57 protein-coding genes, 3 pseudogenes and 1 riboswitch (1 of these 61 only partly in view) are annotated in these 55,509 nt (G+C 71.0%); of the genes and pseudogenes, 35 read left to right on the top strand and 25 right to left on the bottom strand.

Translation table 11 applies throughout. The features are described from left to right. From lepA to ACFY2A_RS24805, 4 genes are all read left to right on the top strand, one after another. Positions 1-1,305, top strand: the 3' portion of a protein-coding gene (gene lepA / locus ACFY2A_RS24820; protein WP_363925104.1) for a translation elongation factor 4. It extends 570 nt beyond the left edge of the window; 1,305 of the gene's 1,875 nt are visible here — the last part of the coding sequence; the start codon falls outside the window, past its left edge; the stop codon is at positions 1,303-1,305. A 129-nt stretch (positions 1,306-1,434) separates the two neighbouring features. Further along, positions 1,435-1,725, top strand: coding sequence for a GlsB/YeaQ/YmgE family stress response membrane protein (locus tag ACFY2A_RS24815; RefSeq protein ID WP_363925103.1), 291 nt, complete (start codon positions 1,435-1,437; stop codon positions 1,723-1,725). A 283-nt stretch (positions 1,726-2,008) separates the two neighbouring features. After that, positions 2,009-2,296 carry a GlsB/YeaQ/YmgE family stress response membrane protein gene (locus ACFY2A_RS24810; RefSeq protein ID WP_093407532.1) on the top strand — a complete coding sequence of 96 codons (288 nt, stop codon included), beginning with the start codon at positions 2,009-2,011 and terminating at the stop codon, positions 2,294-2,296. A 173-nt stretch (positions 2,297-2,469) separates the two neighbouring features. Then, positions 2,470-3,114 carry an MOSC domain-containing protein gene (locus ACFY2A_RS24805; RefSeq protein ID WP_387174971.1) on the top strand — a complete coding sequence of 215 codons (645 nt, stop codon included), beginning with the start codon at positions 2,470-2,472 and terminating at the stop codon, positions 3,112-3,114. An 87-nt stretch (positions 3,115-3,201) separates the two neighbouring features. On the opposite strand, the gene ACFY2A_RS24800 is transcribed toward ACFY2A_RS24805, so the two are convergent. The 3 genes from ACFY2A_RS24800 to ACFY2A_RS24790 all read right to left on the bottom strand — a co-directional run bounded on the left by ACFY2A_RS24800 (position 3,202) and on the right by ACFY2A_RS24790 (position 6,193). Then, positions 3,202-4,107 (bottom strand): phytanoyl-CoA dioxygenase family protein, encoded by a 906-nt coding sequence (locus tag ACFY2A_RS24800; protein ID WP_387174969.1) that lies wholly within the window; start codon positions 4,105-4,107, stop codon positions 3,202-3,204. A gap of 219 nt (positions 4,108-4,326) precedes the next feature. Then, positions 4,327-5,286 (bottom strand): hypothetical protein, encoded by a 960-nt coding sequence (locus ACFY2A_RS24795; protein WP_363925101.1) that lies wholly within the window; start codon positions 5,284-5,286, stop codon positions 4,327-4,329. Positions 5,287-5,404: 118 nt separating this feature from the next. Continuing rightward, complete coding sequence (locus ACFY2A_RS24790) at positions 5,405-6,193, bottom strand: enoyl-CoA hydratase-related protein (RefSeq protein ID WP_363925100.1); 789 nt, start codon at positions 6,191-6,193, stop codon at positions 5,405-5,407. Positions 6,194-6,213: 20 nt separating this feature from the next. Here ACFY2A_RS24790 and hemW point away from each other — a divergent pair, with 20 nt between their 5' ends. Next, the gene (gene hemW, locus ACFY2A_RS24785) at positions 6,214-7,437 is read left to right on the top strand and encodes a radical SAM family heme chaperone HemW (protein WP_387174967.1); all 1,224 of its coding nucleotides are present in this window, start codon (positions 6,214-6,216) and stop codon (positions 7,435-7,437) included. 26 nt (positions 7,438-7,463) lie between these two features. Here the strand turns inward: hemW and ACFY2A_RS24780 are convergent, their stop codons facing one another. Continuing rightward, positions 7,464-8,060: a DUF4870 domain-containing protein gene (locus ACFY2A_RS24780; RefSeq protein ID WP_387174965.1), complete on the bottom strand. Its 597-nt coding sequence runs from the start codon at positions 8,058-8,060 to the stop codon at positions 7,464-7,466. A gap of 210 nt (positions 8,061-8,270) precedes the next feature. On the opposite strand from ACFY2A_RS24780, the gene hrcA reads away from it, so the two are divergent. The 13 genes and pseudogenes from hrcA (at position 8,271) to ACFY2A_RS24715 (ending at position 19,867) form a co-directional block, all read left to right on the top strand. Next, positions 8,271-9,293, top strand: coding sequence for a heat-inducible transcriptional repressor HrcA (gene hrcA, locus ACFY2A_RS24775; RefSeq protein WP_387174963.1), 1,023 nt, complete (start codon positions 8,271-8,273; stop codon positions 9,291-9,293). A gap of 73 nt (positions 9,294-9,366) precedes the next feature. Beyond that, positions 9,367-10,512 (top strand): molecular chaperone DnaJ, encoded by a 1,146-nt coding sequence (gene dnaJ / locus ACFY2A_RS24770; protein ID WP_387174961.1) that lies wholly within the window; start codon positions 9,367-9,369, stop codon positions 10,510-10,512. Position 10,513: 1 nt separating this feature from the next. Beyond that, a complete protein-coding gene (locus ACFY2A_RS24765; RefSeq protein ID WP_363925096.1) occupies positions 10,514-11,248 on the top strand; it encodes a 16S rRNA (uracil(1498)-N(3))-methyltransferase in 735 nt (244 codons plus the stop codon). A gap of 45 nt (positions 11,249-11,293) precedes the next feature. After that, complete coding sequence (locus ACFY2A_RS24760) at positions 11,294-11,653, top strand: histidine triad nucleotide-binding protein (protein WP_363925095.1); 360 nt, start codon at positions 11,294-11,296, stop codon at positions 11,651-11,653. Continuing rightward, positions 11,650-13,038, top strand: coding sequence for a serine hydrolase domain-containing protein (locus tag ACFY2A_RS24755; RefSeq protein ID WP_387174958.1), 1,389 nt, complete (start codon positions 11,650-11,652; stop codon positions 13,036-13,038). The genes ACFY2A_RS24760 and ACFY2A_RS24755 overlap by 4 nt, the downstream gene beginning before the upstream one ends. 183 nt (positions 13,039-13,221) lie before the next feature. After that, positions 13,222-14,060, top strand: a pseudogene (locus ACFY2A_RS24750) (PhoH family protein); the annotation flags it as partial. 115 nt (positions 14,061-14,175) lie between these two features. Then, positions 14,176-14,724 (top strand): annotated as a pseudogene (locus ACFY2A_RS24745) (LAGLIDADG family homing endonuclease); the annotation flags it as partial. A 264-nt stretch (positions 14,725-14,988) separates the two neighbouring features. Continuing rightward, positions 14,989-15,345: pseudogene (locus ACFY2A_RS24740) on the top strand (PhoH family protein); the annotation flags it as partial. A 15-nt stretch (positions 15,346-15,360) separates the two neighbouring features. Beyond that, complete coding sequence (ybeY, locus tag ACFY2A_RS24735) at positions 15,361-15,831, top strand: rRNA maturation RNase YbeY (RefSeq protein ID WP_363925093.1); 471 nt, start codon at positions 15,361-15,363, stop codon at positions 15,829-15,831. Next, on the top strand, positions 15,831-17,213 hold the full coding sequence (locus ACFY2A_RS24730; RefSeq protein ID WP_387174955.1) for a hemolysin family protein: 1,383 nt from the start codon (positions 15,831-15,833) through the stop codon (positions 17,211-17,213). Before ybeY ends, ACFY2A_RS24730 begins: the two co-directional genes overlap by 1 nt. Then, on the top strand, positions 17,206-17,583 hold the full coding sequence (locus ACFY2A_RS24725) for a cytidine deaminase (RefSeq protein WP_387174953.1): 378 nt from the start codon (positions 17,206-17,208) through the stop codon (positions 17,581-17,583). Before ACFY2A_RS24730 ends, ACFY2A_RS24725 begins: the two co-directional genes overlap by 8 nt. Positions 17,584-17,659: 76 nt before the next feature. Next, positions 17,660-18,556, top strand: a complete 897-nt coding sequence (gene era / locus ACFY2A_RS24720) for a GTPase Era (RefSeq protein WP_363925091.1) — start codon at positions 17,660-17,662, stop codon at positions 18,554-18,556. Positions 18,557-18,727: 171 nt separating this feature from the next. Next, positions 18,728-19,867 carry an acyltransferase gene (locus ACFY2A_RS24715; RefSeq protein ID WP_387174951.1) on the top strand — a complete coding sequence of 380 codons (1,140 nt, stop codon included), beginning with the start codon at positions 18,728-18,730 and terminating at the stop codon, positions 19,865-19,867. Here the strand turns inward: ACFY2A_RS24715 and ACFY2A_RS24710 are convergent. Further along, entirely contained in the window at positions 19,854-20,717 is an 864-nt protein-coding gene (locus ACFY2A_RS24710; protein WP_387174948.1) for a DUF4097 domain-containing protein, read from the bottom strand. The genes ACFY2A_RS24715 and ACFY2A_RS24710 overlap by 14 nt on opposite strands. 126 nt (positions 20,718-20,843) lie before the next feature. Here ACFY2A_RS24710 and recO point away from each other — a divergent pair, with 126 nt between their 5' ends. The 3 genes from recO (at position 20,844) to ACFY2A_RS24695 (ending at position 22,836) form a co-directional block, all read left to right on the top strand. Then, positions 20,844-21,728 (top strand): DNA repair protein RecO, encoded by an 885-nt coding sequence (gene recO, locus ACFY2A_RS24705; RefSeq protein WP_363925088.1) that lies wholly within the window; start codon positions 20,844-20,846, stop codon positions 21,726-21,728. A gap of 32 nt (positions 21,729-21,760) precedes the next feature. Then, positions 21,761-22,561: an isoprenyl transferase gene (locus tag ACFY2A_RS24700; RefSeq protein ID WP_363925147.1), complete on the top strand. Its 801-nt coding sequence runs from the start codon at positions 21,761-21,763 to the stop codon at positions 22,559-22,561. 89 nt (positions 22,562-22,650) lie between these two features. Then, complete coding sequence (locus ACFY2A_RS24695) at positions 22,651-22,836, top strand: hypothetical protein (RefSeq protein WP_210936411.1); 186 nt, start codon at positions 22,651-22,653, stop codon at positions 22,834-22,836. Positions 22,837-22,932: 96 nt separating this feature from the next. On the opposite strand, the gene gndA is transcribed toward ACFY2A_RS24695, so the two are convergent. Next, on the bottom strand, positions 22,933-24,378 hold the full coding sequence (gndA, locus tag ACFY2A_RS24690; protein ID WP_387174945.1) for an NADP-dependent phosphogluconate dehydrogenase: 1,446 nt from the start codon (positions 24,376-24,378) through the stop codon (positions 22,933-22,935). 401 nt (positions 24,379-24,779) lie between these two features. Here gndA and ACFY2A_RS24685 point away from each other — a divergent pair, with 401 nt between their 5' ends. After that, a complete protein-coding gene (locus tag ACFY2A_RS24685) occupies positions 24,780-25,007 on the top strand; it encodes a hypothetical protein (protein WP_363925086.1) in 228 nt (75 codons plus the stop codon). 103 nt (positions 25,008-25,110) lie between these two features. Here ACFY2A_RS24685 and ACFY2A_RS24680 read toward each other — a convergent pair whose 3' ends face one another. The 5 genes from ACFY2A_RS24680 to ACFY2A_RS24660 form a co-directional block, all read right to left on the bottom strand. Further along, on the bottom strand, positions 25,111-25,653 hold the full coding sequence (locus ACFY2A_RS24680) for a hypothetical protein (RefSeq protein WP_387174943.1): 543 nt from the start codon (positions 25,651-25,653) through the stop codon (positions 25,111-25,113). Next, positions 25,614-27,329 carry a PHP domain-containing protein gene (locus ACFY2A_RS24675; RefSeq protein ID WP_387174941.1) on the bottom strand — a complete coding sequence of 572 codons (1,716 nt, stop codon included), beginning with the start codon at positions 27,327-27,329 and terminating at the stop codon, positions 25,614-25,616. Before ACFY2A_RS24675 ends, ACFY2A_RS24680 begins: the two co-directional genes overlap by 40 nt. 178 nt (positions 27,330-27,507) lie before the next feature. After that, positions 27,508-28,308, bottom strand: a complete 801-nt coding sequence (locus ACFY2A_RS24670; protein ID WP_387174938.1) for an energy-coupling factor transporter transmembrane component T family protein — start codon at positions 28,306-28,308, stop codon at positions 27,508-27,510. Continuing rightward, the gene (locus ACFY2A_RS24665; RefSeq protein WP_387174936.1) at positions 28,305-29,744 is read right to left on the bottom strand and encodes an ABC transporter ATP-binding protein; all 1,440 of its coding nucleotides are present in this window, start codon (positions 29,742-29,744) and stop codon (positions 28,305-28,307) included. Before ACFY2A_RS24665 ends, ACFY2A_RS24670 begins: the two co-directional genes overlap by 4 nt. 119 nt (positions 29,745-29,863) lie before the next feature. After that, positions 29,864-30,454: an ECF transporter S component gene (locus tag ACFY2A_RS24660; protein WP_387174934.1), complete on the bottom strand. Its 591-nt coding sequence runs from the start codon at positions 30,452-30,454 to the stop codon at positions 29,864-29,866. 71 nt (positions 30,455-30,525) lie between these two features. After that, positions 30,526-30,631, bottom strand: a riboswitch (TPP riboswitch). A gap of 309 nt (positions 30,632-30,940) precedes the next feature. On the opposite strand from ACFY2A_RS24660, the gene ACFY2A_RS24655 reads away from it, so the two are divergent. From ACFY2A_RS24655 to ACFY2A_RS24620, 8 genes are all read left to right on the top strand, one after another. Further along, positions 30,941-31,951, top strand: coding sequence for a permease (locus ACFY2A_RS24655; protein ID WP_387174932.1), 1,011 nt, complete (start codon positions 30,941-30,943; stop codon positions 31,949-31,951). Then, positions 31,948-32,841: a TIGR03943 family putative permease subunit gene (locus tag ACFY2A_RS24650; protein WP_387174930.1), complete on the top strand. Its 894-nt coding sequence runs from the start codon at positions 31,948-31,950 to the stop codon at positions 32,839-32,841. Before ACFY2A_RS24655 ends, ACFY2A_RS24650 begins: the two co-directional genes overlap by 4 nt. 73 nt (positions 32,842-32,914) lie before the next feature. Next, positions 32,915-33,712 (top strand): ABC transporter ATP-binding protein, encoded by a 798-nt coding sequence (locus ACFY2A_RS24645; protein WP_387174928.1) that lies wholly within the window; start codon positions 32,915-32,917, stop codon positions 33,710-33,712. Next, positions 33,709-34,470: an ABC transporter permease gene (locus tag ACFY2A_RS24640; protein WP_387174926.1), complete on the top strand. Its 762-nt coding sequence runs from the start codon at positions 33,709-33,711 to the stop codon at positions 34,468-34,470. The genes ACFY2A_RS24645 and ACFY2A_RS24640 overlap by 4 nt, the downstream gene beginning before the upstream one ends. A gap of 44 nt (positions 34,471-34,514) precedes the next feature. Next, positions 34,515-35,294 carry a MerR family transcriptional regulator gene (locus tag ACFY2A_RS24635; RefSeq protein WP_387174923.1) on the top strand — a complete coding sequence of 260 codons (780 nt, stop codon included), beginning with the start codon at positions 34,515-34,517 and terminating at the stop codon, positions 35,292-35,294. A 57-nt stretch (positions 35,295-35,351) separates the two neighbouring features. Next, the gene (locus ACFY2A_RS24630; protein WP_363925077.1) at positions 35,352-36,182 is read left to right on the top strand and encodes an alpha/beta hydrolase; all 831 of its coding nucleotides are present in this window, start codon (positions 35,352-35,354) and stop codon (positions 36,180-36,182) included. Positions 36,183-36,291: 109 nt separating this feature from the next. Next, positions 36,292-36,792 (top strand): DUF6328 family protein, encoded by a 501-nt coding sequence (locus ACFY2A_RS24625; RefSeq protein WP_363925076.1) that lies wholly within the window; start codon positions 36,292-36,294, stop codon positions 36,790-36,792. Positions 36,793-37,008: 216 nt separating this feature from the next. Continuing rightward, a complete protein-coding gene (locus ACFY2A_RS24620; protein WP_387175034.1) occupies positions 37,009-38,919 on the top strand; it encodes an acyl-CoA dehydrogenase family protein in 1,911 nt (636 codons plus the stop codon). 120 nt (positions 38,920-39,039) lie between these two features. Here the strand turns inward: ACFY2A_RS24620 and ACFY2A_RS24615 are convergent, their stop codons facing one another. The 7 genes from ACFY2A_RS24615 to ACFY2A_RS24585 form a co-directional block, all read right to left on the bottom strand. Continuing rightward, entirely contained in the window at positions 39,040-39,651 is a 612-nt protein-coding gene (locus ACFY2A_RS24615; RefSeq protein ID WP_387174921.1) for a hypothetical protein, read from the bottom strand. A gap of 165 nt (positions 39,652-39,816) precedes the next feature. Continuing rightward, positions 39,817-40,215: a transcriptional repressor gene (locus ACFY2A_RS24610; protein ID WP_363925698.1), complete on the bottom strand. Its 399-nt coding sequence runs from the start codon at positions 40,213-40,215 to the stop codon at positions 39,817-39,819. A gap of 67 nt (positions 40,216-40,282) precedes the next feature. Next, entirely contained in the window at positions 40,283-40,582 is a 300-nt protein-coding gene (locus ACFY2A_RS24605; protein WP_093407467.1) for a helix-turn-helix transcriptional regulator, read from the bottom strand. A 37-nt stretch (positions 40,583-40,619) separates the two neighbouring features. Continuing rightward, positions 40,620-41,489 carry a metal ABC transporter permease gene (locus ACFY2A_RS24600; protein ID WP_363925699.1) on the bottom strand — a complete coding sequence of 290 codons (870 nt, stop codon included), beginning with the start codon at positions 41,487-41,489 and terminating at the stop codon, positions 40,620-40,622. Then, positions 41,486-42,250, bottom strand: a complete 765-nt coding sequence (locus tag ACFY2A_RS24595; protein WP_387174918.1) for a metal ABC transporter ATP-binding protein — start codon at positions 42,248-42,250, stop codon at positions 41,486-41,488. The genes ACFY2A_RS24600 and ACFY2A_RS24595 overlap by 4 nt, the downstream gene beginning before the upstream one ends. Then, positions 42,247-43,224, bottom strand: coding sequence for a metal ABC transporter substrate-binding protein (locus ACFY2A_RS24590; protein WP_387174916.1), 978 nt, complete (start codon positions 43,222-43,224; stop codon positions 42,247-42,249). Before ACFY2A_RS24590 ends, ACFY2A_RS24595 begins: the two co-directional genes overlap by 4 nt. Positions 43,225-43,278: 54 nt before the next feature. Beyond that, the gene (locus tag ACFY2A_RS24585) at positions 43,279-43,536 is read right to left on the bottom strand and encodes a hypothetical protein (RefSeq protein ID WP_387174913.1); all 258 of its coding nucleotides are present in this window, start codon (positions 43,534-43,536) and stop codon (positions 43,279-43,281) included. A gap of 29 nt (positions 43,537-43,565) precedes the next feature. Between ACFY2A_RS24585 and ACFY2A_RS24580 the strand changes: the two genes are divergently transcribed. From ACFY2A_RS24580 to dusB, 5 genes are all read left to right on the top strand, one after another. Next, complete coding sequence (locus tag ACFY2A_RS24580) at positions 43,566-43,907, top strand: antibiotic biosynthesis monooxygenase (protein WP_363925704.1); 342 nt, start codon at positions 43,566-43,568, stop codon at positions 43,905-43,907. A 388-nt stretch (positions 43,908-44,295) separates the two neighbouring features. Next, positions 44,296-44,808 carry a hypothetical protein gene (locus ACFY2A_RS24575; RefSeq protein ID WP_387175032.1) on the top strand — a complete coding sequence of 171 codons (513 nt, stop codon included), beginning with the start codon at positions 44,296-44,298 and terminating at the stop codon, positions 44,806-44,808. 111 nt (positions 44,809-44,919) lie between these two features. Then, complete coding sequence (locus ACFY2A_RS24570; protein WP_387174911.1) at positions 44,920-46,299, top strand: glycine--tRNA ligase; 1,380 nt, start codon at positions 44,920-44,922, stop codon at positions 46,297-46,299. Positions 46,300-46,435: 136 nt separating this feature from the next. Beyond that, positions 46,436-47,287 carry a hypothetical protein gene (locus ACFY2A_RS24565; protein WP_387174909.1) on the top strand — a complete coding sequence of 284 codons (852 nt, stop codon included), beginning with the start codon at positions 46,436-46,438 and terminating at the stop codon, positions 47,285-47,287. Positions 47,288-47,311: 24 nt separating this feature from the next. Beyond that, entirely contained in the window at positions 47,312-48,490 is a 1,179-nt protein-coding gene (gene dusB / locus ACFY2A_RS24560; RefSeq protein WP_387174907.1) for a tRNA dihydrouridine synthase DusB, read from the top strand. Between the two features lie 17 nt (positions 48,491-48,507). On the opposite strand, the gene ACFY2A_RS24555 is transcribed toward dusB, so the two are convergent. The 7 genes from ACFY2A_RS24555 to ACFY2A_RS24525 form a co-directional block, all read right to left on the bottom strand. Then, positions 48,508-49,275, bottom strand: a complete 768-nt coding sequence (locus tag ACFY2A_RS24555) for a GntR family transcriptional regulator (RefSeq protein WP_363925708.1) — start codon at positions 49,273-49,275, stop codon at positions 48,508-48,510. Positions 49,276-49,352: 77 nt separating this feature from the next. Continuing rightward, positions 49,353-50,057, bottom strand: a complete 705-nt coding sequence (deoC, locus tag ACFY2A_RS24550; protein ID WP_363925709.1) for a deoxyribose-phosphate aldolase — start codon at positions 50,055-50,057, stop codon at positions 49,353-49,355. Positions 50,058-50,097: 40 nt separating this feature from the next. After that, the gene (gene rbsD / locus ACFY2A_RS24545; protein ID WP_387174904.1) at positions 50,098-50,553 is read right to left on the bottom strand and encodes a D-ribose pyranase; all 456 of its coding nucleotides are present in this window, start codon (positions 50,551-50,553) and stop codon (positions 50,098-50,100) included. Then, complete coding sequence (locus ACFY2A_RS24540) at positions 50,550-52,094, bottom strand: sugar ABC transporter ATP-binding protein (protein ID WP_387174902.1); 1,545 nt, start codon at positions 52,092-52,094, stop codon at positions 50,550-50,552. The genes rbsD and ACFY2A_RS24540 overlap by 4 nt, the downstream gene beginning before the upstream one ends. A 3-nt stretch (positions 52,095-52,097) precedes the next feature. Next, on the bottom strand, positions 52,098-53,117 hold the full coding sequence (locus tag ACFY2A_RS24535; protein ID WP_387174900.1) for a substrate-binding domain-containing protein: 1,020 nt from the start codon (positions 53,115-53,117) through the stop codon (positions 52,098-52,100). A gap of 67 nt (positions 53,118-53,184) precedes the next feature. Next, positions 53,185-54,210 carry an ABC transporter permease gene (locus ACFY2A_RS24530; protein WP_387174897.1) on the bottom strand — a complete coding sequence of 342 codons (1,026 nt, stop codon included), beginning with the start codon at positions 54,208-54,210 and terminating at the stop codon, positions 53,185-53,187. 5 nt (positions 54,211-54,215) lie between these two features. Then, positions 54,216-55,127 (bottom strand): ribokinase, encoded by a 912-nt coding sequence (locus ACFY2A_RS24525; RefSeq protein WP_363925714.1) that lies wholly within the window; start codon positions 55,125-55,127, stop codon positions 54,216-54,218. Positions 55,128-55,509: the final 382 nt, after the last annotated feature.

Here is a 55,509-nt window from a genome sequence, read left to right as displayed (position 1 = left end):
TACCTGCTCGACGAGATCGTCCGGCAGTTCACCCCGCCGGTAGGTGACGCCGATGCTCCGGCCCGCGCCATGATCTTCGACTCGGTGTACGACGTCTACCGGGGTGTGGTCACCTACGTGCGGGTGATCGACGGTCAGATCAGCGCCCGGGACCGGATCAAGATGATGTCCACCGGCGCGGTGCACGAGCTGCTGGAGATCGGGGTCATCTCGCCGGAGATGGTGAAGGCGGAGGCGCTCGGCGTCGGTGAGGTCGGCTACCTGATCACCGGGGTGAAGGACGTCCGGCAGTCCCGGGTCGGTGACACTGTCACCATCAACAACCGGCCGGCCGCCGAGCCGCTCGGTGGGTACAAGGACCCGAAGCCGATGGTCTACTCGGGTCTCTACCCGATCGACGGTTCGGACTACCCGGCACTGCGCGACGCGCTGGACAAGCTCAAGCTCAACGACGCCGCGCTCACCTACGAGCCGGAGACCTCGGGTGCGCTCGGCTTCGGGTTCCGCTGCGGCTTCCTCGGCCTGCTGCACCTGGAGATCATCGGGGAGCGGCTGGAGCGGGAGTTCAACCTGGACCTGATCTCGACCGCGCCGAACGTGGTCTACCGGGCGATCCAGGAGGATGGCCAGGAGGTGGTGGTCACCAACCCCAGCGAGTACCCGACCGGCAAGATCGCCGAGGTGTACGAGCCGACGGTGCGGGCCAGCGTGCTGACGCCGAACGACTACGTCGGTGCGGTGATGGAGCTCTGCCAGGGCCGGCGGGGCAACCTGCTCGGCATGGAGTACCTCTCCGCCGACCGGGTGGAGTTGCGCTACACGCTGCCCCTGGCCGAGATCATCTTCGACTTCTTCGACCAGCTCAAGAGCCGCACCAAGGGCTACGCCTCGCTGGACTACGAGCCCACCGACGAGCAGGCGTCCGACCTGGTGAAGGTCGACATCCTGCTGCACGGCGAGCCGGTGGACGCGTTCAGCGCCATCGTGCACAAGGACAAGGCGTACGCGTACGGCACCACCATCGCGGCGAAGCTGCGCAACCTCATCCCGCGCCAGCAGTTCGAGGTGCCGATCCAGGCGGCCATCGGCAGCCGGGTGATCGCTCGGGAGACCATCCGCGCCATCCGTAAGGACGTGCTCGCCAAGTGCTACGGCGGTGACATCAGCCGTAAGCGCAAGCTGCTGGAGAAGCAGAAGGAGGGCAAGAAGCGGATGAAGATGGTGGGCCGGGTGGAGGTCCCGCAGGAGGCGTTCATCGCCGCGCTCTCCTCCGACTCCGACGGCAAGGCGAGCGGAAAGAAGTGACCGACCCGGGGTGGCGCCTGCTTGCCTAGGGGCGTCCGGCGCGGGCGGTTTGGGGATTCGTCGTCGAGGGAATCTGACCGAGAGGACAGGAACCCCCCAAATGACATATTCCGGGTAAGGAGATCCGCCATGGAGCTCACCGTCTGGGGCATCATCACCGCGCTGTTCGTGGGTCTGATCATCGGCGCGCTGGGCCGTCTCGTGGTACCGGGCCGGCAGGACATGCCCATCTGGCTGCACATGATCATCGGCGTCGGTGCGGCGCTGCTCGGCACCGTGCTCGCCCGTGCGATGGGCATCGCCACGGTGACCGCCGGTATCGACTGGGCCGAGTTGGCCGTCCAGGTCGCCCTGGCCGCGATCGCGGTCGCGCTGGTGGTCGGCGTGGGCAGTCGCCGTCGCGGCGTCACCCATCGGTAACCGACTCCGCCTCGACGGGCGCCCGGCCACCCGGCCGGGCGCCCGTCGGCGTTCGGGCCCGCTCGCTCGCGGCCTGACCAGACCGGCCGATCGGCGTGTCGACCCCCGTCGGCGTTGGCCGTAGCTCACGGCATCGCGGCGAAGAGTCGCTGGCCGCGATCTTTCGGAGTCGTCGTGACCTCTCGGACGGAAAAGCCGGTTTGGGATCTTCGTGGGTCGGGCATTAGGCGGTCACGACAGGAACGCCACACATTGTGGAACGTCTTTGTGAAGGAGAGCGACCATGGAGCTCACCGTCTGGGGCATCATCACCGCCCTGATCGTTGGTCTGATCGTCGGTGCGCTGGGCCGACTGGTGGTGCCGGGCCGTCAGAACATGCCGATCTGGCTGCACATGCTCATCGGTGTCGGTGCGGCGCTGCTCGGTACCGTGATCGCCCGTGCGTCCGGTTTCGCCGAGACCGCCGGTATCGACTGGCGGGAGCTGATGCTCCAGGTGCTGCTGGCCGCCGTCGCCGTGGCGCTGGTCGCCGGCGTGGGCCGCAACCGCCGGGGTGTCACCCACCGGTAACAGCTGAACCGTCGAAAGGCGCCCGACCGTCGTGGTCGGGTGCCTTTCGCGTTCGTACGCCCAACTTCGTGCCCAGGCGAGGCGGCCGGCCCGCCCCCGTGCCGCGACCGACCTGACCACCGGCGGCGGGCGAGGGCCGTGGCGTGACGAGGTCGCTCCCGTAGGATGTGATCATGACGGGCAGGGTGGCATCGGTGAACGTCGGCATCGTGACCGAGGCGGCGTGGGCTGGTGACGCGAGCGGGCGCAGCGGCATCGACAAGCGGCCGGCCGATGCTCCGGTGCTCTTTCGCGTCGACGGGGTGGCCGGCGACTTCATCGGCGAACGGACCCACCACGGTGGTCCGGACAAGGCTGTCTACGCGTACGCGGGGGAGGACGCGGCCTGGTGGGAGGCGGACCTCGGGCGCACCATCCGCCCCGGCGGCTTCGGCGAGAACCTCACCACGTACGCGGTCGACGTGACCGGCGCCGTGATCGGCGAGCAGTGGGCCGTCGGTGAGGTGCTGCTCCAGGTGACCATGCCGCGGACGCCGTGCACCACCTTTGCCGGATTCTGGGGCGTACCGGATCTGATCAAGCGGTTCACCGCCCGCGCGACCCCCGGCGCGTACCTGCGGGTGGTGCGCGAGGGCGCGGTGGGCGCCGGCGATCCGATCGAGATCGTGCACCGGCCGGCGCACGGGGTGACCCTCGGCGAGGTGTTCCGGGCGCTCAGCCTGGAGCCGGCGCTGCTGCCCCGGTTGCTGGCGGCCGACGACCTGCCCGAGCCGATCCGTGAGAAGGCGCGTCGCCGCCTGGGCGAACCGGCCGGCTGACGGACCGGCGCGTCGTCCCGAGGTGACGCGACAGGCCCCGTGAGCCACGTCCAGGCGTGGCCCACGGGGCCTGTCGTCACGGTCCGGTCAGCGGAGCCAGGGGATGCTGCGGTTGAGCAGACCGCGCTGCTTGAGCTCCTTGCGCAGCGGGATCTCGTCGTCGATGTAGCCGTCCCAGTTGATGCCCCAGTAGTTGGCCGTGTGGGTGCCCTCACCGAGCAACTGGCGCTGCACCGGCGTGCGGTTGCGGTACCACTCGCCGTCCTTGTCGGGGTGCAGCTCGTCGAGCGGGCGGATCCACCGGTAGGTGTAACCGACGAACAGCATCTTGCGGGTGATGTTCGACAGGTTGGTCGACCGGGAGTGCCACTGGCGGCGGTCGAAGATGAAGGCGTCACCCGGGTTGGCGGTGATCTCGACCGTGCCCTCGGGATCCGGGTTGTGCACGCTCAGGTCCGTCGGGCGGGGCAGCGAGTTCCACAGGTGGCTGCCCGGGATCACCTTCGTCGCGCCCCGGCCCTTCTCCGACAGGTCGGAGAGCACGTAGGCGACCTTCAGCGAGAACATCGGCCGCGGCAGGTTCGGGTCCATCGTCTCCGGGTCGGAGTTCTGCCGGTACCCGTCCTGGTGCCAACCCCAGTACGGCTTCTCGGGCTCCGACGCCGGCGGCGTGACGTCGAGGTGGTTGTGGTGGGTGTAGATGTTCCAGCCCGCCAGCCCCCACATGTAGGGGAAGGCGATCGGGTGGGTGAGCAGCTCGCCGAAGAGCTCGTCACGCTCAAGGAAGCCCAGCAGGTGCAGGGTGCCGTCCTTGGTGGTGGTGCCCTTGGCCTTCTCCTCCTCGTACACCCGGTCGACCGCGGCCTCCAGAGCGGCCCGGTGATCCTCGGTCAGGACGTTCCGCAGCAGGAGAAAGCCCTGCTCGTGAAACTCCTTGCGGTCGACGTCACTGATCGGTTCGTAGCCGGTCCGGTCGCCGTAGTCGAACGCCACGTCGTACCCCTCCCCAAGAGGTGAAACCATTTCTGGCACAGGCCGCCGATCGTAACGCGCGTCCGGATGGCCCGGGGGGCACCCCGCGACCTTTCCACAGGCACGGCGACTGAAGGCGGTTGCCTGACTACCGCACGTCACCCAACGTGGCGAGACGCGGCCTTACGTGCCGAATTGCCGGATCTTGCGGTGACTGCGGGTAAAAAGATCGGGGGTCGCTCAGACGTCGGCGTGGACCTCGGCGAGAACCTCCGTGTCGCCCCGGTCGCTGTCCGGCAACCGCTTCCAGGCGCCGCGCTTGGCGGTCCACTCCCGGCCGTCATAGGTCACCCGCTTCACCCCGTGCTCCTTGGCGTGGGAGACCAGCCAGTGCGTGTACCGCCAGCCGGCCCGTACGCCCTCGGGGGACGTCATCAGGCTGCCGGCGGGGCTCCGCTCGAAGTCGTTGATCCCCACTTTCAGCAGGGTCGGGTTGCCGTAGTTGTCGACGGCGGAGCTGAAGTAGCTCCTGCCTGCCGGGCGGTCGTCGTCGGAGGCGACGGCCACCAGGCCCCAGTCGAGCGCCAGTCCCTTGGTCAGCGCGGCGATGGCGGCGGCACCGCGCATCACCGGGTCGCCGCCCACCGCGCAGGTGACCGCCGTGGTGGCGTGACCGAGCAGCGCCCGGGTGAGCACCTGCGACTCGTCGGCCCACTTCTCGTAGGCCTCCGGGAAGGCCGAGCGCTGCACCTTCTGCGCGGCGTCGGTGACCCGCATGTCCTCCCAGCCGCGCACCTTCTTCAACGCCGCGTAGAACTTCCCCGCCGCGTACCGGGGGTCGCGGATCTGGGCCGGTGTGCCCCAGCCCTGGCTCGGTCGCTGCTGGAACAGCCCCACGGAGTCGCGGTCACCACCGGTCAGGTTGCGCAGCCCGGACTCCTGGTACGCGGTGGCGAGCGCCACCACCACCGCCCGCTCGGGCATCTCGCGCTGCACGCCGATCGCCGCGATGGTCGCCGCGTTCGCCATCTGCTGCGAGTCGAGCGTCACCTCGCCGTCGGCCTGCACCGTGCAGGCCCGGCCGGCCAGCGGCAGCCGTAGCCCCTCACCGGCCTGCCTCAGCACCACGATCATCCCGATCGCGGCGATCAGGACGAGGACCACGAAGCCCGTCGCGACAGCCCGAGTTCGCACCCGCACCTCCTGTGTCAAGGTCCGCCAAGCGTACGTCCCTGATCGACCCGTTCGGGTCGTCCGACCGGTTCCCACCTCCTGTGGCGCCCACGCGCAACGCGAGGTTCCCCGTCCCGGCCGTACCTCACCTACCGAGTTCCGCCACCCAGCGCGGCGGCCGCTTCTCCCGGAACGCGGTGACCCCCTCGATCCCGTCCGCCGACAGGAAGTACCCGGTGGACAGCTCGGCCAGCTCGGCCAGGTCGGCGCGCAGGTCGACGGCGGCCGGGCGGCGCAGCAGTCGCTTCGCACCGGCCATCGCCGCCGGGGCCCCGCGTACCAGCGAGTCGCAGTACCGCTGCACCGTGGCATCCAGTTCCTCTGCCGGCACCGCGGCGGTGACCAGGCCGATCTCGGCCGCCCGCCGGCCGTCGAAGGTGTCGCCGGTCAGGTACAGCTCGGCTGCCGCCCGGCTGGTCAGGCGGGGCAGCACCGTCGCGGAGATCACCGCGGGGATCACCCCGATCCGCACCTCGGTGAAGGCGAACGTGGCCTCGGCCGTGCAGACTGCCAGGTCGGCCGCCGCGATCAGACCCAGGCCGCCGGCCCGGGCCGGGCCGGCGACCCTCGCCAGCACCGGCTTCGGGCACTCCCGGACCGCCGCGAGCACGTCACCCAGCATCCCGGCGGGCACCGTGCCGCTGGCGTACGCCGCCGCGGTCTCCTTCAGGTCGGCTCCGGAGCAGAAGACCGGCCCGGTGTGGTCGAGCACGATCACCCGGACCGCGTCGTCGGCGACCGCGGCGGACAGTCCGGCCAGCAGTTCGGTCATCAGCGGCGTGGAGAGCGCGTTGCGGTTGTGCGGACTGTCCAGGGTGAGCGTGGTCACCCCGTGGGCCGTGGCGACCCGCACGAGCGCGTCGGGAGAGGTCATGCCAGGGCACACTAGTGGCCATGCCCGGCGTCCTTCCAGCAGGCGAGCCCGTCCCCGTCGACGGGTCGCTGCCCGCGTCCGCCCGTGCGTCCGTGGGCGCCCGGGGTTTCGGGGTGTACGTGCACGTGCCCTTCTGCGCGAGCCGCTGCGGCTACTGCGACTTCAACACGTACACCGCCGACGAGCTGGGCGGCGGCGCGAGCCGGGAGGCCTACGCCGACGCCGTGCTGGCGGAACTGACGCTCGCCGCCCGGGTGCTGGGCGAGGCCCCGCCGGCCCGGGTGGACACGGTCTTCGTCGGCGGCGGCACCCCCACCCTGCTGCCCGCCGACGACCTGGCCCGCATCCTCGACGCGATCGACCGGACCTGGGGGCTGGCCGCCGACGCGGAGGTGACCACCGAGGCCAACCCGGAATCGGTGACGCCCACCTCGCTGAAGGAGTTGCGCGCGGCCGGGTACACCCGGATCTCGCTGGGCATGCAGTCGGCCGCGCCCGGGGTGCTCGCCGTGCTCGACCGCCGGCACCATGCCGGCCGGGCCACCGCCGCCGCGCTGGAGGCCCGCGACGCCGGCTTCGACCACGTCAATCTCGACCTGATCTACGGGACACCGGGGGAGCGGGCCGAGGACTTCGCCGCCTCGCTGGATGAGGTGGTGGCCGCGGGCGTGGACCATGTCAGCGCGTACGCCCTGATCGTCGAGGACGGCACCCGGCTGGCCGCCCGGATGCGCCGTGGCGAGCTGCCCTACCCGGACGAGGACGTGGCCGCGGACCGCTACCTGGCCGCCGAGTCCGCCCTCGGCGCGGCCGGTTTCTCCTGGTACGAGGTCTCCAACTGGGCCCGCACGCCGGACGCGCGCTGCCGGCACAACCTGCTCTACTGGGCCGGCGGTGACTGGTGGGGCCTCGGGCCGGGGGCACACAGCCACGTCGGCGGAGTGCGTTGGTGGAACGTCAAACATCCCGCCGCGTACGCGGGACGCCTCGCCGCCGGGGCGTCACCCGGGCAGGCCCGGGAGGTGCTCACCGGCGACGAGGCGCACATGGAGGACGTCATGCTCCGGTTGCGGCTGGCTTCCGGCCTGCCACTGGACGTGCTTACCGACGCCGGGCGGGCGGGCGCGGCGCGGGCGCTGGCCGAGGGGCTGCTCGCCGAGCCCGCCCACGCCGCCGGCCGCGCCGTGCTCACCCTGCGCGGCCGGTTGCTCGCCGACGCCGTGGTTCGCGACCTGCTGCCCTGACCCCCGTCACCAGGTAAGCCGGCCGGTCAGCGCTTCACGAAGGCGTACGTCATCGGGTACTGGTAGAGCACCCCTTCGTTGGCCTTGACCCCGCCGATGATGCCGAAGATCACCGGCACGATCCCGGCGATGATCGGCGCGAAGAACAGGATGCCGCAGGTGATCATGGTGAGCACCCAGCTCAGCACGCCGACGATGGCCCAGGTGAGCTGGAAGTTCAGCGCGGCCACCGAATGGGCCCGGGCGACCGGGGACTGCTGCCCGCGGGTCATCATCGCGATCAGCGGCGCCACCCAGCCGAAGAGCCCGCCACCGACGACCACGCCGAGCGGGCCGCCGAAGTGCGCGATCAGGGACCAGGTCTTGTCCTCGTTGTTGGCGTAGCCACCGCCAGGAGCGCCGTAACCGCCGGTCGGGTAGCCGACACCGGGGGCCCCGGGCGGCGGCGGGTAACCGCCGGGCGGCGGGTAGCCCCCGGGTGGGGGGTAGCCGGCCGGCGGCGGTTGGTCGCCGGTGGGAGGTGGATAGCCGCCGGGCGGGGGATAGCCGCCCTGGCCAGGCGAACCGGACAGTGGTGTCGTGGGTTCGTCGCCGGAGTCCGGGGGACGAGGTGGTTCAGTCATGGGGGTCACGGTAGGTGCCACCGGCAACGGCGCACCAGAGCGACACCGGCGAGTGTCAACCCACCGATCGGTTCGATGACGGGCGTGCCGACTTGATCATCGCGTGGACGGGGACGCCGACGTAGACTGGCACTCGCTACAGTCGAGTGCCAGAGTGTTCCTCTGGTGGCCGTGACGCTGCGGGCTGACCTGCGACAGGAGGTGGCAAGGATGGGTCTGGACGACCGGAAGCTCGCCGTGCTCCGGGCGATCGTCGAGGACTACGTCGCCACCCAGGAGCCGGTCGGCAGCAAGTCGCTGGTCGAGCGGCACCAACTCGGTGTCTCGCCGGCCACGGTCCGAAACGACATGGCCGTGCTGGAGGACGAGGGCTACATCCGGCAGCCGCACACCAGCGCGGGGCGGGTGCCCACCGACCGTGGCTACCGACTCTTCGTCGACCGGTTGAGCCGGGTCAAGCCGCTCAGCCCGGCCGAGCGCCGGGCGATCGAGCGCTTCCTGGCCGGCGCCGTCGACCTCGACGACGTGGTGCACCGCACGGTGCGGCTGCTGGCGCAGCTGACCCGGCAGGTCGCCGTCGTGCAGTACCCGAGCCTGGCCCGATCCCGGGTGCGTCACCTGGAACTGGTGCCGATCTCCACCACCCGGCTGATGCTGGTGATGATCGCCGACACCGGCCGGGTCGAGCAGCGACTCGTCGAGCTGCCCGCGCCGGTCCTCGCCGACGACGTGCTGGACCTGCGCCGGCTGGTCAACGAGAAACTGGTGGGCGTCCGCCTGTCGGAGACCCCGCCGCTGGTGCAGGCCCTCATCGAGGACTGCGTGCCGCACCTGCGCCCGGCGATGACCACCCTGTCCACGGTGCTGCTGGAGACGCTCGTCGAACGGCACGAGGAGCGGCTCGCTCTGGCCGGCACCGCCAACCTCGCCCGGGGCGGCCTGCTCGACTTCCAGGGCTCGTTGCGTCCGATCCTTGAAGCACTTGAGGAGGAGGTCGTGCTGCTCAAGCTCATCGGCGAGGTGGAGCCGAGCACACTGCGGGTGCGCATCGGCGACGAGAACGAGTACGACAACCTGCGGGCGGCTTCCGTGGTCAGCACCGGATACGGCCCGGGCGCGACCATCGTCGGGGGGATGGGCGTGCTGGGACCGACCCGGATGGACTACCCCGGAACCATCGCCACGGTGAGGGCCGTGGCACGCTACGTGGGCGAGCTGCTGGCCCAGAACTGACAAGTCAGGGCCGACGGCAGGCTGCCGCCGCCGAACGGCGTAACTCGAGACGAACACGAGGACACGGAACGCAGTGGCCAGGGACTACTACGGCATTCTCGGCGTGAGCAAGGGTGCCTCCGATGACGAGATCAAGCGCGCCTACCGCAAGCTGGCGCGCCAGTTCCATCCGGACGTGAATCCGGATCCGGAGGCACAGGAGAAGTTCAAGGACATCAACGCCGCGTACGAGGTCCTCTCGGACGATCGGAAACGGCAGATCGTCGACCTCGGCGGGGATCCGCTGGCACCCGGCGGAGGCGGGCCCGGCGGTCCGGGTGGCCCCGGCGGGGCCGGCCCCTTCGTCGGCTTCCAGGACATCATGGACGCGTTCTTCGGTGGTGCCACCGGCGCCGGGCGAGGCCCGCGTCCGCGTACCCGCCCCGGCGCCGACGCCATCCTGCGCCTGGAACTGGACCTCCAGGAGACCGCCTTCGGCGTCGAGGCGCCGATCACCGTCGACACCGCCGTGCTCTGCACCACCTGCTCCGGTGCCGGCACCGCCGCCGGCACCCACCTGGCCACCTGCGAGGCGTGCGGTGGCCGGGGCGAGGTGCAGTCGGTGCAGCGCACCTTCCTCGGGCAGGTGGTCTCCGCCCGGCCGTGCACGGTCTGCCAGGGTTACGGCACCACCATCCCGAGCCCCTGCCCGACCTGCGCCGGTGACGGCCGGGTACGCACCCGTCGTTCGCTGACCGTCAAGATCCCTGCCGGGGTGGAGGACGGCATGCGCATCCGCCTCGCCCAGCAGGGCGAGGTCGGCCCGGGCGGCGGCACCGCCGGGGACCTCTACGTGGAGATCCACGAACGGCCGCACGACGTCTTCTCCCGCAAGGGCGACGACCTGCACTGCCGGGTCACCGTGCCGATGACCGCCGCCGCGCTCGGCACCCGGCTGACCATCAAGGCGCTCGACAGCGAGGAACCGGTCGACGTCAAGGCGGGCACCCAGCCGGGCAGCACCCTGCGGCTGCGGGCCCGTGGCGTACCGCACCTGCGCGGCGCCGGGCGGGGCGACCTCTACGTCCACCTGGACGTGCGGACTCCGACGAAGCTCGACGCCGAGCAGGAACGGATGCTGCGCGAGTTCGCCAAGACCCGTGGCGAGGAGGTCGCCGAGCTGACCAAGCAGGGCGGGTTCTTCTCCCGGATGCGCGACGCCTTCAACGGCCACGCCTGACGTGTCCGCCCCGCTGTTCCTGGTCGAGTCGCTGCCGACCGCCGCCTCGATGGTGCTGGACGGCCCCGAGGGCCACCACGCCGCCACCGTGCAACGGCTGCGCGCCGGCGAACAGGTGCTGCTCGCCGACGGGCGGGGCGGCACGGCCACCGCCGTGGTGACCGCCGTCGGCCGGGGCACCCTCGACCTCGACGTGACCGACCGGGGGTACGTCGACGCCGCGAACCCGCGGCTGGTGGTGGTCCAGGGCATCGCCAAGGGCGACCGGGGCGAGCTGGCAGTGCAGGCGATGACCGAGGCGGGCGTGGACGAGATCGTCCCCTGGGCGGCGGGCCGGTCGGTGGTGCAGTGGCGCGGCGACCGGGGCGTACGGGCCCGCAGCCGGTGGGTCGCCACCACCCGGGAAGCCACGAAACAGGCCCGCCGGGCGTGGCTGCCGGTGGTGGCGGGAGCGCCGGACGAGACCACCGCATCGGTGACGCGCCGGATCGCCGGGGCGGCGGCCGGTTACGTGCTGCACGAGGAGGCAACCGACCGGCTGACCACCGTCGAGCTGCCCGAGCACGGCGAGATCGTGCTGGTGGTGGGCCCGGAGGGCGGCATCACCGCGGACGAGCTGTCGGCCTTCCAGGAAGCCGGCGCCCGACCCGTGCGGCTCGGCCCCTCGGTGCTGCGCACCTCCACCGCGGGCGTGGCCGCCCTGGCGGTCCTCGCCACCCGCCTGCTGCGTTGGTGAGCCTCGCGCGGACATCGCCGGGGATCCCTTCCTTACACTGCCCGGATGGGAAGCGACTGTCTGTTCTGCCGCATCGTCGCCGGAGAGATTCCGGCCACCGTGGTCCGCGAGACGCCCACCACGCTCGCCTTCCGCGACATCGACCCGAAGGCGCCGGTACACGTGCTGGTCGTACCGAAGGAGCACTACGCCGACGTGGCCACCCTCGGTCAGGGTGATCCGGCGCTGGCCGGCGAGGTGCTGGCCACGGCCGCCGCGGTGGCCGAGGACGAGGGGCTGCTCGGCGACGGGTTCCGGCTGATGTTCAACACCGGGGCGTACGGCGGTCAGGAGGTCTTCCACGTGCACGCCCACGTACTCGGCGGCGCACCACTCGGCCCGATGCTGGCCCGGGACCTCGGATGACCTCCGCCGCCGGCCGCACCTCCGCCGCCGGTCGTCTGGGCCGGATGGTGCGCCAGGTCCAGGCACAGGCCCGGGTGCCGGCGATCTCGGCTGCGGTGCATCGCGCCGACCGGCCGCTGTGGACGTGCACCGCCGGCGGCACCGGCAACGACACGGCCCTGGACGAGCAGACCCGGTTCCGGATCGGCTCGGTGACCAAGACGTTCACCGCCGTACTGGTCATGCAGTGCCGCGACGACGGGCTGCTCGACCTCGATGACCCGCTGCGGCGGCACCTCGACCTGCCGGCGCACGGCGAGTTGACCGTGCGTCGGCTGCTGTCGCACACCGCCGGCCTGCAACGGGAACCGTACGGCGACGTCTGGGACACGCTACGCGCGCCGGACACCGGTCAGCTGATCGCCGAGCTGGCCCGGGCCGAGCGGGTGCTGCCCACCGGGCGCCGCTACCACTACTCGAATCTCGGCATGGCACTGCTCGGCCACCTGGTCGGGCAGGTACGCGGCGGCACCTGGGCGGAGGTGCTGACCGAGCGGGTGCTGACCCCGCTCGGGATCACCTCCACCACAACCACCCCGGGTCCGCGCGCCGCCACCGGGTTCCTGGTCGACGCGTACTCCGACGAGGCGCGTCCGGAGCCACCCACCGACTTCGGCGCGGTGAGCCCCGCCGCGCAACTGTGGAGCACGGCGACCGACATGGCCCGGTGGGCCGCCTTCCTGGCCGACCCGGCGGCGTTGGACGCGGCAGGTCGGGTGCTCGACCCGGCCACGCTGGACGAGATGCGCTGGCCGGTCACGGTCACCGACGAGGCGCTGTGGGCCGGCGGGTTCGGTCTCGGCCTGATCCTGGTGCCACAGGGGGATCGGGTGGTGCACGTCGGGCACGACGGGGCGATGCCCGGCTTCCTCGCCGGGGCGTACGGCCGCCGGGGCGGCGAGGGCACCCCGGGGGCGTTCGGCGCCGCCGTACTGGGCTCCTCCGGCACCGCCGTCGAGCTGCTGGAGTTGCCGCACCGGCTGCTCGCCGCCGCGGTCGAGCACGATCCGGCCGACATCGACCCGTGGCGTCCCGGCGATCCGGCGCCGCCGGACGTGCGCGGGCTGCTCGGCCGCTGGTGGGGCGAGGGCTTCGAGTACGTCTTCTCGTGGCACGAGGGGGCCCTGCGTGCCCGTGCCGCCGGCGATCCCCCGGGGAAGCCACCGGCGGTGTTCGCCCCGGTGCCGGACCAGCCGGACGTGTTCCGTACCGTCTCCGGCCGGGAGAACGGCGAGCTGCTCCGGCTGACCCGGGACTCCGCTGGTGTGGTGCTCCGGATGCACTGGGCGACCTACCGGTTCACCCGCCGCCAGGAGACCTTCGACGGCTTCGACTTCCGCAGCTGACCGGGCGGTTCATCGGGGTGGAATGCCCTGCTGTGTCCGGTCGTGTCGGCGCGTCGCAGCGGCGGAAATGGGCAGCGTGTCCCCGCCGTTGACCCGATACGATGGTGGCAACGTCCGCACGCCGTGCCACGGGCCCGGCACCGAGATCGAGAGCAGGTGGCGCAGGGCCCTCGGGCCCGACCTATGACCGGCACCCCACCTCCCGGCCCGCCCCGGGTGCAGACCAGGATCACGGTTCCCGATTCGAAGATCATGGTCAACCTGCTCGGCGCGGGTGACGAGATCCTGCGACTGGTCGAGCGCTCGGTGAACAGTGACGTGCACGTGCGTGGCAATGAGATCACCATCACGGGCGCTCCCGCCGACAACGCCCTCGCCGAGCGGCTCTTCAGCGAGCTGCTCGAACTCATCGAGAAAGGCGAGACCCTGACCACAGATGCCGTCCGGCGTACCGTCGGCATGCTCGAACAGGGTGGCACGGAGCGGCCCGCCGAGGTCCTTACCCTCAACATTCTCTCCCGGCGCGGGCGCACCATCCGCCCCAAGACGCTCGGGCAGAAGCGCTACGTCGACGCGATCGACGGGCACACCATCGTCTTCGGCATCGGCCCGGCGGGTACCGGTAAGACCTACCTCGCCATGGCCAAGGCGGTGCAGGCGTTGCAGGCCAAGCAGATCAACCGGATCATCCTGACCCGGCCGGCGGTCGAGGCCGGTGAGCGGCTGGGCTTCCTGCCCGGCACGCTCAACGAGAAGATCGACCCCTATCTACGCCCGCTCTACGACGCGCTGCACGACATGCTCGACCCGGAGACCATCCCGAAACTGATGGCGGCCGGGACGATCGAGGTGGCCCCCCTGGCATATATGAGGGGGCGGGCGCAGCCGTACGATGCCCGCGTACTGACGCCGGAAGGCTTCAAGCGGTTCGGCTCACTCCAGATCGGCGACCTGGTGATCGGCTCGAATGGCAAGCCGACTCCGGTGATCGGGATCTACCCGCAGGGGCCCAAGCAGGTCTACCGGGTGACCACGCAGGACGGGGCCTCCACCCTGTGCTGCGGTGATCACCTCTGGACCGTCGCCACGCCCGAGGACAAACGGCGTGGTCGCCGACGCACGCTCGAGACCCAGGAGATGATCGGGCAGGAGCGGCGGGGGTACATTCGCCGGTACGAACTCCCGGTGGTAGCTCCGGTCCAGCTGGAACCGCAGGACGTTCCGCTCGATCCGTACGTCCTCGGCCTGCTGCTCGGAGACGGGTCGATCTCGTGCCGCACGACGCCCGGGTTCACCACGGCGGACCCTGAGCTCGCCCGGGCGGTGGAGGACAACCTCGTCGACATCGAGCTGCACCGCAAGAGCGAACACGACTATGTGCTCCGGCACACCAAGGGTCACCGCGGCGGTGTGATCGTCGCTAACCCGGTGACGGTCGCGCTCCGCGAGCTGGGTCTGGCCGGGACGAAGTCGGGCACCAAGTTCGTGCCTTCCGGATATCTTCAGAACAGCGTCAATGTCCGACTGGCCGTCCTGCAGGGGCTGCTGGACACCGACGGCGGGCCGGTCGTCCAGGCGGGACGTACCTGCCGGGTGCAGTACTCGACGACCTCTCCCCGACTCCGCGACGACGTCGTCCACCTGGTCCAGTCACTCGGTGGCGTGGCGACGTGGCGCGTTCGAGAGGCCGAGGGTCGCAAGCCTGGCCTGGCCAACGGTCGACCGGTCGCGTACCGGTCGGACGCCTACGTCGTGGAGATCCGCTTGCCGGAGGGCGTAGCGCCGTTCCGGTTGGCGCGTAAGCGCCAGCGGTACGAAGAGTGCGGCGGCGGCCGACCGATGCGTTTCATCGACTCGATCGTCCCCGCTGGTGTCCAGGAGACGATGTGCATCCAGGTGGCGGCGGAAGATTCGCTCTATGTCACCGATGACTTCCTGGTCACGCACAACACGCTCAACGACGCGTTCATCATTCTCGACGAGGCGCAGAACACGACTCCCGAGCAGATGAAGATGTTCCTCACCCGGCTCGGCTTCAGCTCCAAGATCGTGGTCACCGGCGATGTCACCCAGGTCGACCTGCCCGGTGGGACGACCAGCGGGCTGCGGGTCGTCCGGGACATCCTGGAAGGTGTCGAGGACGTGCACTTCGCGCAGCTGTCCAGCGCCGACGTGGTACGTCACCGGTTGGTCGGAGAGATCGTCGACGCGTACGCGCGGTGGGACGCCGAGAACCAGCAGGCGCAGGGCGTGCACGCGGTGTCCGGGCGCAGCGCCCAGGGCAACCGCGGCGGCCGGCGCCGCTAGACCGAGGGAAGACAGTTGTCCATCGAGATCGCCAACGAGTCCGGTGCCGAGGTCGACACCGACGCCGTGCTCGCCGTCGCCCGGCACGCACTCGACGAGATGGGAGTCAACCCGCTCGCCGAGCTTTCCGTGTTGCTGGTGGACGTCGACTACATGACCGAGCTGAACCATCGTTGGATGGGCGGCGACGGCCCGACCGACGTGCTGGCCTTCCCCATGGACGAGGGCAGCGTCGACCACGGGCCGGGTGAGGTTGCCGCCGGTGGTGAACCGGCGCTGCTCGGCGACATCGTGCTCTGCCCGGAGGTGGCGGCGAAGCAGGCGGCCACCGCCGGGCACAGCACCGCTGACGAGTTGCATCTGCTCACCGTGCACGGTGTCCTGCACCTGCTCGGTTACGACCACGCGGAGCCGGAGGAGGAGCGGGAGATGTTCGGGCTCCAGGCCCGGTTGCTGGCGAGCTGGCGGTCGGCCCGCCCCCGGTGATGGACACTTCGTTGGCCGCGGCCGCCACCGGCCTACCCGACCTGCAACTGCTCGTGTTCGCTGCCGGGCTGGTGGTGCTCGCGGGCCTGATCGCGATGACCGAGGCCGCCCTGGCCGCGGTCTCCCCGGCCCGGGCGGCCGAACTTGCCCGTGAGGGGATCCGGGGAGCGCGTACTCTCCAGACGGTCGCCGGTGACGTGGTCCGGCACCTCAATCTCCTGCTGCTGCTCCGGCTGCTCGCCGAGCTGACCGCCACCACGCTTGTGGCGCTGGTGGCGGTGGACACCTTCGGCGCGGGCTGGCGGGCGGCGCTGGTCACCGCGGGGGCGATGACCGTGGTCAGCTTCGTCGTGGTCGGTGTGGGCCCGCGCACCCTGGGCCGGCAGCACGCGTACGCGGTGGGCCGCTCGGCCGCACCGCTGGTGCGCTGGCTGGGCCGGGTGCTCAACCCGCTGGCCTCTCTGCTGATCCTGATCGGTAACGCGGTCACTCCGGGACGTGGTTTCCGGGAGGGGCCGTTCGCCACTCAGGTCGAGCTGCGTGAGCTGGTCGACCTCGCCGAGCAGCGGGGCGTGGTGGAGCACGGCGAGCGGCAGATGATCCACTCGGTCTTCGCACTCGGTGACACCATCGCCCGCGAGGTGATGGTTCCGCGTACCGAGATGGTGTGGATCGAATCGGGCAAGAACCTCTCCCAGGCGCTCGCGTTGTTCCTGCGCTCCGGCTTCTCCCGGATCCCGGTGATCGGCGAGAGCGTGGACGACGTGCTCGGCATCCTCTATCTCAAGGACCTGATCCGGCGTACCCAGGGCGGGGCCGTCGAGGACCGTCAGCTGCCGGTGGCCGAGCTGATGCGGCCGGCGACCTTCGTGCCCGAGTCCAAGCCCGTCGACGATCTGCTGTCGGAGATGCAGGCCGCCCGCAACCACCTGGTCATCGTGGTGGACGAGTACGGCGGCACCGGCGGCCTGGTCACCATCGAGGACATTCTCGAAGAGATCGTCGGGGAAATCACCGACGAGTACGACGTCGAGCGCCCACCGGTCGAGCAGTTGCCGGACGGCGCGGTGCGGGTCACCGCCCGGCTGCCGGTCGAGGATCTCGGCGAGCTGTTCGACACCGAGTTGCCGCACGACGAGGTGGAGACCGTGGGTGGTCTGCTAGCCCAGGCCCTGGGTCGGGTGCCGATTCCGGGTGCGCAGGTCAAGGTGGCCGGCCTGCGACTGGTCGCCGAGGGCACCACCGGCCGCCGCAACCGGATCGACACGGTGCTGGTGCGTCGGGTGGAGCCGACCGACACCACTGACGATCCGGGCGGCAGGCCGACCGCGTCCCGTTCCGACACCGACCGATCCGAGGAGAGGCAGCCCGCCGATGCCTGAGTCACCCGCCGTACCGGCCGTCCGGTCCTCCGGCTCCGAACTGAGCGCCGAGGACGGCAAGCTGGTCATCCTCGCCCGGGGTGCCCGGGGCCGAGTGGGCGCCGTGGAGGGCGCCGCGGTCCGGGACCAGGACGGTCGGACGTACGCGGCGGCCAGCGTGTCGCTGCCCTCGCTGACCATCACCGCGCTGCAACTGGCGGTCGCCTCGGCGGCTGCGGCGGGTGCCACCCGGTTGGAGGCTGCGGTGGTGGTGACCGAAGCGTCCACCCTGGACGGTGCCGGCTACGCGGCCGTGCGTGACCTGGCCGCCGACGCGCCGGTGCACGTGGCCGGACCGGACGGCACGGTGCTCGGCACGGTGACCGAATGAGCGAGCTCAGCGAGCGAATCGTCAGGCGCGGTGCGTGGGTGCCTCATGGCGGCGCGGAGCGTAGCGGAGCGGCGTCATGAGCGAACGCAGCGGACGCGCCTATCGGGCGGGTTTCGCGTGTTTCGTCGGGCGGCCAAACGCCGGCAAGTCCACGTTGACCAATGCCATCGTCGGGCAGAAGATCGCGATCACGTCGAACAAGCCGCAGACCACCCGGCACATCATCCGGGCGGTGTTGCACCGGCCGGAGTCGCAGCTCGTGCTGGTCGACACCCCGGGCCTGCATCGTCCTCGCACCCTGTTGGGCGAGCGGCTCAACGATCTGGTGCGGCAGACCTGGAGCGAGGTCGACGTGATCGGCCTCTGTATCCCGGCCGACGAGCCGATCGGCCGTGGCGACCGGTTCATCACCGGGGAGTTGGCCGAGCTGAAGGCGACCGTGCTGGCGGTGGTCACCAAGACCGACCTGGTCGATCGCAAGCGGCTGGCCGAGCAGTTGCTCGCCGTCAGTGAGCTGGGGGATTTCGCCGAGGTCGTGCCGGTCAGCGCGGTCTCCGGGCACCAGGTGGACACCCTGGTCGAGGTGATGACGCGCTATCTCCCCGAGTCGCCGCAGCTGTACCCGGACGACATGCTCACCGACGATCCGGAGCAGGTGCTGGTGGCGGAGCTGATCCGGGAGGCCGCGCTGGAGGGGGTCCGGGACGAGTTGCCGCACTCCATCGCCGTGGTGGTGGAGGAGATGATTCCGGAGGGCCGGCTGACGAAGATCTACGCCGACGTGTACGTGGAGCGGCCCAGCCAGAAGGCGATCGTCATCGGGCATCGGGGCGCTCGGCTCAAGGGCGTCGGCACCGCCGCGCGACGGCAGATCGAGGAGCTGCTGGGTACGAAGGTCTACCTCGATCTGCACGTACGGGTGGCCAAGGACTGGCAGCGCGACCCGAAGCAGTTGCGCAAGCTCGGGTTCTGAGTCGATCCGGCGGATCGGTGAAATCGGACGACCGGCACCGGATCGTCTGATCTGGACCGGTCAGGCATATGGGAAGTTTCACTATCGCAGTGGGTCTCTGGTCGGTTCGTCGCCGGGCAACGGAGGGTAGGGAAGCAAGAGCCTCCGCGCCCCCGACACAGATGCAGGCTGATGCGAAACAGATACCTGGACCTGCTGCGCGCCCTGGCCATCGTGCGGGTCGTCGTCTACCACGTCACCGGCTGGGGATCGCTGACGCTGATGTTCCCGGCGATGTCGGTGATGTTCGCGCTCGCCGGTTCGCTGATGGCCGCGTCCCTGTCGCGGTCCGGGCCGATGGCGGTCGGCCGGCGACTGCGGCGGCTGTTGCCGTCGCTGTGGGTGGTCGCTGCGATCTTCGTGCCGGCGATGCTGCTCACCGGGCTGCCGTTCACCCCGGCGGTGCTGCTCTGGCTATTTCCGGTGGCCGACCCACCGGCGAACTACTGGGGTGCGCTGGCGCTGAGCCCGATCTGGTACCTGCGTGACTATCTGTGGTTCGTTCTCGCCTCACCGGCCGCGCTGTGGCTGTTCCGCCGTTTCCCGGTGCCCACCCTGCTCGCTCCGTACTGCCTGCTGCTGGTAATCGAGTTGGGCATCTACCAGAATCCGCCGGTCGTGCTGCGCCATTTCGGGCTCTACTTCGGGGCCTGGCTGTTGGGTTTCGCCCACCAGAGCGGAATGCTGCGCCGCCTGAGTGTCTGGATTCTGGTGCCGACCGCGGTCGCGCTCGCGGCGGTGGGCGGGGCCTGGATCCTGACTCACCAGGGTCCGCGTGGTTACGACCTCAACGACATTCCGCTCGGCAACGCGCTCTGGTCGGCCGCGTTCATCCTGGTGGCACTGGGTCGGGCACCGGCGACCGCGGCCTGGGTGGACCGCAACGCGGTGTTCGGCCGGGCGGTCACCGTGCTGAACCGGCGGGCGTTGACGATCTATCTGTGGCACATGGCGTTCGTGGTGGCGCTGACCCCGCTTGTCGACGTGGTCGGCTGGTCGCATCAGGATCTGCTGGGCCTGGCGATCCGGGTGGCCCTGGTCTTCCTGCTGGTGGGCCTGGTGACCGCGGTGGTGGGTTGGGTCGAGGATGTCGCGGCGCAGCGTCCGCCCGAGCTGATTCCCGGCGGCCGTCGCCCGACGTCGCGCCCCGTCCGCCGGCACGCGGAGTCCCGCACCGGCGGCGACGACGACCCGAGCGACGGGCCGGTTGAGCGTCGGGCGACGCCGGTGCCGGAACAGCGTGGCCGGAGTGGGGACGTCATCGCGAGGTGACGGTGATGTCGCCGCTGCCGGTACGCAGGTCCAGAACTGATGTTGCGGACGGATCGTGCGCCACACCCAGTTCGATCTGGCCGGAGCCGACCTTCGACCGGACCTGGTACGCGCCCTCCGGCACGGTCAGGTCGACGTTGCCGCTCGACGCGTGCGCCCGTGCGGAGGCGGGCTTGTCCAGTTCGAGGGTGATGTTGCCGGACTTGGTCTCCGCGTCCACCCTGCCGCCGAGGCGGCTTCCGGTCGCGTCTCCGGAGGAGGCCCGCATGACGACGGACGCCGTCACGTCGTGCACCTCGATGTCGCCCGAGCCGGTCTCCACCCGCACCGCGCCGGTCGCCGCGGCCACCCGCACGTCACCGGAGCCGACCTTGAGATCCACCTGGCCGACGCGGCTGAGGTTGACGTTCCCGGAGCCGGTCTCGCCCCGTACGCTCACCCCCTCGCCGACCGTCACCTCGTAGGAGACGCTGCACCGGGGGCCGCAGGAGGTGTCCAGCACCAGCTCCGCGCCTTTGATCTCGTAGGTCGCGTCCGGCTGGCCACCCTGGTAGCGCACCACGCGCTTGACGCGTACCTCGTCCGCCCCGCCGTCCGCCCGGACCACCACGTCGCCGGCACCGGGCAGCACCTGGATCGCGGTGATCCGGGCGGACTCGGTGGTGTCGAAGTCCAGCCGCCGGGACGACAGGTTGTCGCACCCGACCAGGACGATGAGGGCGGCGGTCGCGGCGATCGCCATGCCGGTCCGGCGCGCAGTGCTCCCTCGACGGGCGATGGTTCGGCGCAGGGCGGTGTGCCGATCTGCGACGGTGGGCCGGGAGACGGTGCTGGTCCGGTGCGAAGCCATGCCGAGCACGCTACGACCGGCGTGACCGGGCGCGCATCCGGGTTCGCCGGCACGGCGACCCCGAGCGGACCCTGAATTCCGACCCGGGGTCGGACCTGATTTTCGGCCGGAGGGGAGAATGGCGCGATGGCCGGGTACCGCCGACAGCTCTACCGCGACGACGCGGTGGTGCTGCGTGTGCAGAAACTCGGCGAGTCCGACCGGATCATCACCCTGCTCACCCGGCGGCACGGCCGGCTCCGCGCGGTCGCCCGAGGGGTGCGCCGGACCACCTCGAAGTTCGGTGCCCGGCTGGAGCCCTTCGGCCACGTCGATGTGCAACTGGCCGGCGACCCCAAGGGGGAGCAGGGCAGTTCGCTGCACACCGTCAGCCAGGTCGAGGGGATCGACCTGTACGGCAAGCGGTTCCTCGGTGACTATCCCCGCTACACCGCCGCCAGCGCGATCGCCGAGACCGCCGAGCGACTCACCCCGGTCGAGCGGGAACCGTCGTTGCGGCTGTTCCAGCTCACCCTGGGCGCGCTGCGCGCCCTCGCCGACGGCGGCCATGCCCCCACGCTGGTGCTCGACGCGTACCTGCTGCGCGGGATGGCGTTGGCGGGCTGGGCGCCGGCGTTGACCGCCTGCGCGGTCTGCGGCACCCCCGGCCGGCACCGGGCGTTCTCGGTGCCGGCCGGGGGCGCGGTCTGCCCGGACTGCCGCCCACCGGGCGCCGCCCACCCGGCCCCGGCCACCATCGACCTGATGTCGGCGCTGACCGTCGGTGACTGGCGGGTCGCCGACGCCACCGAGAACGGGGTACGCCGGGAATGCAGCGGCCTGGTCGCGGCGCACCTGCAGTGGCACCTGGAACGCGCGCTACGCTCGCTGCCGCTGGTCGACCGGGGTGGGGTGCCGTCGGCACCCGGCGCGCGACGGCCGACCGGCGAGGCCGGCACCGTGGCCCCGGCCGGCGCAGCGTTGCCGCCCGACCGGGCGTCACCGGACGCGAGTAGGGAGAGAACCGAGTGATCCGATCGTCCAGGGCCGGGCGGCGCGAGCCGGTGCCGCCGACACCGCATCCGTCGGGAGCCCGACCGCCGGCGCTGCCACCGGGGGCGGTGCCCCGCCACGTCGCCGTGGTGATGGACGGCAACGGCAGGTGGGCCAAGGAGCGCGGTCTGCCGCGCACCAAGGGCCACGAGGCGGGGGAGTTCTCCCTCTTCGACACCATCGAGGGCGCCATCGAGCTGGGCATTCCGTACCTGTCGGCGTACGCCTTCTCGACGGAGAACTGGCGACGCTCACCCGACGAGGTGCGGTTCCTGATGGGCTTCAACCGGGACGTCATCCGCCGCCGCCGGGACCAGCTGGTCGACCTCGGGGTGCGGGTGGTGTGGTCCGGTCGGGCCGGGCGGCTGTGGAAGAGCGTCATCAGCGAGTTGCAGACCGCCGAGGAGATGTCCCGCGGCAACTCGACGCTGACCCTGCAGTTCTGCGTGAACTACGGCGGGCAGGCGGAGATCGCCGACGCGGCCGCCGCGATCGCCCGGGACGTGGCCGCCGGCCGGCTCGATCCGGCCAAGGTCACCGAGAAGACGGTTCAGCGGTACCTCTACCACCCTGAGGTGCCCGAGGTGGACCTGTTCCTGCGGCCCTCCGGCGAGCAGCGGACCTCGAACTTCCTGCTCTGGCAGAGCGCGTACGCTGAGTTGATCTTCCTGGACACGCTCTGGCCGGACTTCGACCGCCGGCACCTGTGGTACGCCTGCGAGTTGTACGCCCAGCGCGACCGGCGGTTCGGCGGCGCGCTGCCCAATCCGGTGGCCCCGACGACCTCGGCAGCCACGGTCCCGGCCAGCTGAGCGGTGGTGGTCGCGGCCACCCGAACGCATACCCGGCGGCCACACTGGGTATCACCGCCGGCAGCAGCCACTGACGGAGGTGAACCCATATGATCCGCAAGCGCATCGGGCAGTGGGCGGTGATGGCCATCGCGGTACCGGTCGCCGCCGCCGGAGCCCGGAAGCTGAGCCACACGCTGGAGGCCCGCCGTGGCCCCAACCGGGCCACTCGACTGCTCAACAAGGGCGCCGACCTCATCCGCCCCCGGCAGGCCAAGCGCCGCCGCTTCTTCTGACGCGCCGGTAGCCCAGCAATACCGCATCTCGCGGTATCCCTGTTGAGGGATACCGCGAGATGCCGTGTATCGGGGGTGTTGGCCTCGACCTGCGGGTCAGGCCTCGACCTCGGCGCGGTCGGGGGTGGCCCAGAGGGTGTGGAACGAGCCGTCCCGGTCGACGCGGCGGTAGGTGTGCGCGCCGAAGTTGTCGCGCAGCCCCTGGATCAGTGCGGCCGGCAGTCGGTCCGCCCGCAGCGCGTCGAAGTACGCCAGCGACGAGGCGAACGCGGGAGCCGGAACGCCCGCCCGGGCCGCCTCCGCCACCACCCGTCGCCAGCTCGGCACGCCGTCGCGCACGGTGTCCGCGAACCACGGTGCCACCAGCAGGGTGGGCAGCTCCGGCTGCTCGTCGTACGCCTGCTTGATGCGGTCGAGGAACCGGGCCCGGATGATGCAGCCGCCGCGCCAGATCGTCGCCGTGCCGCCCAGGTCGATGCCCCAGTCGTACTCGGCGCTGCCGGCCCGGATCTGGTCGAAGCCCTGGGCGTACGCGACGATCTTCGAGGCCAGGAGTGCCCGGCGTACGTCCTCGATGAACGCCTCGCGGTCACTGACCTGCCACTTCTCGCCGGCCTCGGGGAAGGCCCGCACCGCGGCCTCGCGCTGGCCCACGTGCCCGGACAGCGACCGGGCGAAGGTCGCCTCGGCGATGCCGGTGATCGGGATGCCCAGGTCAAGAGCGATCTGGACGGTCCACCGGCCGGTGCCCTTCTGCTCGGCCCGGTCCTGCACCACGTCCACGAACGCCCGCCCGGTGGCGGCGTCGGTGTGCGCCAGCACATCGGCGGTGATCTCGATCAGGAAGGACTCCAGCTCGCCGGAGTTCCACTCCCGGAAGATCTGCGCGATCTCCGCCGGCTCCGCGCCCAGCCCGGCCCGCAGCAGGTCGTACGCCTCGGCGATGAGCTGCATGTCGGCGTACTCGATGCCGTTGTGGACCATCTTGACGAAGTGCCCGGCACCGTCCGGCCCGACGTGCTGGCAGCAGGGCTCGCCCTCGACCTGCGCGGCGATCTTCTCGAAGATCGGTCCGAGCTTGCGGTACGACTCGGCCGAGCCGCCCGGCATGATGCTCGGCCCCCACAGCGCGCCCTCCTCGCCACCGGAGACGCCGGTGCCGACGAAGTGCAGGCCCTGGGCCCGCAGCGCCTCCTCCCGCCGGCGGGTGTCGGCGAAGTGCGCGTTGCCGCAGTCGATGATGATGTCGCCCGCCTCCAGCAGCGGCACCAACTCGTCGATCACCGCGTCGGTGGGGCCGCCCGCCTTGACCATGATGATCACCGCGCGGGGGCGCTCCAGCGCGGCGACGAAGTCCGCCAGGGACTCCGTCGGGACGAAGGTGCCCTCGTCGCCGTGCTCCGCCACGAGCGACCGGGTCCGCTCCGGCGAGCGGTTGTGCAACGCCACGGTGAACCCGTTGCGGGCCAGGTTTCGGGCCAGGTTGCGACCCATCACCGCCAGCCCCGTCACACCGATCTGCGCCGTAGCCCGATCCGCCATCCTCGTCGCCACCTTCCGCCGTCTACCTGTAGTGCTGCGACGGTATCGCGGCATCGGGTTGGCGTGCGCCGTCCCCCCACCGCTGGTCATCAGGTGGTCGCGTAGCGCACCACGATCCCTGCGCGGACCGGTGGCGTTAATTCGGATGCGGCCGCCTCGCCCGGCCGGTAACGTGCGGGCATGCGCTACTGACGCCCCTTTTTCCGAGCCGGGTCTCGCCGCCGTCGTGCCGCGACCCGTGTGCTCCCGGGCGTCCGTGTGTGTCCACCCGCCGTCGGCGGTGGCGTCCTCCGTGGCCGGTCCCGGGCAGCAGTCCGATCCGTTCCGACCGCCCCGGTGGCGGTCCTCACGATGTGGTCGGCCGACCGTTCGCGGGTTGCCGGCCGAGCGAGGAGGCACAGATGCCCGCCCAGCGCAGTACCCGGAAATCCCGTCCCGACCGTCATTCGGCGGAACTCGCCGCCGTCACACCGGCGAATCTGGACGACGTCGCGATCGCGCCGGTGCCGACCCTGCCGGCCGGGCGGCCGGCCGCACCTAAGGCGGGTCCGCCGGCCACCGGCACCTCCGGCGTCGGACGCGGCCAGCGGACCGGACAGGTCCGCCGCTACGCCTTCCGGCGTAGCTGAGGGGTCGGGCGAGGGCCGGGTGTGCGTCGGTACGCGCACCCGGCCCGCTGCCCTCCCGCGTCGCGCCGGTGCCGGGCGCCACGGTCGGAGGATTACCGCGGGGTCAGTGGTCGGCGCAGCAGGGCGTCGGGTCGGGCACCTCGAACGGGGCCAGGCCGCCCGCGTGGTGCGGCATGGTGACCAGGACCAGCTCGCCGTCCTGCCACTGTGGCCGGACGAAGTCCCTGGTGTGCACCGGCGTGTCCGGGGTTACTGGCGCCCCACCCAGCGCCACCACCCGCTCGATCGCCCCGGCGGCGAGCAACTCGTCGACGGTGCGGGTGCCGACCATCCGGTCGGCCCCCGGGTACCGCACCGCGCGACCGGAGCGGCGGGCGGCGTGTTCGCCGGCTGCCCGGGCCGCTGCGGCCCGCAGCTCGGGTGGGGTGACCGCCAGCTCCGCGAGCCGCTCCGCGGCCGTGCCGGCCACACTGAGCGCCACATGCGGGTACGGCCCGGCGACCAGGTGGGTGCAGGCGACCAGGTCCGGCCCGAGCACCCTCGCCTGGTCGGTGAGCCAGTGGTCGGCCTCACGCAGGGTACGGTGCCCCAGGCTGAGGCCGACGATCACTTCGGCAGGACCCAGATCGGGTTCGCGTAGAACCACAGGTCCTCCCACGGGTTGGCGGCACCGGAGATGTCCAACGCGGGACCGAAGGGGTCGATCCCCGCGCCCATCAGACCGGGCTGGCTGCGCTTGCCGTCGGTACCCCGGATGCGCAGGTAGAACGGCTGATCCACCCGGCCGAAGGAGTAGCTGAACGAGACCCGGCCGGTCTTCCTGGTGACCTCGAAGGACTTCACCACCCGGGTGTTCGGGGCGGTGAAGCTGTCCTGGTCGGCGACCGGGCCGGTCACCCGGCCGGCGATCACGTCGACGCGGGCGAGCACCGGCACGAACTGCGACCAGTTCGGGATGTCGGCCAGGTCGACGTCGATGGTCACCTCGACGGAGGTGCCCCGGCGGACCCGCAGCACGCCGCCGAGTGGCGTGCCGGAGTTGGCCCGCCGGTCACCGGCGACGCGGGCGCGGACGTCCAGCCCCTTGATCAGACCGCCGTGGTCGACCCAGACCCGGCCGGCGCGCAGACCGTCCATGACCGCCCGGTAGTTGAAGCTGCTCGCCCCGACATGGGTGCGGCTGTACTGCCCCGGCCAGTAGTCGCCGGCTTCGGTGATCACCGGTCCGTGGACCGGGTCGTTGTACCTGCCGTTGAGGTTGAAGTCGCTGCCCGGGCCACGCTGGGAGGTGTCCAGGTAGTTGACGTGCGAGTCGGAGTTGGCGCTGATCCACCAGGCCCGGCCCTCGGCGAGCAGGCTGTCCCAGAGTCCGCCGACCGTCGACGTCATCCAGTCGAACCCACCCCAGGTGCGGTAGCTCTCCAGGGGGTAACCGGGGAACGAGTTGGCCGACGGGTTGTTGTCGTAGTAGCCGCGGGCCCGGCCGCCGCTGTCCCGGGGCAGGCCGGCGGCCTGGTGGCCCGGTGCGCCCTCCATCCCGATGGCGACGCTCGGGTCGGCGTCGCGCCACGCCCGGATCTCGTGCGGGGAGTCGATGCCCCGCCGGGCCGGGTGGTTGGCCAGGAAGAGCGCACCCTCGACGCGGCGCTTGCGGACCGCCTCGCCGAGGAACTTGATGCCGGCGATGGCCAGCGCCTCGTTCACCGGGGTGTTGTCGCCGGCGTTGCGGACGCTGCCGTCGAAGGAGTTCTCGAACTCCTTGAGTACGGCGACCTCGTTGCGTCCGGGGTGAACGAAGACGGTGGCGTGCTCGGCCGCCGGGATGTTCCACTCCAGGCCCTGGTAGATCAGCAGATCCTTGAGCCGGGAGCGGGCGGCGACGATGTCCGGGTTGACCTTCTCCACGCCGATCTTCGCGTGCGTCGCGCTGCCGTGGTCGGTGACGACCATCCAGTCCAGGCCGTACGCCCGCGCGTGCCGGGCCTGGTCGATCACCCGGTACATGGCGTCGGAGCTGTACTGGGTGTGGATGTGGTGGTCGCCCGCGAGCCAGTGGAACCCGCCAGTCTTGCCGTGGTCCCCGCCGGGCCCGTGACCGTGACCGTGACCGTGGTCATGGCCACCGGCCGCCGCCGGGGTGCCGGCGGCCAGCACGGTGGTGGCCGCGCCGGCACCGAGCAGGCCGGCGTTGCGCAGGAAGCCGCGCCGGTTCAGGTCGGCCGGCGGCAGGTCACCGTCGGGGATGGACAGGTCGAGCGCCGGGGGTACGTCGGTACCGCTGGTGGCGTCGTGGTCGTGCTGGTGCGCGTGGCCGTGGCCCATCTGCTGCTCCAGATTGATCGAGGAGTCGTCGCAGGCCAATCTGGTCGCAGCGGGGGAACGTGGCGTGTCACCTTCGCGGCGAACATGCGAACATGCGATCCCGACCATGTGTGGTGTCGATCGGGTCCGCCGCTCACCCGGTGCCGCTTCGACGCAGGATCGGCGGGTGGCGGCGGTGTCAGCCGATCAGGGGACGGAAGGTGCCGAGCGCCACGCTGACGGCCAGCGCGGCTCCGGCCGTCGCCGTCGCGCCGACGACGAGTAGCCAGTCGGCCGTGCCGAAACGCTGTCGGCGGGCGAAGGTGCGCGGCACGCCGCTGTCGAAGCCTCGGGCGTCCATCGCCACGGCGAGCCGGGTGCCCCGCCGGATCGCCCCGACCAGCAGCGTGAACGCCGTCGAGACGAACAGCCGCAGCCGGGCCACCGGGTTGCGTCCCGCCTCGACGCCGCGCGCCCGGCGTGCCACGGCGATCATCTGCCACTCCTGGCCGAGCAGCGGCACCAACCGGAACGCCGCCAACGCGCCGATCGCGAACCGGGCGGGTGCCTTGGCGTTCTGCACCAACGCGTCGGCCAGGTCCGTCGGGTCGGTGGTGGCGAAGACGATCACGCCGGGCAGCGCCACCGCGAACAGCCGCAGCACCAGACCGAGTGCGGTGGTCAACACGCCCGAGGTCACCACGACCGGCCCCGCGTCGAGCAGCACCCGACCCGAACGGTCGGCGGCAAAGAGCACAAGCGTGACCAGGATGCCGCCGGCGGCGGCCAGCAGTGGCCAGGCCCGTCGGGCCAGCAGCCCGGGGTGCACCCCGAACAGTGGCAGCACTGCCAACTCCACGGCGATCGCGATGGCCGGGGTGACCGGGTCCAGCGTGGCCATCAGCGGAAACGTGAACAGCATCGCCGCCGCCAGCTTGGCCACCGGATTGCGCCGGGCCAGCGGCGCACCCGGCCGGGCGATCGGCTCCAGGGTGATCATCGCGGCTCCGGTCCCGCGCCGGGTGGAGCGAGGGCCAGCGTGCGGTCGGCCAACGCGGCCACGAACTCGGCGTCGTGGGTGACCGTGACCAGGCCGTGACCGGCGTCGCGCAGGTCGGCGAGGAGGTCCACCAGTTCCCGCCAGGTACGCCGGTCCTGGCCGAATGTGGGTTCGTCGCAGATCAGCAGGCGGGGCGCGGTGGCCAGGGCGGTCGCCACACTCAGCCGCCGCGCCTCGCCCCCAGAGAGGGTGTACGGGTTGGCGGCGGCGAGCCGATCCAGCCGCAGCCGACTCAACAGTTCCGTCACGCGGTCGTGGACCGCCGATTCGGACGTGCCGGTCCGCCTCGGACCCAAGGCCAGTTCGTCGAAGACCGTACCGGTGACGAACTGGTGCTCGGGATTCTGGAACACCGAGCCGATCCGGCGGGTCAGCGCCGGTGCCCGCCAGCGGTGCGGCGCGGTCCGCGAGTCCGCTCCGGCCAGTTCCGGGCTCGCCACCAGCTTCCCGGTGCCCGGCCGGAGGAGTCCGCCGAGCAGCAGCGCCAGAGTGGATTTTCCGGCGCCGTTCGGTCCGAGCACGGCGACCGCCTCACCGGCGCGTACGGTCAGGTCGGTGGCGGCCAGCCGGGGTGGTTGGCCGAGCCGCTCGGCGGTGAGCAGCACCTCGCCGGCCGGGCCGGCGGCCCGGCGTGGCGGGATCTCCCGGCCGGGCACCCAGACCCCCTCGGCGGCGAGGGCGTCGCCGTGTGTGGCGAAGACCGCGTCGGGCGGGCCGTCGGCGCGGACGCCGCCGCCGGGTTCGAGCACCACCACCCGGTCGACCAGGGGCAGCGCCTCGGCGACCCGGTGTTCGACCAGGATCAGGGTGGTGTCGGCGTCCACCGCCCGGGCGAGCGCCGTGCGGATCAGGGCGGCACCCGCCGGGTCGAGGTTGGCGGTGGGTTCGTCAAGCAGCAGCAGGCCGGGACGCAGCGCCAGCACGCCGGCCAGGGCGAGGCGCTGTTGTTCGCCGCCGGAGAGCGCCGCGGTGGGCCGGTCCCGGTGGTACGGGAAGCCGACCCGGTGCAGTGCCTCGTCCACCCGCGGCCAGATCTGTCCGGCCGGCACGCCCCGGTTCTCCAGCCCGAACGCCACGTCGTCGCCGCTGCGGGCCATCACGAGTTGGGACTGCGGGTCCTGGAAGACGATGCCGACCCGCTCCCGGGCCTCGCCGGCCGGTCGGCCGTCGATCTCGATGCTGCCCTCGTGCTCCCCGGAGTCCTCGGGCAGCAGCCCGGCCAGCGCCGCCAACAACGTGCTCTTCCCGGCACCGGACGCCCCCAACAGCAGCACCTTCTCACCACGTTCCACCCGCAGCTCAACCCCGCGTACCGCCCAGCCACGCCGCCCGGCATGCCGCCACCCGAACCCCCGCACCCGCACCCCGCTAACCATCCCGCCCCTCCCTCCCTCCCTCCCTCCCTCCATCCTTCCTTCCCGTTGATCATGAGGTTGACGGTTGATTTGGAGATCGAAAATGCCGCTAACCTCATGATCAACGCGATGGGTCGAGGTCAGACGAGGGGGCGTTCGCGGGCGGCGGGGAAGCGGTCGAGCACGCCGGTGCGGGTCAGGGCGCGGGTGAGGGCGTACGCGCCGGCACCGGCGATTGCGGTGGCGCTGACGATGGTGAGCAGCGCGTACGGGAGCCGATAGGTGGCGATGTCGCGTTCGGCGTTCCAGTAGACGAAGTCGAAGATCGCCGCGCTCAGGCCGGTCAGCGCGCCGGCCAGCAGGGCGGCCGGCAGCCGGTACGAGCGGTATCGGAAGGCGGCGAAGGCCAACTCGGCGCCGAGACCCTGCATCAAACCCTGCAACAGGACGATGGTGCCCCACTGGCTGCCCAGCAGGGCCGAGATGATCGCCGCCAGCAGTTCGCAGTACAGCGAAGCGCCGGGCTTGCGGATGACCAGGCCGCCGAGGACGGCCGGCACCAGCCAGACACCGTAGATGAGCGTCTGTGCCGGCGGGAAGAAGCTGAAGGCGCCCTCGGTGACGCTCCACACCACGCCCCACGCCCAGAAGATGACGCCGAAGGCGACGGCGATGACCGACGCCACCACGATGTCGATGGTGCGCCAGCGGTTGCTGTCGGTGGTCTTCATGATGATTGCTCCCAGTCCAGATACGAACCAGGCAAGACGCACGCCCCGCCCGGCGGCGCCGAACGGTGCGGGCTGGAGGTGGACCGAACTCCCTGCGCTGGCATTACCCAGATCAGGTACGGAGGGTCTGCGGGCGGACCCGCACTCTCAGCGCTGTGCGCTCCCCTGTCGGAGGTGTTGTCTGTCCCGCCGACGCTAACACCACGGAAGATCCACGGGCAATGTGATCTCCCCAGGTCACGACGGGTGCCTGCCTCCCGCGACCCGGTGGCACGGGAAGCGTGGACTGGTGGCGCGGGGAATTGCGAGCCGGCCGTTTCGGCGGAGCGACGGTCCGGCCGAATCTGTAACATCCATCGACGTCATCCGCGCCGGACGGTAATCTCAGTCCGCCGATCCGCCACGGCCGAAGGGTGACGGGTGACCACAGACACTGACCGGGCCGTGCCAGCCGGCGACCCTGAGGGCCGGCCCTCAGGTGGGGGCGTGGACACCGGGACGCGCCCTCCCGAGCCGGGTGGTGGTGAGCCGCCCCGGCGCTGGCTCGGCGACCGGATCGGATCGGTGGAGGTCCTGGCGGCGCTGCTGATCATCCTGATCATCTTTCGGGAGCCGATCGCCGCCACCCTGGACGATCCCCGCATCCAGACCTGGACCACCGTCTTCGTCTCGATCATGGTGCAGGCGGTGCCGTTCCTGGTCTTCGGAGTGCTGCTCTCCGCGGTGATCGCGGTCTTCGTACCCCGATCCTTCTGGGCGAAGGCGTTGCCCCGACACCCGGCGTTGGCGGTGCCGGCGGCCAGCGCGGCCGGCGTGGTACTACCGGGCTGCGAGTGCGGCTCGGTGCCGATCGCCGGGTCACTGATCCGGCGGGGCGTCACGCCGGCCGCCGCGCTGGCGTTTCTGCTCGCCGCCCCGGCGGTCAACCCGATCGTGCTCACCGCCACCGCGGTCGCCTTCCCGAACAATCCCGAGATGGTCGTCGCCCGGGGCGTCGCCAGCCTGATCGTCGCCATGATCATGGGGTGGCTCTGGCTGCGGCTCGGGCGCACCGAGTGGATCAGGATGCCGCGCCGCCCGGAGTTGGACGACGCTTCCCGGGGCCGGGCCTTCTGGGCCGCGGTCCGCCACGACGTGACCCACGCCGGCGGGTTCCTGGTGCTCGGCGCGATGGCCGCCGCCAGCATCAACGTGCTGGTGCCGGAACGGTGGTTGCAGACCCTCGCCGACAACGCGTGGCTGTCGATCCTGGCACTGGCGCTGCTCGCCGTGCTGCTCTCGCTCTGCTCGGAGGCCGACGCCTTCGTGGCGGCCTCGCTGTCCCAGTTCTCTCTCACGTCCCGACTGGTCTTCCTGGTGGTGGGGCCGATGGTCGATCTCAAGCTGATCTCGATGCAGGCCGGTGTGTTCGGCCGCCGGTTCGCCTTCCGGTTCGCGCCGACCACCTTCGTGGTGGCCGTGCTGGTCGCCGTCGGCGCCGGGGCGGTGCTGCTGTGAACCGGCAGGCGCAGGCGGTGATCCTGCTGCTGCTCGGCGGCGCGGTGCTCCGGGCCAGCGCCACCGATCTCTACCTGCGCTACGTCAAGGAGGGCCTGCGCCCCTTCCTGATTGCCGCCGGGCTGCTGCTGATCGCCGCCGCGATCATGACGCTCTGGTACGAGTTGCGGCCGCCGGCCCCCCGCGCACTGGCCCCGGCCGGCGGTCTCGGCGGCGCGCCCGCCGGAGCCGACGGTGCCGCACCGGTCGGTGGGGACGATGCCGTCTCGGTCGGTGGCAGCGCTGCCGTCCCGGCGTGGTCCGATACCGGTTCGCGGCCCCTCCTGGGCGACGGCGCTGGCGTACCAGCCGATGGGTCCGGTGACGGTCGCGACGGGCACGGGCACGCCCACCACGAGCCGCGGGTCGGTTGGCTGCTGATCCTGCCCGTGCTCGGCCTGTTGCTGGTCGCCCCACCGGCCCTCGGCTCGTACGCGGCAGGCCAGGCCGGCACCGCGCTGAGCAGCCAGCAGCAGTCGGACTACCCGCCGCTGCCCGAGGGTGACCCGGTGCAGGTCAGCGTCCTGGACTACGCCTCCCGGGCACTGTTCGACCGGGGCGCGTCGATCGGCGATCGGCGGGTGCAGCTCACCGGCTTCATCGCCACCGGCGCAGACGGCCAGCCGATCCTGGCCCGGATGGTGCTGTCCTGCTGCGCCGCCGACGGCCGCCCGGTCAAGCTCGGGTTGACCGGCGACGTACCGGCCGGGCTGCCCGACGACAGTTGGGTGGAGGTGACCGGCCGCTACAGCGACCGGCTCGGTCGGGATCCGGTCAACGACGCCGAGATCCCCTACCTCGAGATCGAGTCCTGGCGACAGGTGCCCGTCCCCAAGCGTCCGTACGACTAGGCCCTTTCCCGTCGGTCATTATCGGGCTGCGGCCTTGACCCTGACGCTGCGTCAACCCTCCATGCTGACCGGCATGAACGTCCCTGCGACAACCAGTCAACTTCAGGGGCCTGCGGTTCGTGTCCGGGGCCTGGAAAAGTCGTACAAGAAACTGCATGTGCTGCGCGGCGTGGATCTCGATGTGGCGCCGGGAAGCATCTTCGCCCTGCTCGGCTCGAACGGGGCGGGCAAGACCACGGTGGTGAAGATCCTTTCCACGCTGCTGAAGGCCGACGCGGGCACCGCCCACGTCAACGGCTTCGACGTCGCGTCCCAGCCGGCCGACGTACGCGAGTCCATCAGCCTCACCGGGCAGTTCGCGGCCGTCGACGAGATCCTCACCGGGCGAGAGAACCTCATCCTGGTCGCCCGACTCCGTCACCTCAAGGCACCCGACGCGATCGCGGACGACCTGCTGAAGCGCTTCGCGTTGACCGAGGCGGGCGGGCGGCGGGTGGCGACGTACTCCGGTGGCATGCGCCGTCGGCTGGACATCGCGATGAGTCTCATCGGGAACCCGCCGGTCGTCTTCCTCGACGAGCCGACAACCGGGCTGGACCCGGAGGCCCGGATCGAGGTGTGGCAGGCCGTCAAGGCGCTCGCTGAAGGCGGCACGACGGTGCTGCTCACCACCCAGTACCTCGACGAGGCGGAACACCTCGCGGACCGGATCGCGATCCTCCACGAAGGCCGGATCATCGTGAACGGCACCCTCGACGAGCTGCGGCGGATCCTGCCACCCGCCGAGGTCGAGTACGTCGAGAAGCAACCGAGTCTCGAAGACATCTTCCTCACCCTCGTCGGTGCCGGCACGGACAAGGAACAGCCATGAACAAGCACTTCCTCGGCGACACCGCAGTGCTCCTGGGAAGATCCCTGCGCCACATCTCCCGCAGCCCGGACACCATCATCACGACCGCGATCATGCCGATCGCCCTACTGCTGATGTTCGTCTACGTCTTCGGCGGTGCGATCGAGACCGGGTCCGACTCGTACGTGAACTACCTGCTGCCGGGCATCCTGATCATCACGATCGCCTCGGGTATCTCCTACACCGCGTTCCGGCTCTTCCAGGACATGCAGGGCGGCATCTTCGCGCGGTTCCAGTCCATGCCGATCGCACGAACCTCGGTGTTGTGGGCGCACGTCCTGACCTCGCTGGTCGCCAATCTGATCTCACTCGTGGTCGTCGTCGGCGTCGCCCTGCTCATGGGCTTCCGCTCGGGGGCGGATGTGCTTGGTTGGCTCGCGGTGGCAGGCATGCTGGCCCTGCTCACCCTCGCGCTGACCTGGCTTGCCGTGATCCCGGGCCTCACCGCGAAGTCGGTGGACGGCGCGGGCGCGTTCTCCTACCCGCTCATCTTCCTGCCGTTCGTCAGCTCGGCCTTCGTGCCCACGGACACCATGCCCGGTCCGGTGCGGGCCTTCGCCGAGCACCAACCGGTGACAGCCATCGTCAACGCGATCCGGGACCTGTTCACCCAGCGGCCCGTCGGCTCCGACATCTGGACCGCACTCGCCTGGTGCGTCGGCATCCTCATCGTCGCCTACCTCACCGCCACCATCTACTACCGGCGGAGGATCGCATGAGTCGGCGCCGACCGGACCGGGTGTGGTGAGGGCAGGATCGGAGCATGCTGACGATCGGTCAACTGGCGACGTACGCCGGTGTCACGGTGCGGACGGTGCGGCACTATCACCAGATTGGGCTGCTGCCCGAGCCGGAGCGTGATGCCTCGGGTTACCGGCGGTACGGCGCGACAGCGGCCGTGTCGCTGATCAAGATCCGCACTCTGGCCAACGCCGGGGTGCCGCTGTCCCGGATCGATCAGTTACTCGAAGCCGACGCGGTGGCCTTCACGGAGGCGATTCATGTGATCGACAGCCACCTCCGGGATGAGATCCAACGGCTTCAGACCAGCCGTCGGCAGATCGCGCAACTCGCGGCCGGGGACGGCCTGATGCTCCCCCCGGAGGTGACCGCCTACCTCGACCGGCTTCGGGAGATCGGTGCCTCCGAGCGGGTGGTGGCGGGTGAACGGGACGGATGGATCCTGGTCGCCGCTCGCTGGCCCGACAGCGTCCGCGAGCTCATGCCCGGCAAACTCGCGCAGCTCGACGACCCGCGGGTCGTCCGGCTCTACCGGGTACTGTCCGAGGTCTTCGACAGCGACGCCGACGACGATCCACGCCTGGTGGAAGCCGCCGACATCATGGCCTGCCTGGCCGAGCAGGCGTACGCCGCGGGCGAGCTGAACGTCAGCAACGAGGCTTACGACGAGCTGCCGCACGACCTGGTGGACGCGCTCGCCGAGGAGTCCGACCCCCGGATACAACGGCTGAAGGAGCTGTTACGTGAGCGTGGCTGGACCGGTTGGAACCGGATGGAGCGGCTGGCCGAGCCGTCCCGTTGATCTCCGGCCTGGTATCACCTTTGCGAGCCGGTGTCGGGTTGTCGGTAGGCTGCCGGAATGCGTATCGAGGCCCGGGGTCTGCGGTTCGACGTCGCCACCGGTGGTCCGGAGCAGGGCGAACCGGTGTTGCTCCTGCACGGTTTCCCGCAGCACTCGGGTGAGTGGGACGGGGTACTGCCGGCCCTGCACGCCGCGGGTCTGCGCAGCTACGCGCTGAACCAGCGGGGCTACTCGCCGCAGGCCCGGCCGGCCGAGGTCGAGGCGTACCGGCTGGGTGAACTGGTCGCGGACGCGGCTGCGGTGCTGGACGCCCTCGGGGTGCCCGCCGCCCACGTGGTCGGGCACGACTGGGGTGCGGTCGTCGGGTGGGCGCTGGCCGCCACCCACCCGGACCGGGTACGGACCCTGACCGCGGTCTCCGTGCCGCATCCGGCGGCCATGGCGTACGCGTTGACGAACGACCCGCAGCAGAAGGCGCGCTCCGCGTACATGCTGCTGTTCCGGCAGCCGGGGGTGGCCGAGAAGACGCTGCTGGCGCTCGGTGCGGCCGGGCTGCGTCGGCTGCTGCGTGGCGTCGGTGACGCCGCCCGGGTGGCCGCGTACGCCGATCCGATGCGTGAGGCGGGTGCGCTGACCGCCGCGTTGAACTGGTACCGGGCGATGTCAAAGGCGGATCTGGCGGCGACCGGCCCGGTGCCGGTGCCCACCACGTTCGTCTGGAGTGACGGTGACGTCGCCATCGGGCGGGTCGCCGCGCAGGCGTGCGCCGCGCATGTGACCGGGGATTTCCGATTCGTCGAACTGGCCGGGATCACCCACTGGATCCCGGACGAGGCGCCGACGCCGCTGGCCGAGGCGATCCTGGCCCGGGTCCGCCCGACGGTTTGAGCGGGCGGAGAGCGGGCAGGGGTGATCCTGAACGGGTTTCGGTTCGAACCCGGTGGGGCATCAGCGTGACCGCCGGCAGCCAGGGCCGGCGGAGCCCCGGAGGTCCGCAGTGTCAAAGGAAACCGAGAAGCAGCGGTGGCAGCGCAACTTCGCCGATCTGCTACAGGAATTGCGGGTCGCGCAGACCGGCGTGCAGATCCTCTTCGCCTTCCTGCTGACTCTGCCGTTCAGCGCCGGATTCGGCGAGACCACACCGTTCCAGCGGGACGTCTACATCGTCGCGCTGCTGGCCGCGGCCGGCGCCACCGCGATGATCATTTCGCCGGTGGCGTTTCACCGGGCGCTGTTCCGGCAGGGACGCAAGCCGGAACTGGTGCGCTTCGCCCACCGGATGGCCAGCGGCGGCCTCGGCTTCATGCTGATCGCGATGGTGAGTTCGGTGCTGCTGATCACCGATTTCGTACTCGCCCGACCGGTCGCCTTCCTGCTCAGTGGCATCGCCGGCCTGTGGTTCCTGACCCTCTGGATGTTCCTGCCGTTCGCCCGCCGCAACTGGGGTGAGGACGACATCGACGACGACGAGGACCCGAGCGGCCTGAACCAGGACTGAGTCGGCCGCTGCTGCGGATATCCTTGGCTACCTTTGGGTAACAAACGCGGGTAGCCTGCTGAACAGGCGGAACAGTCCGACTGTCCGGATCGAGCCCCCGGGGGGTTTGCCGTGGCCATCGCCGAGAACCAACGTCCGTCAGCTACCGACAGCCGTGACGCCGACCCGTCGCCGGAGACCGAGACCCGTGCGTCCACTCCGGACGCCGCAGGTCAGGTGTCCGAGAAGGAGGCGCGTCAGGTCGCCGAGGCGGCCCGCCAGACCACCTGGGACCGGCCCAGCTTCGGCAAGGAACTCTTCCTGGGGCGGCTGCGGCTCGACCTGATCGATCCGTGGCCGCGACCGGATCCGGAGGACCAGGCTCGCGCCGAGGAGTTCCTCGGTCGGCTCCGCGACTACGTCGCCGCCGAGGTGGACGGCGCGGCGATCGAACGTGACGCGCGGATCCCCGACGAGGTTTTCCAGGGGCTGGCCCGGCTGGGTGCGTTCGGGATGAAGATCGGTCGGGAGTACGGCGGGCTGGGCCTGAGCAACCTGCACTACTGCCGCGCGTTGATGCTCGCCGGTTCGGTCAGCCCGGCGATCGGCGCGCTGTTGTCGGCACACCAGTCGATCGGCGTGCCGCAACCGTTGAAGATGTTCGGCAGCGAGGAGCAGCGGCGTCGCTTCCTGCCCCGGCTGGCCGCCGGGGAAGTCTCCGCGTTCCTGCTCACCGAACCGGACGTGGGCTCCGACCCGGCCCGCCTGGCGACCACCGCCGACCCGACGCCCGACGGCACCGGCTACCGGATCAACGGCGTCAAGCTGTGGGCCACAAACGGCACCGTGGCGACCCAACTCGTGGTGATGGCCCGGGTGCCGAAGACCGAAGGGCGTCGTGGCGGCATCACCGCCTTCGTGGTCGACGGCGACGCCGAGGGCATCACGGTCGAGCGGCGCAACGCCTTCCTCGGCCTGCGTGGACTGGAGAACAGCCTCACCCGCTTCCACGACGTCTTCGTGCCGAAGGAGAACGTCATCGGTGGCGAGGGCAAGGGGCTGCGGATCGCCCTGAGTACGCTGACCACGGGCCGGTTGTCGCTGCCGGCGATGTGCGTCGGCGCCGGCAAGTGGGCGTTGAACGTGGCCCGGGAATGGTCGGCGGAGCGGGTCCAGTGGGGCCGGCCGGTGGGTGAGCACGAGGCGGTCGCCCAGAAGCTCTCCTTCATCGCCGCGACCACGTACGGCATGGAGACCATGCTCGACCTCTGCTGCCTGCTCGCCGACGACGACCGCAACGACATCCGGATCGAGGCGGCGCTGGTCAAGCTGTACGCCAGCGAGATGGCGTGGCGGATCGCCGACGAGCTGGTCCAGATCCGCGGTGGCCGGGGGTACGAGACGGCCGAGTCGCTCACCGCCCGGGGCGAACGTCCGGCCGCGGTCGAGCAGATGCTCCGCGACCTGCGGATCAACCGGATCTTCGAGGGCTCCACGGAGATCATGCACCTGCTCATCGCCCGCGAGGCGGTGGACGCGCACCTTTCGGTGGCGGGCGACATCATCGACCCCGACGCCGGGCTCGCCCGCAAGGCGAAGGCCGGTGCCCGGGCGGGCGCGTTCTACGCGCGATGGCTGCCGACCCTCGCGGTCGGCAAGGGGCAGCAGCCCACCGGGTACGGCGAGTTCGGTCCGCTCGCCGGGCACCTGCGTCAGGTGGAACGCGCCAGTCGGAAGCTGGCCCGGTCCACCTTCTACGCGATGTCCCGCTGGCAGGGAAAGATGGAGCGCAAGCAGGCGTTCCTCGGCCGGGTGGTGGACATCGGCGCGGAGTTGTTCGCGATGAGCGCGGTCTGCGTACGCGCCCACGCCGAGCGCGACACCCGACCGGAGAACGTCGAACTTGCCGACCTGTTCTGCCGGCAGGCCCGGGTCCGGGTAAACGCCCTGTTCACCGCCCTGTGGGAGAACACCGACTCGATCGACGTGACGGCCGCCAAGCGCATCCTCGCCGGCCGCTACGCCGCCCTGGAGAACGGCGTGATCACCCCATCCACCGACCTGCCCTGGGTGGCCCCCTGGACCCCCGGCCCCTCCACCGCCCCCTCCACCGCCCGCCGTCACCTCCCCCCACCCCCCACCCCCTGACAGCCCCGCCCCACCCCCAACCAGCCTGGTCGATCATGAAGTTGTTGTCGCGACTCGCCGATATTGATGACAACAACTTCATGATCGACGGCTGGGGTGGGGGTGGGGGTGGGGGGTGTGTCAGAGGGCTTGGGGGTCGCGGAGGCCTAGGCGGCGGAGTTCGAGGGCGGCCAGGGCGTTGACCGTCGCGTCGTCGCCACGGCGCCAGGCCTCGGCGACGTCGGGGGCGATCCGGGTGAGCTTGCGCAGCGGCTGGCCGGCCAGGGCGCGCAGGGCCAGCAGATCCCGGCCGGCGGGCGCGGCGGCCAGCGTCGCGGCCGAGCCGGCCCGGCGCATCCAGCGCACCCGCAGCGGCAACCAGCCGAACACCACCAGTCCGAGCGGCACGATCAGCAGCCCCACGGCCAGTGCCAGCGCCAACTGGTCGACCAACTCCTGCTGGTCGCGGCCGGCCTCGGCCAGCGAGCGGGCGGCACCGGCCGCCCGCTCGAAGGGTGCGGTCAGCTCGTCGCCGACCAACGGCACCCGGCCGACCTTGCCGCCGGCCTCGGCGAGGTTGTCGGCAAGTCCGCCGCCCGCGCCCTCCAGCTTCTGCCCGGGTACGGCCAGCTTCTGCACCAGGTCGTGCAGCCACAGTGCGCCTCGGATCGTCGCGTACACCCAGGCGATGACGAGCAGGTCGGTGAGCAGCTGTCGCAGCGCGGTCGGGAAACGATCAGCGTAGATTTTCACGCCGGACAGCCTGCCACGGACCCCGCCACCCGGCACCCCGACAGCGGCCCGTCAAACCTCGCCGATCTTGCACTTGTGGTCGCCGGTATGCCCGCTCTGGCGGCATTCGTCCCGACGAAAAGTGCAAGATCGGCGGGCGATGGGGTGGGGTGGGGTGGGGGTGGGTTAGTGGGCGCAGGTGGGGCAGGTGCCGAAGATCTCCAGGGTGTGGCTGACATCGGTGAAGCCGTGCTGGGCGGCGACCCGGTCGGCCCAGGTTTCCACAGTCGGGCCGGCCACCTCGACCGTACGGCCGCAGGACCGGCAGACCAGGTGGTGGTGATGCCCCTCGCTGCACCGGCGGTACAGGTGCTCGCCGCCCGGTGGGCGCATCACGTCGATCTCACCCGCGTCGGCCAGCCCCTGCAACGTCCGGTAGACAGTGGTCAACCCGACCCGCTCGCCACGATCGCGCAGCATCGCGTGCAGTTCCTGGGCGCTGTGGAAGCCCTCCGTCTCGGCGAGCAGCGCGCTTACCGCCGAACGCTGACGGGTGTTGCGAACGGCCGTACCACTGTCGCTCATGACGTCACTCCGCTTCGCTGCGTGCCGTCATGAGGCACGTTCGCACTGAGCCTGATGATTCGCTCGCTCATGATCCCTCCCCGGCGTGGCTGACCGCGTCGGCCACGATGTGCGCGACGTGCTCGTCGACCAGGGTGTACGCGATCTCCCGCCCCCGCCGGGAGCCCCGGACCACGCCCGCCCCACGGAGCACCCTCAGGTGCTGGGAGACCAGCGGCTGAGCCACGCCGAGCTTGTCCACCAGCTCGTGCACGCAGCGCTCGCCACCGGCCAGCTCGCTGACGATGGCCAGCCGGATCGGTGCCGAGAGGGCGCGCAGCAACTCGCTGGCACCCTCGTACGCGTCATAGCCCGATCCGCTGGTCACCCTGCAACGGTAACCAATACCGGCGCGTCGCTCGTGATCAGGACCCGCCGAGCACCACCTCGTGGGGCTCCGGAGCCGGTGCGGGCTGGGGTCGGGCCCGCCGGAGCCGGCGCCAGGCGGCGGCCAGCAGGGTGACCACCACGAACGAGGCGATCGCGAGCACCACCACCGAGGCGCCGGGCGCGGTGTCGGCGACCGCCGCCATCCAAATGCCCGCCCCGCCGGCGAACAGGCCCAACGCCATCGCTGCCGCCATCGTGCTGCGGAAGCCCCGGGTGACCTGCTGCGCGGTGGCCACCGGGACGACCATCAGCGCGCTGATCAGCAGTACGCCGACCGCGCGCATGGCGATCGTCACCGTGATCGCTGTGGTGATCGCGAGCAGCAGGTTGAGTGTGCGTACCGGCAGACCGGAGACCCGGGCGTACTCCTCGTCGTGACAGACGGCGAACAGCGCCGGCCGCAGCCCGATCATCGCGATCAGCACGGCCGTACCGAGCACCGCGATGGTGGCGACATCCGCCCGGGACGCCGTGCTCAACGCGCCGAACAGGTACGCGTTGAGATTGGAGCTGGTGCTGTCGGAGAGCCCGACCAGCACCACCCCGCCGGCGATGCCGCCGTAGAAGAGCAGCGCGAGGGCCAGGTCGCCGGAGGTACGGCCGCGTTCGCGGATCAGCTCGATGACGACCGCGCCGATGGTGGCCGCGATCACGGCCATGATCACGGGGGAGGTTTGGAAGAGTAGGCCGGCACCGACCCCGGTCAGTGCGACGTGCCCGATGCCGTCCCCGATCAGCGCCAGCCGCCGCTGCACCAGATAGATGCCGAGCGCGGGCGCGGTCAGCCCGATGATCAGAGCGCTGACCAGCGCAAGCTGCATGTACTCGTACTGGAAGAGGCTCATGGTGCGCTCCACAGCCCGGCGGGCTCCTCGGGACCGTGCGGATGCACGTGGTCGTGGTCCGGTGCCGCGTGGTGCCCGGCCGGCTCCGGCACGGCGCCGTCGTGTGCCACGAACCCCTGGTGTACGACGATCGCCCGGCCGATCACCGGGCGCAGCGGACCCAGTTCGTGGGCGACGAGCAGTACGGTGCCTCCGCCGACGGTGAAGTCGCGCAGCGCCCCGGCGAACGCCTCCTGGCTGGCCGCGTCCACGCCGGCCGTCGGCTCGTCGAGGATCAGCAGCTCGGGCTGCCCGGCCAGGGCCCGGGCGATCAGCGTGCGCTGCTGCTGCCCCCCGGAGAGGGTGCTGACCGGATCCTTCGCCCGGTCGGCCAGGCCGACGGCGTGCAGCGCCTGGGCGACGGCCTCCCGGTCGGCGCGCCCGGGTGGGCGCAGGATTCCCCGGCGGGCCAGCCGCCCGGCGGCGACCACCTCGGCGACGGTGGCCGGCACGCCGCTGCCGGCGCCGAGGCGCTGGGGGACGTACCCGACGCGGTGCCACTGGCGGAACCGGCGGACCGGTCGGCCGAAGAGGGTCACGGTGCCCGCGCTCAGCGGGACCAGCCCGAGAATGGCGCGGATCAGGGTGGACTTGCCGGAGCCGTTGGCTCCGAGGATCGCGACCACCTCGCCGGCGGTAACGGTAAGCGAGACGTCACGAAGCACGGGGCGGCCGTCGTAGCCGACCACCCCGTGCGTGACGGTGATGACGTCAGGTGTCACGAGCAGCTCAACGCCGTCCTCAGGGTCTTCAGGTTGGTACGCATCACCGAAAGGTAGTCCCCGCCGCCCTCGGCTGACAGGCCCTCGATCGGATCCAGCACCGCGGTCTGGGCGCCGACCTCACGGGCGATGGTCTCGGCCACCTTCGGGCTGACCAGCGTCTCGAAGAAGATCGTGGTGGCCTGGTGCTCCCGGGCCTCCTCGGCCACCGCCGCCAGCCGCTGCGGAGAGGGCTCGTCCTCCGGGGTGAGCCCGCTGATGCCGATCTGCTCCAGCTGGTACTTCTGCGTCAGGTAGCCGAACGCGGTGTGGCTGACCACGATCTCCCGGCGCTGGCAGGTCTTCAGCCCCTCGTTGAATTCGGTGTCGAGCTGCTCCAGTTCGGTGCGCAGGGTGGCGGCCCGCTGGGTGTACTCGCCGGCCCGGTCCGGGTCGACCGCGCCGAGCCGTTCGGCGAGCTTGTCGCCGATGGTGGCCAGCCGGGTCGGGTCGAGCCAGACGTGCGGGTCCTTGCCGCCGTCGGACGCCTCCTCCGCGTGCTCCTCCTCGGCGTGCTCCTCCTCGCCTTCGTGGTCGTGGTCGTGGCCACCGGCGGTGGCGTCCAGCAGCGGTTCCACGGTCGCCACGTCGAAGGCGCGGTCACCGGCTTGCTGTTCGACCGCCTCGTCCACGGCGGGTTGGAAGCCGTGCAGGAACAGGACCAGCTCCGCCTCGCTGATCTGGCCCACCTGACCCGGGTTCAGCTCCAGGTCGTGCGGCTCGGCACCGGGGCGGGCCAGGTTGGTCACGGCCACGGCGTCGCCGCCGACCCGCTCGGCGAGGAACTGCAACGGGTAGAAACCGGCCACCACGTCGACCCGCTGCGGGTCGGCGCCGGCCGGGCTGTCGTCGTTCGAACAGGCGGTGACGCCGGTCAGGGCGAGCAGGGCGGCCGTGGCGGTGGCCAGGGCGCGCGGGGCGGTGCGGAAGGTCATGTCATCGACTGTCCGCGACAACGACAATGATTGTCAAAAACGCATGATTGCATGTCAGAGCAGCTTCACCAGACTGGCCGTGACCAGCAGGGTCAGCATGATCAGCCGGATCGCCCTGGTCTGCGGCGTCTGCACCGACCAGGTGGTCACCAGCAGGGCCGTCAGCGCGCCGGCCAGCAGCAGCGTCAACAGCCCGCCGATCACACCCGGAGTGAAGAACGCGACCAGGGCGAGGAGGAGGGTGACCAGGAACACCGTCGTGGGGTTTGTCCGGGCCAGTCGGCCGGCGATTCCAGGCTGCGTACGCTGCATCCCACAGACTTTACGAGGAGGAGAATCCGGTGCTGGTGACCAACCGGTTCGTGGTCGACGAGGACGTCGCGGAAGCGTTCACCGCCCGGGCCCATGCCGCCCTCGCCGCGCTCGCCGCCCGGCCCGGCTACCAGCGCGGACAGCTGGTCCGGGCGCTTGACGACCCTCGCCACTGGTGCCTGGTCACCGAGTGGGAGTCGGTGGGCACCTACCGCCGCGCCCTCGGCGGGTTCGACGTGAAGATCACGGCGGTGCCACTGCTCGCCGAGAGTGTCGACGAGCCGTCCGCGTACGAGCCGTTGGCGACCGCCGCCCCGGGCGGGGACGTGGTCACGGCCGCCAGCGACCGGGCTGCGGGTCCTTACCGCTGAGTGGCCGGGCACTACGCTGGCTCCTATGACCGCTCCCGGACCGGCAGCCCCACCACCAGACCCATCGCTGCCCGGCCAGCAGGGACCCCAGGTCCCCGGCGAAAGCGGCGCGCCGCCGGCCGCATCCGGACCGTCACTCGACGACGGCACCGGCCCGACGCCCGCCTTCGGCTCCGCCGGATCACCGTCCATCGACCCAACCTCGCCGGCCAACCCTGGGCCGTCGTCCGGCGCCGCGGTGTCGCCCGCCAACACCGAGGGCCCGTCGTCCGGTGCTGACGCCTCGCCGGCAGGCCACCAGCCGCCCGGCTCGCCGTCGGTGGGGCAGTTCCAGCCCACCTCGCCGACCGGGGGCCAGTTCCCGCCCGGCGCGCCGGCCGGGGGCCAGCTGCCGCCCGTACCGACGCCGCCGGGCCCGGACTCGGGCGCACCGGTGCCGCCGCCCGGGCCGGGAGTGGCGCCGCCGTTCGCGGCGCCGCCGACCGAGGGACGTCGGTCCCGGCTCTGGCTCGGTCTCGGCGCGGGGGCGCTGGCCCTGCTGCTCTGTTGCGGTGGTGGCGGCACGGCGGTGGTCGGCCTGCTGGTCAGCGGGGTGCAGGCGATCGAGGAGCAGGGCCGAACGGTCTCCGGCGACTACTACCGGGCGCTCTCCAACGGTGACTACGGCCAGGCGTACGACCAGCTCTGTGAGGACGCCCGGCGGCGCGAGTCCCGGCAGGAGTTCGAGCGCCGCTCCGCCGCTGAGCCGCAGATCTCCTCCTACCGGGTCGGCGACGTGGACACCACCACGCTCACCGTGCCGGTGGAGGTGACCTACCGCGGCGGCGGCCAGGAACGCCAGCAGGTCGTGCTCGCGCAGGATCCGCAGACCGGTGGCATGGAGGTGTGCGGAGTCAACTGACCGGCCGCAGGTAATGTGCTGGGTTCGGGAACGCACCGGTCGTACCGTGGTCCCGAACCGTCCCGCCGCCCGTCACGTCCCCGCCGACCGCCAGTCGGCGTAGGAGGAAAAATGCCAGCCGACCGTATCGACGCCGTCGTCAGCCTCGCCAAGCGCCGGGGCTTCGTCTTCCCCTCCAGCGAGATCTACGGGGGCACCCGGTCGGCGTGGGACTACGGCCCGCTCGGCGTGGAACTCAAGGAGAACGTCCGCCGGCAGTGGTGGAAGACCATGGTCCAGCAGCGCGACGACGTGGTGGGGCTGGACTCCGCGGTGATCCTCGCGCGGGACGTGTGGGCCGCCTCGGGGCACCTGGAGGCGTTCGTCGACCCGCTGACCGAGTGCCAGTCCTGCCACAAGCGGTTCCGCGCCGACCATCTTGAGGAGGCGTACGAGGCCAAGCACGGCCGCCCGCCGACCTCGCTGGCCGAGCTGAACTGCCCCAACTGCGGTAACAAGGGCACCTTCACCGAGCCGCGGATGTTCAACGGTCTGATGAAGACCTACCTCGGCCCGGTGGAGAGCGACGAGGGTATGCACTACCTGCGGCCGGAGACGGCCCAGGGCATCTTCGTCAACTACCGCAACGTGGAGACGGTCGCCCGCAAGAAGCCGCCGTTCGGCATCGCGCAGACCGGCAAATCGTTCCGCAACGAGATCACCCCGGGCAACTTCATCTTCCGTACCCGGGAGTTCGAGCAGATGGAGATGGAGTTCTTCGTCGAGCCGGGCACCGACGAGCAGTGGCACGAGTACTGGCTCGCCGAGCGCTGGAACTGGTACCTCGACCTCGGTCTGTCGGAGGACAACCTGCGCTTCTACGAGCACCCCAAGGAGAAGCTCTCCCACTACTCGAAGCGCACCGTCGACATCGAGTACCGGTTCCAGTTCGGTGGCACCGAGTTCGCCGAGTTGGAGGGCATCGCCAACCGCACCGACTTCGACCTGTCCACGCACAGCAAGCACTCCGGCGTCGACCTGTCGTACTTCGACCAGACCAAGCAGGAGCGGTGGATCCCGTACGTGATCGAGCCGGCCGCCGGCCTCACCCGCGCGGTGCTGGCCTTCCTGCTGGAGGCGTACGACGAGGACGAGGCGCCGAACACCAAGGGCGGTGTCGACAAGCGCACCGTGATGCGCTTCGACCCGCGACTGGCCCCGGTCAAGGTGGCGGTGCTGCCGTTGTCGCGTAACGAGGCGCTCTCACCGAAGGCGAAGCAGCTCGCCGCCGACCTGCGCAAGCGCTGGGTGGTCGAGTTCGACGACTCGCAGGCCATCGGTCGTCGCTACCGCCGGCAGGACGAGATCGGCACCCCGTTCTGCGTCACCGTCGACTTCGACACGCTTGACGACAACGCGGTGACCGTGCGGAACCGGGACACCATGACCCAGGAACGGATCGGCCTGGACCAGGTCGAGCGCTACCTGATCGACCACCTCCCCGGCTGCTGATTCCCGCCTCCGCCCGGGCGCGCCGGTCCAACCCGGCAGCCCGGGCCGGGTGCGACGGTCGAGCCGACTGGCATCCATGGCCAATGATGTCTCCAAGGCGGGCGTATCCGCACCGAGACGACGAAGGGCCAACGACGTGGAGCCGGAAGCACGCGAGGAGTTCTTCGAGCGGGCGCGGGAGTACTCCACCCGGCCAGCGCAGTGGACGCAGGCGGACGCGCTCTGGGTTCAGGTAGTCGAGGCGTACCGGCAGGCCGTCGCGGGTGGCCAGGTCGACCGGCACGATCAACGTCAGCTGGCTCGGGCCCTGTGGCGGCACAGCATGGTGTTGGCCGGCATGGGCCGCCACGACCGGGCGAAGGAGTCGGGCCACGAGGCCGTCACGCTGTTCGCGGAGATCCATCAGGCGGTGGCGGCGGAGCATCCGGATCCGACCCAGCCGCGCCGGGACGAGGCGCTGGGCGAGTTGATCACCGCGATGGTGGACTGCGGTGAGTCGGCGTTCGTGGCCGGCAGCCCCGGGGTTCGGCTGGAGTTGCTGGACAAGGCGCTCGGCGTCGGACTGCACACCGCCGGCCCGCCGCCTGGCGCGGGGCCGCGCACCGGTGCGGCGATGGCCACCGCCTACCACAACTATGCGAACGCTCTGCTGCACCGCCACCAGCAGCAGGGCGCGGCATCCGATGCTCAGGAAGCGGCGCTGGCCGGCTCCCGGGCGACGGAGCTGCGGCTGAAGGCGCTCGACCCACATCAGCCGATCACGGTGTGGGAGCTGGCCAACACCTACTCGATCTACGCGCCGGCGTTGGTGGCGACCGGCGACGTCGAGCGTGCCCGCTTGGTGATCAAGCAGGGCATCCTGCTGACCGATCTGCTGGACGTGGCCGGGGCGGAGATCCGGCAGAAGCTGCGAGCGACGGAGGTCCTGGTCCGGCAGGCGTCCGCTTCAGGCGGCGGGCGCAACTGGTGGCCGTGGCGGCGCCGCTGACGGCGGCCGCCGTACCCTTGACCGGTGGAAACCGCCCTCCGTCCCGCCGCCGACCGGCCGTCGCTGAGCATCGGACCGCACCAGGTGTGGCCGCCGGTGGTGCTCGCGCCGATGGCCGGCATCACCAACGTCGGCTTTCGGCAGCTCTGCCGGGAGCAGGGCGGTGGCATCTACGTCTGCGAGATGATCACGACGGTGGCGCTGGTCGAGCGGAACCCGAAGACGCTGCGGATGATCGCGTTCGGGGCGGACGAGCGCCCGCGCAGTCTCCAGCTCTACGGGACCGACCCGGAGACCACCGCCGCCGCCGTGCGGATCGTGGTCGAACGGGACCTCGCCGATCACATCGACCTCAACTTCGGCTGCCCGGTGCCGAAGGTGACCCGGCGCGGTGGCGGCGCGGCGCTGCCCTGGCGGCGGCGGCTCTTCGCCCGCCTGGTGCGGGCCGCGGTGGACGCCGCGTCACCCGCCGGGGTGCCGGTCACGGTCAAGATGCGCAAGGGCATCGACGACGACCACCTGACGTACGTCGAAGCGGGGCTCGCCGCCCAGGAGGCCGGCGTCGCCGCGGTCGCCCTGCACGGGCGTACGGCCGCCCAGCGGTACTCGGGCACGGCGGACTGGGACGCCATCGCCGCCCTCAAGCAGGCGCTCGACGTGCCGGTGCTCGGCAACGGCGACATCTGGGAGGCCGACGACGCGCTGCGGATGGTGGCGCACACCGGGGTCGACGGCGTGGTCATCGGCCGTGGGTGCCTGGGCCGGCCGTGGCTCTTCGCCGACCTGGAGGCCGCGTTCGACGGCTCGCCGCAGCGTCGGCTGCCCACCCTCGGCGAGGTGGCGGTGACCATGCGCCGGCACGCCGAGCTGCTGGTCGAGCAGTTCACCGTCGGTGCCCGCAACCCGGCTCGTGGTGAACGGGACGGCTGCACCGACTTCCGCAAGCACGTCGCCTGGTACCTCAAGGGCTTCCCGGTCGGCAGCGAGCTGCGCCGTTCGCTGGCGATGATCGACAGCCTGGCCCAGTTGGACGACCTGCTCGGCAAGCTCGACCCGGCGGCGCCGTTCCCGGTGGAGACGCTGGGCCAGCCACGCGGGCGCACCAACTCACCGGGCAAGGTCTTCCTGCCCGACGGTTGGCTGGCCAGCCGCGACGACGACACCGTTCCCGAGGGCGCCGAGCTGGACGACTCCGGCGGCTGATCCGCCCACCCGGCCGGTCAGCGGCGGGACAGCAGCGACGTGACGCGCATCCGCTCGCTGTGGATCCACACGTCTGAGTACTCGATCGGCCGGCCGTCATCGAGATAGGTGATCTGTTCGAGGTAGAGCAGCGGAAAGTTCTCCGGCACCTCCAGCGCCGCCGCGGTCCGACCGGAGGCCGCCGTCGCGGTGAAGGTACGCCGGCCGGTGCTGATCTTGAGCCCGTAGTCGTTCTCCAGCAGCCCGAACAGGGAGCGATCAGCCAGGTCGGCGTGCTCCAGACCGGGCGCCAGGTCCACGCGTACGTAGTTGACCAACCAGGCGACCGGGCCTGCGGTGATGGACCTCAGCCGTTCCAACCGAAGCACCGACTGACCTGGTCGAAGGTCGAGCAGGGCCGCCACCGGCGACGGCGCGGGCATGACCTCCCCGGAGATCACCTGCGTGGTGACGGCGACTCCCTGCCGGGCGAAGTCCTCGGACAGGGTGGTCAGCTTCTGGGCGATCGACGGTTCGATCGCGGTGGAGGTGACGAAGGTGCCGCGACCGCGTACCTGCACCAGCAGGCCGTCGCGGATCAGCGTGGACAGCGCTCGACGTAGGGTGCCACGGGAGATGCCGAGTTCGGTCGCCAGCTCCGGTTCGCTGCGTAGCCGGTAGTGCGGCGGCCACTCGGCGGACAGGATCCGGGCTCGGATCTGCTCCGACACCTGGGCGTGCAGGGGCACCGGCGCGTCCCGGTCGAGCTGCTCGGACGCCCCGGCCGCATGCAACTGGTCGGACATGTCACCTTCCACCCTGGGGCCGTCGCCCCTCGACGCCGACCGTGGTGCGGTCGCTCGGGCCGAGGGGCGGCGGCGGCTCAGTAGCTTGTCGTCTGATCGTCGGTCGCGTCGGTGACGATAGCCACCCCGGCGCTGGTGCCGAGCAGCACCGCACCCGCCCGCAGCAGCGCGACCGCCTGATCGAACGACTTGATGGATCCGGACGCCTTGACCGTCACGCCCTGCGGCGCCCGCGCCACCAGGTAGGCAATGCTGTCCGGGTTGGCCACCTCCACGGCACCGCTGCTGGCGTTCTTGAGTACGGCCGCACCGGCCTCCACGGCCAGGTCCACGGCGATGTCCCGTTCGGCCGGGGTGAGCAACGGCAGTTCGAGCATCACCTTGATCGGCACACCCGCGGCGCGGACCACGCCCGCGATGTCGTCGCGGAACGCGTCGTACCGCCCGCTCTTGAGCCAGCCGATCTGCACCCCGATGTCGATCTGGGTGGCACCGGACCGTACCAGGCTCTCCGCCTCGGCGGCCTTGCCGGCGCTGGTGGTCACCCCGACAGAGGGAAAGTCCAGGGCTGAGGCGACCTCGATGCCGGTGCCGCGTAGCACCTCGGCGACCTCCGGTACCCACGAGCCGGGGACCATCGCGGCGTTGAAGCCGTACCGGGCGGCCTCCTCCGCGTGGGCCACGATCCGGTCGCGGGTGACGCCGACCTCGATGAGAGTGTGCTGGATGTACGGGGCCAACGCGGCGGGGGCGACGGTGTCGGCCAGGATGGCAGTGCTCACGTTCTTCTCCAATGTGGTACTCGTGGCGCAGGGCGCGCCGCTACATCCGGTCCCGGTAGTAGTCGGGCACGATGACTCCGGGCTCGTCGAACCAGCGCGGAACGTCCACGCCACAGATCAGGCCGACGTTTCCCCACGGGTTGAAGGCTCCGGTACGGACGATCGCCTTGGCCTGTCCGGCCAGCTCACCGAGCATCTCGGCATGCTGACGGGTGCTCAGCGGCACGCCCGGGAAGCGCTGCCCCAGCCAGTCCGCGAGCGGATTGTTGTGGGTGGTGACGTCCTCGGCGACGACCACGTCCTCCACGATGATCTCGTCGGCGACCAGGTCGAGCACGGTGGTGAGCGAAGGCAGGTCCTCGGCGATGGCCAGGTCGACGCGGTGGGCCGTACGCGGGATGGGGAAGCCGGCGTCGACCACCAGCAGCAGGTCGGTGTGGCCGAGAGTGGCCAGCACCCCGGACAGTTCGGCGTTGAGTACGCCCGTACGTTTCATGTCGTCTCCTTCATGGTGTGCGCGCCGGTGGCCAGCGCCATGACCTTCTCCTCGGTGGCTTCGGCGGCGGGAATGACGCCGACCACGCGTCCGGCGGCCATGACGGCGATCCGGTCGCTGACGGTCAGCAGTTCGGGCAGGTCGGACGACGAGACGAGGATGGCGACCCCGTCCTCGGTCAGCGTCCGGAAGAGCCGGTAGATCTCTGCCTTCGCCCCGACGTCGACGCCCCGGGTGGGCTCGTCCAGCAGCATCAGGCGGGGATCGATCGACAACCAGCGGGCCAGCAGGGCCTTCTGCTGGTTGCCGCCGGAGAGCTGAGTGATGCCCTGGGTGACCGTCGCGGTCTTGACTCGCAGCTCGCGGGAACGCGCCTGGGCGTCGCCACGCAGGGCCCGCCGCCGCAGTAGACCGAACCACTGGCGGCGGCGCAACGTCAGGGCGTTGACGTTGTCGGCCACGCTCATCGTCGGCAGGATCCCCTGCTGGCGCCGCTCGCCGGGCAGGTACGCCACCTGAGCGTCGATGGCGTCGCGAGGCGACCGGGCGACGAAGGGCTTCCCGTCCAGCGCCAGTTCGCCGTCGTCGACGGGGTCGGCGCCGAAGATCCCCCGCAGCAACTCGATCCGGCCGCTGTCGGGCAGCCCCGCCACGCCCACCACCTCGCCGGGCGCGAGGTCAAGGTCGACCGCGGTGTAGCCCGCGCCGGAGACGCCGCGCAGGCGCAACCGTGGGGTGGCTGCGGTGGCGGGCACGGCTGGCTCGTGTCGGCCGAACTCTCCGGCCAGTTCCCGGCCCACCATCGCCGCCACCACCTGATCCGGGGTGACCTCGGCAGTGGGCCACTGCGCCACGTGCCGCCCGTCGCGCAGCACGTGGATGTGCTGCGACAGGGCGAACACCTCGGGCATCCGATGCGAGACGTAGAGCATCGTCACGCCGTCGGCCCGCAGCGAAGCGATCACCTCGAACAGCCGCTCGGACTCGGCGGGAGAGAGGATCGAGGTCGGCTCGTCGAGGATGACCAGCCGTGCCTGCCGGGCGAGCGAGCGGGCGACGACCACGAGCTGCTGGGTGGCGGCGTCCAGCCGACCCACCGTGCGGCGGGGATCCACCTGTACGCCCAGACGTGCCAGCAGGGCGGCGGCCTGCTCGTCCATTCGGCGGGGATCCGGGAAGGCTCGGGAGCCGGGCTCGACGCCGAGCATGATGTTCTCGGCGACCGTGCGGTCCGGGGCGAGGGCGAGTTCCTGCGGCACCAGGGCCACCCGGTGCCGGCTCAGCAGGGTGGCCGGATCGAACCGGCGGACTTCGTCGCCGCCGACCCGTACCGTGCCGGCGGTGGGGCTGTCCAGCCCGGCCAGGATCTTCATCAGCGTCGACTTGCCGGCACCGTTCTCGCCCATGACGGCGGTGAGGCTGCCGGCCGGCACGCTCAGGGAGACATCCTGGAGAGCGTGGACGGGACCGAAGTGCCGTGACAGGCCGGTCACCTCGACGGCGGGGGTCGGCGGGGCGGCGATCGTGGCCGGGCTGGTCATGGGTCAGCCCTCCACCGGCACCGAGGCCACGTTCTCGGGAGTGACCACGAGCGCGCCGGTGTCCACGTCGGTGATCTCGGTGCCGTTCTTGAGGTGGTCGGCGAGCAGCTTGACGGCTTGGTAGCCCTGCTCGGCCGGGCCCTGGCTGATGGTCAGGTCGACCACGCCGGCCTTGAGGTACTCCACGGTCTGGGGCTGCACGTCGAAGCCGACAGCGTGGATCTTCTCCGCGTTGCCGGACTGCTCGAGCCACTTGGCACCGGCGGTGAAGCTGCAGCAGTCGAGGGAGACCAGCGCGATGGCGTCCTTCTGGGCGGCCATCGTCGACTCGATCGTGTTGTACGCCGCGCTCGGTTCGTTACCGGTGTTCACCGGGCCGACGATCTCGATGCCGGAGTCCTTCAGGCCCGACTCGAAGCCGGAGAAGCGGTCGTTGGACCAACCCGCGCCGGAGTCGACGGAGACCACCACGACCTTGCCCGTCTCGCCGTCGAGCACGCCGAGCAGTTCCTTGGCCAGGGACTCACCGGAGGCGACCAGATCCTGGCCGACGAAGCCCATCTGCTTGGACTCCGGGTTGTTCGTGTTGAACGAGATGATCGGGATTCCCGCGTCGTACGCCTGGGCGATGACCGGCTTCAGCGCATCGTTGCTGGCCGACGAGACCGCCAGACCGTGGATCTGCTTCTGGTTGATCAGAGTTTGCAGTTCGGCGACCTGGTCGGCGGCGCTGCCACCGGTGGGTCCGATCATCTGCGCGTCGACGCCCAACTCCTTGGCGGCGCGTTCCATGCCCTCCCGGATCGGCACGGCGAAGGCCAGGGACGGGTCGTGGTAGCTGAGCCGGATCTTGAGCTGGTCGCCCTGCTCGACAGCCTCGGAGATGTAGTCGGCGAGCTGGAACCCGCCGCTGTCGGCGGAGTCGTCGTTGGCGGAGGTGACCGCGCCGCAGGCCGCGCTCGCCACGAGGGTCAGGCCGAGGGTCGCGGCGACCGCGGCCCGGCGGGCAAGGGTGAGTCTCATCGGGGTGGCTCCTTTGGGGTGAGATGGGATGGTGCGTTGCGCACCCGACTGCCGAGCGGACGCCGGGTCAGCGCCGCCCGGAGCGTTTGCGCAGCCAGGTGTCGGCCGCCACGGCGAGGATGATCACCGCGCCGGTCGCGACGGTCTGCCAGAACGAGGAGATGCCGCGCAGGTTGAGGATGTTCTGCAGGACGCCGATGAACGCCACGCCGATGACGGTGCCGAGCATCGTGCCGGAACCACCGAACAACGCCGCGCCACCGATGATCACTGCGGAGATGGCCACGAGTTCCATCCCGGTACCGGTGACGCCCTGCACGTAGGACAGGAAGGACAGGCCGAGCACGCCAGCGAGGCCGGCGAGGGTGCCCGAGATGGTGAAGGCGACGATCTTCACGCGGCCGGTGTTGATACCGCAGAGCCGGGCGGCTTCGGCGCTGCCACCGACCGCGTACGTGTTGAAGCCGTACCGGGAGCGGGACAGCACGATCGCGCCGAGCACGGCGACCAGCGCGAAGATGACCAGCTGCATGGGGAGGAGGCCGAACAGCTCACCCTGCCCGAGCAGGTTGAACTCTGCCACGTTCGGGTCGCTGCTGGACAGTGAGATCGGCGAGCCGCCGCTGAGCAGCAGGGTGACGCCCCGGTACACGCTCAGAGTGCCGAGGGTGACGATGAAGGACGGGATCCCGAAGCCCACGGTCATCAGGCCGTTGAGCATGCCGGCGACCGCACCGGCGGCCACCCCGCCGAGGGCGGCGAGGGGCCAGGCGATGTCCGAGGTCATCAGCAGGCCGGTGACGACGGCGCCGAGCCCGTAGATCGAGCCGACGGAGAGGTCGATCTCCGCGTTGATGATGACGAAGGTGACCCCGATCGCCATGATGCCGATCTGGGCGATCTGCTGTCCGACGGTGAGGAAGTTGTCGGTGCCGAGGAAGCCCGGGGCGAGCGTGCTGCCCAACGCGAACAGCACGATCAGAGCGAGGAAGGTACTCGCCTCGCGGGCGTGCAGGAAACGTTGTAGCGGCGAAGGGCGGTGGGGGGCGACGGACACCTCCGGCGGTGCCGCCTGCGCGGTCATCTGGGCCATCTCTCTCATCTCCTCAACAGGGCCGCGACATCGTCCGGGCCGGGAAGGGCGGGTATGACCTCGGCGACTCCGACGGCATGGGCGCCGGCCGCGGCGGCGTACCGGACCGCCTCGATGAGGTCGTCACCCCGGGTCAGGGCGACAGCGAGTGCTGCGGTGAAGGCGTCGCCCGCACCTGTGGTGTCGACGACCCGTGGTGCGGCGACCGGCGCGACCCGGGTCTGGTGCCCGCCGGAGTCCACGAGGGCGCCGTCGGCACCGAGGGTCAGTACGACGACGCCGCAGTAGCGGGTCCGCAACAGCTGCACGATGTCTTCGGCGCTGGCGACCTCGGTCGGGTCCAGGCCGGTGAGCACCCGTGCCTCGCTGGCATTGGGGGTGAGCACGTCGATCCACTCCCACGCCTCATCGGGCAGAGCCACGGCCGGGGCCGGGTTGAGCAGCGTGCGGACCCCGTGCGCCCGGGCAGTACGCAGCGCGGCTAGCGCGATCGGCAGCGGGATCTCCAGGCTGACGACGACCAGGTCGGCCTCGGCGATGCGGTAGGCGAACCGGTCGACGTCGGCCGGGGTGAGCTCGTCGAGGGCACCCGGCGCGATGGTGATCCGGTTCTCGCCCTCGTCGTCCACGAGGATGAAGCCGACCATGGTGGCGGCGTCGGTGGTGCGGACTGCGCTGGCGTCCACCCCCTCGTCGTCCCACAGGCGGCGAGCCGCGTCACCGAACTGGTCCCGACCGATCGCGGTCAGGAAGCTGACCTCGGCGCCGAGGCGCGCTGCGGCCACGGCCTGATTCGATCCCTTGCCGCCGTGTCCGGAGGCGAATCGGCCGCCGGAGAGGGTCTCGCCAGCGACTGGTGCCCGCGGCACCCGCATGGTAAGCCCGGCGCCGTAGCTGCCAATCACCGCAATCTTCATGCCTGCCTCTTGTCTATGGACAACCATGTACAACTTTCGGGCGACGCTACGTCGGGTCGCCAGTAGGTGTCAACACCTGCGTGGCGCTCCCAGGTAACGGATTCGAAACCCTGACCCTCGCCTGACCTGCACCTAGGCCCTGTCCTGCCGATCATCACCGGGCTGCGGCGGGACCGGCCGACGACTGGTGCGCTGTCGGTTCGTCCGGTCCTCGGTGCGGTGCGGTGCGGTCCTGTGCGGTGGCGGGAACCGGGGGTGGGGGTGGGGACGACGAAGGGGCCCCCCCCGGGCGGGGGGGGGCCGGGGGGGGGGTGGGGGGGGTGGGGGGGGTGGGGGGTGTGCCCCGGGGGGGGTACACAAGGGGGCGGGGTGGTTTCTAAAA

The organism is Micromonospora sp. NPDC000442, from assembly GCF_042898635.1.
Taxonomy (GTDB): domain Bacteria; phylum Actinomycetota; class Actinomycetes; order Mycobacteriales; family Micromonosporaceae; genus Micromonospora.
The sequence above is the reverse complement of the archived record's forward strand: the minus strand, read 5'-3'. Positions and strand labels throughout refer to the sequence as shown.

Coding starts and splice junctions, on each gene's coding strand:
- ACFY2A_RS24530 (WP_387174897.1), bottom strand. CDS start 54,210: ATGGCCCAGATGACCGCGCAGGCGGCACCGCCGGAGGTGTCCGTCGCC.
- ACFY2A_RS24570 (WP_387174911.1), top strand. CDS start 44,920: ATGCCAGCCGACCGTATCGACGCCGTCGTCAGCCTCGCCAAGCGCCGG.
- ACFY2A_RS24590 (WP_387174916.1), bottom strand. CDS start 43,224: ATGACCTTCCGCACCGCCCCGCGCGCCCTGGCCACCGCCACGGCCGCC.
- ACFY2A_RS24540 (WP_387174902.1), bottom strand. CDS start 52,094: ATGACCAGCCCGGCCACGATCGCCGCCCCGCCGACCCCCGCCGTCGAG.
- ACFY2A_RS24610 (WP_363925698.1), bottom strand. CDS start 40,215: ATGAGCGACAGTGGTACGGCCGTTCGCAACACCCGTCAGCGTTCGGCG.
- ACFY2A_RS24645 (WP_387174928.1), top strand. CDS start 32,915: ATGAACGTCCCTGCGACAACCAGTCAACTTCAGGGGCCTGCGGTTCGT.
- recO (WP_363925088.1), top strand. CDS start 20,844: ATGGCCGGGTACCGCCGACAGCTCTACCGCGACGACGCGGTGGTGCTG.
- ACFY2A_RS24585 (WP_387174913.1), bottom strand. CDS start 43,536: ATGCAGCGTACGCAGCCTGGAATCGCCGGCCGACTGGCCCGGACAAAC.
- ACFY2A_RS24805 (WP_387174971.1), top strand. CDS start 2,470: ATGACGGGCAGGGTGGCATCGGTGAACGTCGGCATCGTGACCGAGGCG.
- ACFY2A_RS24810 (WP_093407532.1), top strand. CDS start 2,009: ATGGAGCTCACCGTCTGGGGCATCATCACCGCCCTGATCGTTGGTCTG.
- ACFY2A_RS24555 (WP_363925708.1), bottom strand. CDS start 49,275: ATGTCCGACCAGTTGCATGCGGCCGGGGCGTCCGAGCAGCTCGACCGG.
- hrcA (WP_387174963.1), top strand. CDS start 8,271: ATGGGTCTGGACGACCGGAAGCTCGCCGTGCTCCGGGCGATCGTCGAG.
- rbsD (WP_387174904.1), bottom strand. CDS start 50,553: ATGAAACGTACGGGCGTACTCAACGCCGAACTGTCCGGGGTGCTGGCC.
- ACFY2A_RS24535 (WP_387174900.1), bottom strand. CDS start 53,117: ATGAGACTCACCCTTGCCCGCCGGGCCGCGGTCGCCGCGACCCTCGGC.
- hemW (WP_387174967.1), top strand. CDS start 6,214: ATGCCCGGCGTCCTTCCAGCAGGCGAGCCCGTCCCCGTCGACGGGTCG.
- ACFY2A_RS24630 (WP_363925077.1), top strand. CDS start 35,352: ATGCGTATCGAGGCCCGGGGTCTGCGGTTCGACGTCGCCACCGGTGGT.
- ACFY2A_RS24715 (WP_387174951.1), top strand. CDS start 18,728: ATGCGAAACAGATACCTGGACCTGCTGCGCGCCCTGGCCATCGTGCGG.
- ACFY2A_RS24710 (WP_387174948.1), bottom strand. CDS start 20,717: ATGGCTTCGCACCGGACCAGCACCGTCTCCCGGCCCACCGTCGCAGAT.
- ACFY2A_RS24660 (WP_387174934.1), bottom strand. CDS start 30,454: ATGAAGACCACCGACAGCAACCGCTGGCGCACCATCGACATCGTGGTG.
- ACFY2A_RS24685 (WP_363925086.1), top strand. CDS start 24,780: ATGCCCGCCCAGCGCAGTACCCGGAAATCCCGTCCCGACCGTCATTCG.
- ACFY2A_RS24600 (WP_363925699.1), bottom strand. CDS start 41,489: ATGAGCCTCTTCCAGTACGAGTACATGCAGCTTGCGCTGGTCAGCGCT.
- ACFY2A_RS24670 (WP_387174938.1), bottom strand. CDS start 28,308: ATGATCACCCTGGAGCCGATCGCCCGGCCGGGTGCGCCGCTGGCCCGG.
- ACFY2A_RS24665 (WP_387174936.1), bottom strand. CDS start 29,744: ATGGTTAGCGGGGTGCGGGTGCGGGGGTTCGGGTGGCGGCATGCCGGG.
- ACFY2A_RS24695 (WP_210936411.1), top strand. CDS start 22,651: ATGATCCGCAAGCGCATCGGGCAGTGGGCGGTGATGGCCATCGCGGTA.
- ACFY2A_RS24730 (WP_387174955.1), top strand. CDS start 15,831: ATGGACACTTCGTTGGCCGCGGCCGCCACCGGCCTACCCGACCTGCAA.
- ACFY2A_RS24675 (WP_387174941.1), bottom strand. CDS start 27,329: ATGGGCCACGGCCACGCGCACCAGCACGACCACGACGCCACCAGCGGT.
- era (WP_363925091.1), top strand. CDS start 17,660: ATGAGCGAACGCAGCGGACGCGCCTATCGGGCGGGTTTCGCGTGTTTC.
- ACFY2A_RS24755 (WP_387174958.1), top strand. CDS start 11,650: ATGACCTCCGCCGCCGGCCGCACCTCCGCCGCCGGTCGTCTGGGCCGG.
- ACFY2A_RS24640 (WP_387174926.1), top strand. CDS start 33,709: ATGAACAAGCACTTCCTCGGCGACACCGCAGTGCTCCTGGGAAGATCC.
- ACFY2A_RS24635 (WP_387174923.1), top strand. CDS start 34,515: ATGCTGACGATCGGTCAACTGGCGACGTACGCCGGTGTCACGGTGCGG.
- ACFY2A_RS24780 (WP_387174965.1), bottom strand. CDS start 8,060: ATGACTGAACCACCTCGTCCCCCGGACTCCGGCGACGAACCCACGACA.
- ACFY2A_RS24790 (WP_363925100.1), bottom strand. CDS start 6,193: ATGACCTCTCCCGACGCGCTCGTGCGGGTCGCCACGGCCCACGGGGTG.
- ACFY2A_RS24760 (WP_363925095.1), top strand. CDS start 11,294: ATGGGAAGCGACTGTCTGTTCTGCCGCATCGTCGCCGGAGAGATTCCG.
- ACFY2A_RS24525 (WP_363925714.1), bottom strand. CDS start 55,127: ATGAAGATTGCGGTGATTGGCAGCTACGGCGCCGGGCTTACCATGCGG.
- ACFY2A_RS24815 (WP_363925103.1), top strand. CDS start 1,435: ATGGAGCTCACCGTCTGGGGCATCATCACCGCGCTGTTCGTGGGTCTG.
- ACFY2A_RS24725 (WP_387174953.1), top strand. CDS start 17,206: ATGCCTGAGTCACCCGCCGTACCGGCCGTCCGGTCCTCCGGCTCCGAA.
- gndA (WP_387174945.1), bottom strand. CDS start 24,378: ATGGCGGATCGGGCTACGGCGCAGATCGGTGTGACGGGGCTGGCGGTG.